This is a genomic window from Saccharopolyspora sp. NPDC002578, from assembly GCF_053592695.1.
This window is the reverse complement of sequence record NZ_JBSFWJ010000020.1, coordinates 1-56,479: the sequence shown is the minus strand read 5'-3', so window position 1 is coordinate 56,479 and position 56,479 is coordinate 1. Positions and strand designations below refer to the sequence as shown.

The window sequence follows — 56,479 nt, the reverse complement described above, 5'->3', positions numbered from 1 at the left end:
CATCGACGTGGCCCCGCTCGTCGAAGCGATCAAGCGCGTGTCGCTGGTCGCCGAGCGCGGCACCCAGGTGCGGCTGGAGTTCTCCGACTCCGGCCTGCGCCTGACCGCCGGTGGCGACGACGAGGGCAGCGCCGAAGAGGAGCTCCCGGTGGAGCTCGCCGGTGAGCCGCTGACCATCGCGTTCAACCCGACGTACCTGCTCGACGGCCTGGGCGCGCTCAAGACCGACCGCGCCCAGATGCTGTTCACCACATCCAACCGCCCCGCGTTGCTCAAACCGGTCGGGGAGGATGGTGAGGTGGTCGAGGGCTACCTCTACCTGCTGATGCCGGTGCGCCTGCCGGGCTGAGGTGGTCCCGGCGCTCGCCGCGATCCGCGCGGGCGCCGATCACGTGCGACACCGGGTCGCGCCGGAACGGCAGGCTCGGGCAACAACCAGTCTCGAAGGGGAAGATCCGGTGCAACTGGGACTTGTGGGTCTCGGCCGAATGGGCTTCAACATGCGCGAGCGGCTGCGGGCCGCCGGGCACGAGGTCGTCGGCTACGACCGGAACCAAGAGGTCAGCGACGTGGCCTCGATCGCCGACCTGGCGAACGGGCTGACCGGCCCGCGCATCGTGTGGATCATGGTTCCGCACGGTGAACCCACCAAGCAGACCATCACCGCCCTCGCCGAGGTCCTCTCCGAAGGAGACCTGGTGATCGAGGGCGGCAACTCCAGGTTCACCGAGGACCAGGCGAACGCGGCCCTGCTCGCCGAGCACGGCGTGAAGTACGTCGACGTCGGCGTGTCCGGCGGGGTGTGGGGCGCGACGAACGGCTACGGGCTGATGGCCGGCGGCGACGCCGCGGACATCGAACGCGCGCTGCCGATCTTCGACGCGCTGCGCCCGGAGGGTCCGCGCGAGGAGGGCTTCGCGCACGCGGGCCCCGTCGGCGCCGGGCACTACGCGAAGATGGTGCACAACGGCATCGAGTACGGCCTGATGCAGGCCTACGCCGAGGGCTTCGAGCTGCTGGCCGCCTCCGAGGTGGTCACCGACGTGCCGGCGACGATCAAGGCGTGGAGCCGCGGCACCGTCGTCCGCTCCTGGCTGCTGGACCTGCTGGTGCGCGCGGTGGACGAGGACCCGGAGCTGCAGAAGCTGCGCGGGTACGTCTCGGACTCCGGCGAGGGCCGCTGGACGGTGGAGGAGTCGGTGCGCAACGCCGTGCCGACCCCGGTGATGACCGCCGCGCTCTACGCGCGGTTCGCCTCCCGGCAGGACGACTCGCCCGCGATGAAGGCCGTCGCCGCGCTGCGCAACCAGTTCGGCGGGCACGCGGTGGAGACCAACGAGGGCTGAGTCGCCGAGTCGCCATGTCGACACGGTGACATGTCGGTGAGGTGATCCCGCGCGGGTCACCTCACCACGTGCCCGGCCGGGGGCGCCCCCGGCTGCGGCCGGTTCCGCGCGCGTCCCGCTCGCGCGACCCGATCCGGTGGGAGCGCTTTGTACGTCCGACATCTGCAAGTGACCGACTTCCGCTCGTGGCCGCAGGCCGACCTGACCTTCGAACCCGGCGCGACCGTGCTGGTCGGCTCCAACGGCCAGGGCAAGACGAACCTGGTCGAGGCCTTGGGCTACGTCGCCACCCTCGGGTCGCACCGGGTGTCGAGCGATTCGCCACTGGTGCGCTACGGGGCGCAGCGGGCGTTCGTGCGGGCCTCGGTGATCAACGGCGGCCGGGAGCTGCTGGTCGACCTGGAGATCACGCCGGGCAAGGCGAACCGCGCGCGGATCAACCGCGGTGCGCCCGGCAAGCCCCGCGACGTGCTGGGCATCCTGCGGACGGTGCTGTTCGCGCCGGAGGACCTCGCGGTGGTGCGCGGTGATCCGGGGGAGCGGCGCCGGTTCCTGGACGAGCTGCTGGTGTCGAGGTCGCCGCGGTACGCGGGGGTGCGCTCCGACTACGAGCGGGTGCTGCGGCAGCGCAGCGCGCTGTTGAAGTCGGCGGGCGGCGCGCGGCGCGGTGGTCAGGCGCCGGACCTGCGGACCTTGGAGGTCTGGGACGGCCACCTCGCCAAGCACGGCGCGGACCTGCTGGCGGCGCGGCTCGACCTCGTCGCCGACATCGCACCGCACGTGACCAGCGCTTATGCCAGCGTCGCCGAGACGGGCACGGACAGCGCACCCGCCGGGCGGGTCGCGGACCTGCGGTACCGCAGCAGCCTCGGCGACTCGCTCCCGGAGGGCTACGGCGTGCCGATGGGGCCGCGGGCCGACCGGGCCGCGCTGGAGTCCGCGCTGCTCGTGGAGCTGGAGCGGGTGCGCGGTCAGGAGCTGGAGCGGGGCGTGTCCCTGGTCGGACCGCACCGCGACGACCTGGACCTGGTGCTCGGGGAGCTGCCGGCGAAGGGCTACGCGAGCCACGGCGAATCGTGGTCGTTCGTGCTGGCGTTGCGGCTGGCTTCGTACCACCTGCTCGCCGAGGATGGCGCGGAGCCGGTCTTGATCCTCGACGACGTGTTCGCCGAGCTGGACCGGCGGCGGCGTTCGCGGCTGGCCGAGCTGGTCGCGGACGCCGAGCAGGTGCTGGTGACCGCCGCGGTGGGGGAGGACGTGCCCGCCGAGCTCGCCGGTACCCGCTTCGACGTTCGGGACGGGGAGGTCAGCCGTGTCGAGTGACGGGTCGGCAGGCCCTCGGCCAGGTGAAACACGCAGGGTGAGTGGGCCCTCCCCGAAGTTACCCACAACTGGGGATAAGGCTGTGGATGGTGTGGATAACTCGATGACATCGGGCGAGCACGCAGGGCGATCCACCGCTTCCGAGGACTCGGCGGCGGGCGCGACGCCCCTCGGATCCGACGGCGCTGAGCTGCACGGATCGGACCTGGCGCGGGCCGCGCTGCAGGCCGCCAAGGAGAAGTCGAAGGCCAAGCGCCGGACCAAGCGCAGCGTCATCGGGGCCGGTGGTTCCCGGCGGCGCCGCCGCTGGTCGGGGCCGGGAGCGGACGACCGCGACCCGCAGCCGCTGGGCAGGCTGGCCTCGCGGATCGCCGCGGACCACGGGTGGAACGACCGGCTCTCCGGCGGTCACGTCTTCGCCCGCTGGACGAGCCTGGTCGGTGGCGACATCGCCGAGCACACCAAACCGGTCGCGCTGTCCGACGGAGAACTGACCGTGCAGGCCGAGTCGACGGCCTGGGCGACCCAGCTGCGCCTGCTGCAGCGGCAGATCCTGCAGCGCATCGCCGACGGCGTCGGCAAAGGCGTGGTCCGCAAGATCAAGGTGCAGGGGCCGGCGGCACCCAGTTGGCGGCACGGGCCGCGGCACGTGCCGGGGCGCGGCCCGCGGGACACCTACGGCTGAGCCCGCGGGCTCGCGCGAGCCCGCGCAGGAGCCGCGCGGACGTGCTCACGGGTCTCGGATGGTATCCCGATCCGAGTTATCGGCTCTGTGAGGAATTCAGGGGTGTCCTTGCCGCACTCCTGTCAGGGAGACCCAGTAGAATCAATTGGGTGGGTGCGGCAGCTCGCGTCGCCGAACGCCCGGTCCCTACGTCCGCACCGTCGTTCGACCGCCGGTCGCGCGCGTGCGCCGGGCCGGACGACGAGCCGCGCCCGCTGTGGCCGGGCTCCCGTGCGCGGGTGCCGCAGGCGGCCGTAGGACGGCCGGGCCACCCGACACACTGCCGGTTCGAGGAGACACCGAGGCCCGTGGCATCAAAGAAGAACGAATACAGCGCGTCGTCGATCACCGTGCTGGAGGGCTTGGAAGCCGTCCGCAAGCGCCCCGGCATGTACATCGGTTCGACCGGTGAGCGCGGCTTGCACCACCTCGTGTGGGAGGTCGTGGACAACTCCGTCGATGAGGCGATGGCCGGGTACGCGACCACCGTCGAGGTGACGTTGCTGGCCGACGGCGGTGTGCGGGTCACCGATGACGGCCGCGGCATCCCGGTGGACATGCACCCCGTGGAGAAGAAGCCGACCTTGGAGGTCGTGCTGACCGTGCTGCACGCGGGCGGCAAGTTCGGCGGGGACTCCTACGCGGTCTCCGGTGGTCTGCACGGTGTCGGTGTGTCGGTCGTCAACGCGCTCTCCAGCGCGCTCGAAGCGGAGATCTACCGCGACGGCAGCGTGTGGCGGCAGCGCTACGAGGACTCCAAGCCCGTCACCGACGTGAAGAAGGGCGAGGGGACCAAGAAGAACGGCACCTCGATCACCTTCTGGGCGGACCCGAACATCTTCGAGACCACCCGCTACAACGCGGAGACGGTGTCGCGGCGCCTGCAGGAGATGGCCTTCCTGAACAAGGGGCTGACCATCGTGCTGCGCGACGAGCGCCTCGCCGAGGAGGACGAGTCTGGCGAGGACGCGGGCGGTCAGGCGGCCCGCGCCAAGGAGCGCACCTTCCACTACCCGGGCGGGCTGGAGGACTTCGTCAAGCACATCAACGCGACGAAGGAACCGATCCACCGCAAGGCCGTCGCCTTCAACGCCTCCGGCACCGGGGTGGAGCTGGAGGTCGCGATGCAGTGGAACTCCGGCTACAACCAGTCGGTCTACACCTTCGCGAACACGATCAACACGCACGAGGGCGGTACTCACGAGGAGGGCTTCCGCTCGGCGCTGACCCGCGTGGTCAACGCCTACGCGAAGGAGAAGAAGCTCCTCAAGGAGAAGGACGGCAGCCTCACCGGCGACGACGTCCGCGAAGGCCTCGCGGCGATCGTGTCGGTGAAGGTCCGCGAGCCGCAGTTCGAGGGCCAGACGAAGACGAAGCTGGGCAACACCGAGGTCAAGTCCTTCGTGCAGACCGCGGCCTTCGAGTGGCTCAACGACTGGTTCGAGCGCAACCCCGCCGACGCCAAGACGATCATCAACAAGGCGGTCGGTTCGGCGCAGGCGCGGATGGCGGCGCGGCGGGCGAAGGAGCTGGTGCGGCGCAAGAGCGCGATGGACATCGGCGGCCTGCCCGGCAAGCTCAAGGACTGCCAGTCCAGCAACCCGGAGGAGTGCGAGCTCTACATCGTCGAGGGCGACTCGGCGGGCGGTTCGGCCAAGGACGGCCGGGAGTCGCGCTTCCAGGCGATCCTGCCGCTCCGCGGAAAGATCATCAACGTGGAGAAGTCGCGGATCGACAAGGTCCTCAAGAACAACGAGGTCCAGGCGATCATCACCGCGCTGGGCACCGGCATCCACGACGAGTTCGACCTGGCGAAGCTGCGCTACCACAAGATCGTGCTGATGGCCGACGCCGACGTCGACGGCCAGCACATCCGGACGCTGCTGCTCACGCTGCTGTTCCGGTTCATGCGCCCGCTGATCGAGAACGGGCACGTGTTCCTGGCCCGCCCGCCGCTGTACAAGATCAAGTGGCCGCGCGCGGAGCCCGAGTTCGCCTACTCCGATCGGGAGCGCGACGGACTGCTGGAGGCGGGCGCCGCCGCCGGGCGCAAGCTGCCGAAGGACGACGGCATCCAGCGCTACAAGGGTCTGGGCGAGATGAACCCGCAGGAGCTGTGGGAGACCACGATGGACCCGGAGACCCGGCTGCTGATGCAGGTGTCGCTGGACGACGCGGCCACCGCGGACGAGTTGTTCAGCGTGCTCATGGGCGAGGACGTCGAGGCGCGCCGCTCGTTCATCGTCCGCAACGCCAAGGACGTCGGCTTCCTCGACGTCTGACCCTGGGACCGCTCGGAATGGTCTGCGTAGGTGGTTACTCAGCGGAACCTCAGTGGTTTCCTCGCTGCGGGATCTTTTTCCCGAGTGGCTCCGCCACGAGGGAAAAAGCCGTCCTCGCGAGGAAACCACTGAGAACCCGCCGCGGTGCCGGTTGCTCTGGTGGTCGCCGCTCAGCGGCTTCGCCGCTGACAAGACACCGAACAAAGATCCTTCCGCACGGCTCGCCTCGTCCGAACGCGCTCGAACGGGATCGAGCGCCGTGACCAGGCCGCAGCGCCTGGCATGCCGCGACCCCGGGAGTTCGCGCTCCCGCGTCGCGCCGGCGCAGGAACCCGCCCAACTCGCCTGAAAGGAACCTCCACTCGTGACGGACATCCTGCCGCCGGAGAGCGGCCGCGTAGAACCGGTCGACATCCAGCAGGAGATGCAGAACTCCTACATCAACTACGCGATGAGCGTGATCGTCGCGCGGGCGCTGCCCGACGTGCGCGACGGGCTCAAGCCGGTGCACCGCCGGGTGCTCTACGCGATGTACGACTCCGGCTTCCGGCCGGACCGCGGTTACGTGAAGTGCTCCCGCGTCGTCGGTGAGGTGATGGGGAACTACCACCCCCACGGCGACTCGGCGATCTACGACACCCTGGTCCGCCTGGCGCAGCCGTGGGCGATGCGCCACCCCCTCATCGACGGTCAGGGCAACTTCGGTTCGCCGGGCAACGACCCGGCCGCGGCCATGCGGTACACCGAGTCGCGGCTGAAGCCGTTGGCGATGCACATGCTCGCCGACATCGAAGAGGACACCGTCGAGTTCTCCGACAACTACGACGGCCGCACGCAGGAACCGGACGTGCTGCCCGCGCGCATCCCGAACCTGCTGGTCAACGGTGGTAGCGGGATCGCGGTCGGGATGGCGACGAACATCCCGCCGCACAACCTGCGCGAGGTCGCCGACGGCGTCGTCTACCTGCTGGAGAACCCCGACGTCGACGACGAGACGCTGCTCGAGGAGCTGATCCGCCGGGTCAAGGGACCGGACTTCCCGACCCGCGGCCTCATCCTCGGCACCAACGCGATCGCCGACGCGTACCGCACCGGTCGCGGCTCCATCAAGATGCGCTCGGTCGTCTCCGTCGAGGAGGACGCCAAGGGCCGCACCTCGCTGGTCGTCACCGAGCTGCCGTACCAGGTCAACCCGGACAACCTGATCGAGAACATCGCGGCGATGCACCGCGACGGCAAGATCAGCGGGATCTCCGACATCGCCGACGAGTCCAACAGCCGTCGCGGCATGCGGATCGTGTTCACCTTGAAGCGCGACGCGATCCCGAAGGTCGTGCTCAACAACCTCTACAAGCACACCCAGCTGCAGACCACGTTCGGCGTGAACATGCTGGCGCTGGTCGAGGGCGTGCCGCGCACGCTGCGCATCGACCAGGTGATCCGGTACTACGTCAACCACCAGATCGAGGTCATCGTCCGGCGCACCCGGTTCCGGCTGCGCAAGGCCGAGGAACGCGCCCACGTGCTGCGCGGCCTGGTCAAGGCGCTGGACGCGCTGGACGCGGTGATCGCGCTGATCCGCCGGTCGCCCACCGTCGACGAGGCCCGCACCGGCCTGATCGCGCTGCTCGACGTGGACGAGGTCCAGGCCGACGCGATCCTGGAGATGCAGCTGCGGCGGCTGTCCGCGCTGGAGCGGCAGAAGATCGTCGACCGGCTCGCCGAGCTGGAGCTGGAGATCGAGGACTACAAGGACATCCTCGCCAAGCCCGAGCGGCAGCGGCAGATCATCCGCGAAGAGCTCATGGAGATCGTCGACAAGTACGGCGAGGACCGCCGCACCAAGATCGTGCCCTACGAGGGCGAAGTCTCCATGGAAGACCTCATCGCCGACGAGGACGTCGTCGTCACGATCACCCGCACCGGCTACGCGAAGCGGACCCGCACCGACCTGTACCGGGCGCAGAAGCGCGGCGGCAAGGGAGTGCAGGGCGCGCAGCTCAAGCAGGACGACATCGTGTCGCACTTCTTCGTGTGCTCCACCCACGACTGGATGCTGTTCTTCACGAACAAGGGCCGGGTGTACCGGGCGAAGGCCTACGACCTGCCGGAGGCCAACCGCACGGCCCGCGGCCAGCACGTGGCGAACCTGCTCGCGTTCCAGCCCGACGAGCACATCGCCCAGGTCATGCAGATCAAGGACTACACCGCCGCGCCCTACCTGGTGCTCGCCACCAAGAACGGCCTGGTCAAGAAGTCCCGCCTCACCGACTTCGACTCGAACCGTTCGGGTGGACTCATCGGGGTGAACCTGAAGGACGAGGACGAGCTGGTCGGCGCGGTGCTGTGCTCCGAGGAGGACGACCTGTTGCTGGTCTCCGCCGAGGGCCAGTCGATCAGGTTCCACGCCACCGACGAGGCGCTGCGCCCCATGGGACGCGCCACGTCAGGCGTGCTCGGCATGCGGTTCAACACCGGTGACGAGCTGCTCGCGATGGGCGTCGTGCGGGCCGGTCGCTTCGTCCTCGTCGCCACCGACGGGGGCTACGCCAAACGGACCGAGATCGACGACTACCCGGTCCAGGGCCGTGGCGGCAAGGGTGTGCTCACCGTTCAGTACGACCGCAAACGTGGGAGGCTTGTCGGGGCGCTCATCGTCGACCTGGACGATGAGCTCTATGCGATCACTTCCACCGGCGGCGTCATCCGGACCACCGCCAAGGAGGTTCGCAAGGCAGGCAGGCAGACGAAGGGGGTGCGTCTGATGAACCTGGGCGACGGAACTTCGGTGGTGGCCATCGCGCGCAGCGCCGACGAGGCCGCCGATCCGGACGCCGCCGGGCCTGAGCCGACGAAGTAGCGACCGCCGATGACGATCATGAAGGATCTCTCGTGACATCTTCCGAGAAGCCGGAGCGTCCGGAGGGGCACCCGGGTGACCAGGACGCCGACCAGACGACCGGCCAGAACTCCCAGCACACCTCGGTGATGACCGGGCAGACCGACGCCGCCGCGCAGAGCGACGGCGAGGTGTCGGCCGCGGCCGACGGGGCCAACGGCGACACGGCCTCGAAGCCGAACGGGTCCGAGACCTTCGAGGGCACCGAGACGCCGCCGCCGTGGCAGCGCACCGGCGCCGGAACCGGTGCGGCCGACGGCCACGCCGAAGCTCCGGCGACACCGGGCTTCGACACCGCGCAGACCCAGGGCATCCCGACGAGCGGGTACGACCAGGAGACCGTCCGCACCGAGATCCCCTCGCAGGGCTCCTCGGACGGGCGCGGCGCGGTGAACTTCGGTGCGGCGGCTCGTCCGGGCGCGCAGACGCCCAGCGCTCGCCGGCCCAGCCGGGGACCGCGGCGGGCGAGCCTGCAGGTCAAGCGGCTCGACCCGTGGTCGGTGCTGAAGCTGGCGCTGGTGCTCAGCGTGGCGATGTTCTTCGTGTGGATGATCGCGGTCGCCGTGCTCTACGGCGTGCTCGACGGCATGGGCGTGTGGGACTCGCTGAACGGCACGTTCACCGAGCTCACCTCGCCGGAGGACGCGGCCAGCGAGGAATTGATCAGCGCGGGCCGCGTGTTCGGCGTCGCCTCCATCATCGGTGCGATCAACATCGTGCTGTTCACGGCGCTGGCGACGGTGAGCGCGTTCATCTATAACGTGGCCGCCGACTTCGCCGGTGGCGTCGAGGTCACGCTGTCCGAGCGGGAGTGATCCGTTCCGGGGCGGCGATCCGCGCGATCGCCGCCCCGGAGCCCGGACCCCCCTTCGTGGCGGACGCCGGGCGTCGTGTAATCTTCGAGTCACACCAAGGGCCTATAGCTCAGGCGGTTAGAGCGCTTCGCTGATAACGAAGAGGTCGAAGGTTCAAGTCCTTCTAGGCCCACCCTTCCTGTCAAGGATGTTTCCCCGATGCCCGCGGTCCGCGGGTGCCCCGTTCTAGGAGGCGACCGGAAATGAAGAAGCTTCTCGCACTCGCCGTCGTTGCCGGTGCCGTTCTGTTCGTCGTCCGCCGCAACCGCGCTGCCAAGGCCGAGGCCGACCTCTGGCGCGAGGCCACCGCCGGCGAGGTGTGAGCCGACCTTCGGCTCACCGGTCGGCCCTGCCGACCAGCCACTGCGGCCGCGGATCTCTGCCCCGACCCTGATGTGGTCGCCTGAGTACGCTCGTACGACAGCGGTGGAGTTCCGGCGGCCGGGTGCTCCGGCACCCACGGGGACGTAGCTCAATTGGCAGAGCACCGCCTTTGCAAGGCGGGGGTTAGGGGTTCGATTCCCCTCGTCTCCACTTGAGGAGTCTGGTCGACGCTTTGCGTCTTCCCGGCTCCTTTTTGTTCGTACGGGGGCCGAGCCCCCGTAGGCCCCCACGGTGCGGTGGCTGGGGTTTGTGGGGCTTCTCTTGTTGGGAGGGGTCCCGGCCTGCTCTTTGACCAGCGGTTCGAGGGCGAGTGCGCTTTCTTGGTCGCCGCTGTGGGTATAGCCGGTCAGAGCATCTTGTCTTTTCTTCGTCGTCGGGCTTGGCGTTTCCTGATGGGCTGACCTCGCCGATGCGTAGGCGCGGCCATGATCGTCCCTGGTGGGCGTTGTGGCGGTTGGTTCTGATCGCCGGAGTCCGAGGCCATGGCTCTGGTGTGCCTCATGTCACCGGTGTTGATCCTTGAGTGTGACGTGAGGTCACGGTGTGCCCTGGAGCTCAAGGAGGCGATCCATGAGCGCATCGTTCGAACACAAGGTGTTGAAGTGCAAGCAGACCTGGAAGGGCTTCGACTACGAGGGGCTTGAGCAGGAGCTCGACGAACTCGGGCGCCACGGCTGGCAGGCGGTGGGCACGATCGCCCCGGCCCTCGGCAGCGGGCACACCCACGAGATCGTCATCGTTCTCACGCGGTCGCGCGACTGAAGATCGTCGCGCAGGGGCACTCCGGAAGCGCGGCTCCGGAGCGACGACGCGGTGCCGTGCGCCGGCGACGTCACCGGGGCGCAGGAGCCACCGCGCGCCCTCGCCGGGCGGGAGATCGAAGTGGTCTCCCGCCCGATCGCGGCCCGGCTCAGAGTCGCGCCGGTGCCGCGTAGTCCTTGAGCTCGACGGTGTCGGCGACGCGTTCCATGCCTCGGGCGACGAGCCGTTTCGGCAGGTAGGGCAGCAGCCGGACGGAGCGGTTGCGCCTCCGCAGCTGCCGGGACGAGTCCGGCATCAGCCCGCCGTCGCCCGCTCCGCGGGCGAACTCCTGGGCGCGGTCGACGAACCGGCGCATCGCCTGCTCGTAGGCGGGGAAGGCGACGCGGTGATCACCGCCGGCCGCGGCGAGCTCCCCGGCCAGCACGTACGCGCCGACCAGCGCGAGGCTGGTGCCGATGCCCGACATGGGGGAGGCGCAGCAGGCGGCGTCGCCGAGGAGCGCGACGCGGTGCCGTGACCAGGTGTTCACCCGCACCTGGCTGACCCGGTCGAAGTAGAAGTCCGGCGCGTCCGGCAGCGCGGACAACATCCCCGGCACTTCCCAGCCGTCCTGCTCGAAGTGGCGGGTGAGGATGCGCTGCTGCGCCTGGACGTCGTGCCGGTCGTGGGTTTCGGGGGCGCCGCGCCAGAAGAAACCGGCGAGCGACCTGCCCGGTTCGGGCAGCGGCACGAGGCCCGCCGTCCTGCCGGGCCGGCCGTTCCGGGCGGCGACGGTGTGCATCAGCTGCCAGCCCTCGAGGTCCAGCTCGGTCGGCGTCGTGAACAGCGAGAGGGAGCAGCCGAGGTCGTGCAGGTAGCGCTCGTGCGGCCCGAAGACGAGGCGGCGGACCTCCGAGCGCACCCCGTCGGCGCCGATCAGGAGGTCGAAGTCCCGCGCACCGCCCGATTCGAAGGTGGCCCGGACACCGCCGTAGGTCTGCTCGACCGCGGTGATCGAGTCGCCGAAGACGTACTCGACCTCGGCGCGGGTGGTCTCGTGCAGGATCCGCGCGAGATCGGTCCGGCGCAGGGCCAGCTCGGCGACCGGGCCGCCGGAGTGGCCGAACACGTCGGTTCCCAGCGTCGCGACCCGGTTGCCCGCGCTGTCGACGAACGCCATGCCCCGCGCGCCGGTGTGCGCTTGGCGGACCCGGGCGACGATGCCGGTCCGCTCGGCCACCTCCCGCGCGGTGCCGCGGATGTCGACGACGTGTCCTCCCGTGCGCGGGGCGGGTGCGCGTTCCACGACGGTCGGTTCGAACCCGTAGCGGCGCAGCCAGTGCGCCAGCGTCGGTCCGGCGATCCCGGCTCCGGAGATGAGGACGCTGCGGGTGGTCATGGTTCCCCCTGGTTCTGCCGTCGTCGGCACTTCGCCCGGTCGGCTCGGGCTAGCAGTGCGTACGGCGTATCGATTCGACGGCCAAGGTAGCGGTGATCATCGCCGTTTTGTGCAGTGAGAAGGGAGAAAGCGCACTAGCTCGCCGCGAAAAGTGAACTAGTACGGTGTCCGTGATCGGAGTCGTCGCGAAGGGGGAGCCATGGCACCGGGGACGAGCCCGCCGTACCGCGCGATCGCGGCCGAGATCCGGAAGCGCATCGAATCCGGCGAGCTGGGGCCCGGCGATCGAGTGCCGTCGATCCGGCACCTCGCCCGGCGCTGGGGAGTGGCGGTCGCGACCGCGACCAAGGCCGCCGCGGTGCTCCGGGAAGAAGGCCTCGTCGAACCGAGGAGCGGCTCGGGCACCGTGGTCAGCGCGCGCCCGCGCAGGCAGCCGAGCTCGCCCGCACCCGGACCCGGCGCCGACGAGCCCCCCGAGAAACGGGAGCGGCTGCTCGACGCGGCCATCGCCATCGCCGACGCGGAAGGGCTCGACGCGGTGTCCATGCGGCGGCTCGCCGCCCACCTCGGCGTCGGGCCGATGTCGCTCTACCGCAGCGTCGCGGGCAAGGACGAACTGCTGTTCCGGATGGCGGACCGCGCGTTCGGCGAGATCGTGCTGCCCGCGCACGGGCCACCGGGGTGGCGGGCGAAGCTGGAGCACATCGCCCGGGAGGGGCGGCGGCTCTTCCGGCGGCACCCCTGGTTGCCGCGGGTCGTGTCCTTCACCCGGCCGACTTTCGCGCCGCACATGATGGCGCACACCGAGTGGACGTTGCGCGCGCTCGACGGGCTCGGGCTCCCGATGGAGACGCGGGTGCGCGAAGCGCTGACGCTGCACGCCTTCGTCCTCTCCGCCGCGGCATCGGCGGCGGACGAGACCGACGCCGAGCAGAGCACCGGCGTGCCCCTGGAGAACTGGCGAGCGGCACACCGGCCGCGCGCGCGGCGGATGGTCGGCGGCGACCGGTTCCCGCTGCTGGCGGCGATGCCCGAAGCGGTGGTCGACGACGTCGACGCCCTCTTCGAGTACGGACTGGCCCGGCACCTCGACGGCTTCGCCCAACTGATCGAACGTCACCAGCGCTGACCGACTGCCCTCGTCCCCGGCCTGCTGTAGGGGTCGGGTGGCGGAACCGCTGCGGTGCCGGTTGCTCAAGCTGGTCGCTGCTCAGCGGCTTCGCCGCTGACAAGACAACGACCAACTACGCCGCTCACCTGGAAAGACAAGATCGAATACAGGTGGTGAGCGGCGCTCTCCTCCGGCGGTCGGCGTCCCGGCGGTGCGGGTGGCGGCCGGGGGAATCCGGTGCGCGGTTCGCGCGGGGCTTTCGTTGAGCGGAAGGGGAGTGGGGGGTGGGGTGCGGCCGGAGCGGCAGCATCCGGCGGCAACGAGTGCGAACGATCACCGACTCGACGGAGGACGGGCGTGGCTATCGGAATCGACGTTGGACGAGCCGCGCACGCCGGGTGGGTCGTGCCGCTGTGCTGGAGCGCGGTGCTGCTCGACGGGTTCGACCTGGTGGTGCTCGGCAGCGTGCTGCCGACGCTGCTGGACCTCGGCCAATGGGGCCTGACCCCCGCGACCGCCTCGCTCGCCTCCACGGCGGGACTGCTGGGCATGGTCCTGGGCGCGCTCGCCATCGGCACCATCACCGACGTCATCGGCCGGCGCAAAGCGCTGATCCTCTCGGTGATCAGCTTCTCGCTGCTCACCGCGCTGTGCGCCGCCGCGCCGTCGCTACTGATCTTCGGCGGGCTGCGCTTCCTCGCCGGGGTGGGCCTCGGCGGCTGCGTGCCCACCGCGATCGCGCTCGTCACCGAGCATTCGCGGCCCGGCCGCAACGGCGGTGCCAGCACCACGATCATGACCGGCTACCACGTCGGCGCCGTGCTCACAGCCGTGCTCGGCATCCTGGTGCTGCCCTCGCTGGGCTGGCGGTGGATGTTCCTGCTCGGCGCGGCCCCGGCGCTGCTGCTGGTGCCCCTGATGGTGCGCTACCTGCCGGAATCGGAGTCGTTCGAGCGTTCCGCGACCGCCGGAGCCGGACTCCGCGGCGGCCTGGACACCGTCGCCTCGCTGTTCCGCGGCGGCTTCGCGCGCAGCACCCTCGCGTTCTGGATGGCCGCGTTCATGGGCCTGCTGCTGGTGTACGGCCTCAACACCTGGCTCCCGGAGATCATGCGGGCGGCCGGTTATCCGCTCGGCGCGGCCCTCGGACTGCTGCTCACGCTGAACCTGGGCGCCGTGGTCGGGCTCGTCGTCGCCGGGTACGTGGCCGACCGCGCCTCGATCCGGCCGGTGACGGTCGTCTGGTTCGCGGCGGCCGCCGTGTTCCTCGCCGCGCTGAGCATCCGGCTGCCCGGGGCGGGCGTGTACGTGGTGGTGTTCCTCGCCGGGGCGTTCGTGTTCAGCGCCCAGGTGCTCGTCTACGCCTACATCGGCCGCGCGTACCCGGCGGAAGCGCGGGCCACCGGGCTCGGCTGGGCGTCGGGGGTCGGGCGGATCGGGGCGATCTGCGGGCCGCTGCTCGGCGGCGCGCTGCTCACCGCGGGGATCGCGTACCCGTGGGGCTTCTACGCGTACGCGGCGGTCGGCGTGCTCGGAGCGGTCGGGATCGCGCTGGTCCGCACACCGCAACGCGCGGAGGCGGACCTCTGATCTCGGCCTGCGCAGGCGAGCGAACGGTGGCGCCGCTCCGAGCGGCGCCACCGGCTGCCGCTCAGTTCTGCTCGGCGCTCTTCTTGACGCCTTCGACGGTCTGGCGCAGCGCGTCGCGGAGCACCTCGGTGCGGGTGGCGATGAACTGCGCGCCACCGTCCTCCTGCTGGGCGAGGAACTCCTTGATCGGGCCGGTCAGCTCGCGCAGCACGTAGCGCTGGGTGAGCCGGGAGCCCGACCCCTCCGGCTCGACCTCGAAGGACCACACGGAGTTGTCGGTGCGCTCCGAACCGGTCAGCACGCCGAAGGCGAAGCGCTTGCCGGGCTCGGCGGCGACGACCTCGCACTCGCTCGACCAGGTGCGGTCGCCGTTGCTGTTGTCCCCGCGGAACCGGGAGCCCACCTCGCCGGGGGCGCCGGTCAGCCACTCGCCGCCGGTGCTCTCCGGGCTCCACTCGCCGAACCGGGTGATGTCGCTGATCAAGGGGTAGATCTGCTCCGGGGCGGCCTCGACGAAGGTCGAGTGGTCCAGAGTCAGCTGGGGTGCGTTCGCATCAGTCACTAGATCGACATTACGCGCGCCGGGCACCCGGCGGAGACGACGACGCGGCGGCACCCAGGAGGGCGCCGCCGCGTCGGTTCGTGCTCAGCGATCCGCGTCGGGACGCGCACCGGGGTTGCGGGACAGCCCGTCCTCGTGCGTCGGGAAGTCCTCCGCCTCGGCGATCGGCAGCTCCTCCGGGCGGCGCGACAGCGCGACCACTGCCACCCCGGCGAGCGCGGCCAGCACCAGCAGCACCCACGGCCACTTGCGCCGCGGCTTCGGAGTCGGGTCGATCCGGGCCGCGAGCTCCTTGCGGGCCTGCTCCGCGTTCTTCGCCAGCCGCTTGCGCGACTTCGCGGTCTTCTTGTCCCAGTCCTTGCGGGTCTTCTCCCACTGCTTGCGCGCCTTGCGGCTGCGCGCGGCGAGGTCCTCGCGGGAGAGCCCGGTGGCCTTCTGGGCGAGCAGCTCCGGCAGGTGCTCCGGCGCGAGCCCGCGCTCGGTGAGCTCCTGCTCCGCGCGGGCGATGTACTGCTTGGTCGCGCTGCGACCCGCCTTGCCCGCTCGGACGGCACCTTCGCGCGCGGTGCGCACCCCCGTGCCGACCGCCCTGCCCACGTTCTCACCAGTTCGGGCCATCGCCTCCACCTCGTCCATCGTGTGCCTCCTTGGCCGGCGTTCACCGGTCGTCCTGCCGTGCCGACGGTAACCGGCATTCGACGATCACCACCAATACTGCACCCAGGCACGTGGTTCCCGCTTTCCGATGGCAGGATGGGTTGCGTGGCTGAAGACAACGGATCGCTCGTCGGGAAGACCGTGACCGCGACCCTGCACACCTCGCAGGGCGACATCCGGGTCGAACTCTTCCCGAACCAGGCGCCGAAAACCGTCGGCAACTTCGTGGGCCTCGCCGAGGGGACCAAGGAGTACACGAACCCGAACGCGCGCGGGGAGCGCTCCGGCCCGTTCTTCGACGGCGTGATCTTCCACCGGGTCATCGACGGCTTCATGATCCAGACCGGCGACCCGACCGGCACCGGCCGCGGCGGCCCCGGCTACGAGTTCGTCGACGAGTTCCACCCGGAGCTGCAGTTCGACAAGCCCTACGTGCTGGGCATGGCCAACCCCGGCCGGCCGAACATGAACGGTTCGCAGTTCTTCATCACCGTGGCGCGCACGCCGCACCTGAACTACAAGCACACGATCTTCGGCGAGGTCGCCGACCAGGAGTCCCGCGAGGTCGTGGACGCCATCGCGCACACCGCGACCGGCGCGCAGGACCGTCCGCTGACCGACGTCGTGATCGAGAAGGTCTCCGTGGAGCTCGGCGAGTGACATGAGCGTTCCCCCCGGTCAACCCGCCGGTCCGGAGGAAGCCGCGCAGCAGCGGGTCTGCGCCAGGCACCCCGACCGCCCGACCGGGCTGCGCTGCACCCGGTGCGAACGCCCCGCCTGCCCGGAGTGCTTGCGCGAAGCCTCCGTCGGTTACCACTGCGTGGACTGCCTGGCGCAGAGCAGCCGCGGTGGCCGCGAGGCCGTGACCGTCGCGGGCGCCCGGATCGGCGGCAAGCCGATCGTGGTGCCGGTGCTGATCGCGCTCAACGTGCTGGCCTACGCCGTGACGGCGATCCAGTCCGGCCACTTCCAGAACTACCTGAGCTCGGACCTGTTCAACCAGTTCTCGCTGTGGCCGGTCGGCGTGGCGGGCGGGCAGTGGATCCGCCTGTTCACCTCGGGATTCCTGCACTTCGGCCCGATCCACCTGCTGCTGAACATGGTGGCCCTGTGGGTCATCGGGCGGGACCTGGAGACGGTGCTGGGGCGGCTGCGCTTCACGGCCGTCTACCTGCTCGCCCTGCTGGGCGGAAGCACCGCGGTGTTCCTGTTCGACGGGCTCGACAGCTCCGTCGCGGGCGCCTCCGGTGCGGTGTACGGGCTGATGGGCGGCATCGCCGTGGCCGCGCTGCGGCTGAAGGTGAGCCTGCGCCCGGTCCTCATCGTGATCGCGCTGAACATCGTGCTGAGCGTGTCGCTGCCCGGCATCTCGCTGCTCGGCCACCTCGGCGGGCTCGTGCTGGGCGGCGCGGCGACGGCGGCCATGGTGTACGCGCCGCGGGAGCGGCGGACGGTCGTGCAGGCCGGTGCGCTCGGCGGGCTGCTGGTGCTGTTGCTGGTGCTGCTGGTCGTCCGCGACGTGCAGCTGGGGGAGTGGATCTGCACTCCCATGCGGTGCATCCCGCAGTGACGTCCGAGCGCCCACGGCGCTTCAGCCCCGCAGTTCCTCCAGAGCCTCGGCGACGTCCTGCGGATCCTCGCCCAGGTCCAGCTTGCCCAGAACGACGAGCTCACCCGACTCGGTGTCCAGCTCCAGCGTCGACGACGTGAGGCCGAGGCGCTGGCGGGAGCGCACCTCGAACCGGACCTGCGACCACGGGTGGTGGCGGGTGCCGGTGAACCCGCGCAGCGCGATGCCCGACGGGTCGGCGCGCAGCCGCGGCCGCAGCACGCTGCCGCAGCCGGAGGCGACGGCCAGCACGACGGTGAGCACGCCGACGAACAGCCGGTCGGCGGGCGCCTCGGCGAGCCACCACCAGACGGCGCTGCACGCGGCGAGCGCCCACCCGCAGCTGATCAGACCGAGCGGAGTCGACCACTCGCGGAAGGTGTTCACGGCCACCTCGGTGGTGTCTCGAACCTGCACCGAACGGAGTTGTCCACAGGAGTTGTCCACACTGGGGATGACTTACACGCGTGTTGTTCGGTGACCCGGGTCCAACGTGCGCGTGAACATCACGAACACTGAAGTGGGACGACGCGCGCGCGGGTTCCGGAATTCGGAACGGCTCAGCGCCAGCGCATCGTCATCAGCAGGCCGACGATGATGAACGAGAAACCGACCGCGAAGTTCCACGCGCCCAGCTCCGCCATGAACGGGATCTGCTCGCCCGCCAGGTAGTTCACGACCAGCCACAGCAAGCCGATCAGCATCACGCCGAGCATCACGACCACGTAGATCGGGTGCGACGGGCCGACCGACTTCGCCTTCACCGGCGTGCGGCGATCCGCGACCGGAGTGGAAGAGGAGTCCTTCTTGCGGACCTTTGACTTCGGCATGATGTCCTCGCCAGGTGGTGCGGGCCGGCAGCGTCCGAGCCTGCTCGGCGGCGGTGAACGCGCCGGGGGTTCCGGAACCGACCGGCGGCGACCCCCGGTCCGCCGCTCCGGGACGGCCCGGCCGACGTATCGGAGCGGGCCTGGCCACGCCAGCGGAACCGATCACGACGCGTCTCGTTCTCCACTCACACGTTAACGTAATCGCGCGCCTGACCGAACACCCCTTCGCCGGTGCGGCACAGGTCGTGATGAGAGGGATACCGTTGGAAACGTCCGAGGTAGTGGCGGCCCCACCGCCGGATCGTCGAGGTGATCGGCTGCGCGGCGGCATTCGGATCGGCGGCGAGGTGTTGATCACCCTCGGGCTGGTGCTGCTGCTGTTCGTCTTCTACGCCGTGTACGTCACCGACTGGTTCAGCGCCCACCGGCAGGCCGAGGCGAGTGATCGACTGCACGCGCGGTGGGACCAGCGCGCACCCGAAGCGCCGCCGGCACCGGCGACGGAGGGGGAGGGGTTCGCCGAGCTTTACATCCCGGCGTTCGGCCCGGACTTCCGCTACACCGTGCTGGAGGGCACCGACGCGAAGACCCTCGCCGCGGGCCCCGGCCACTACGCGGGCACCGCGTTGCCCGGGGAGCAGGGCAACCTCGCGATCGCGGGGCACCGCATCGGCAAGGGCGCCCCGTTCGGCGACCTCGACCGGCTCGCCGCGTGCGATGCGCTGGTCGTGGAGACCGGCACCGACTGGTACGTCTACCGCGTGCTGCCGATGCGCGAGCAGGTCGCGGACTGGGACCCGGCCGCCGATCCGCGGTGCGCGGGAGTCGCCCCGATCGGCGGACCGTACCGGGGCGTGTCCGGGCAGCAGATCGTGCGCCCCGAGCAGGGCGAGGTGATCTACCCGGTGCCGGGCCGACCGCGCGACGCGCTCCCGTCCGACCAGCAGACCCGGCTGATCACGCTCACCACCTGCCACCCGCGGTTCTCCGCGGCTCAGCGGCTGATCGTGCACGGCGTGCTGGTCAAGCAGTACCCGAAGGACCCGGTGCACCGGGAGCTGCGGCCACCCGAGCTGGAGGAGTCCTGATGTACGGCTGGATCTGGCGGCACCTCCCGGGACCCGCACCGGTGAAGATCGTCGAAGCGGTGGTGCTGGTGCTGATGGTGGTGGCGTTGCTGCTGTTCGTGGTGTTCCCGTGGCTGGAACCTCTGTTGCCGTTCAACGACGTCACCACGGTGTGATGCCGCGCCGGTAGGCTGGCGGCGTGCGCGTACTCGTCGTCGACAACTACGACAGCTTCGTCTACAACCTCGTGCAGTACCTCGCCCAGCTGGGCGCGGACTGCGTGGTGCGGCGCAACGACGCCGTCACCGACGAGGACGTGGCCGCCGCCGATGGCATCCTGCTCAGCCCGGGGCCCGGCACGCCGGATCGGGCGGGGCGGTCGATGGAGCTCGTGGAGACCTGCGCCCGGGACCGGCGCCCGCTGTTCGGCGTGTGCCTGGGGCACCAGGCGATCGGCGCGGCCTGGGGCGGTGTCGTCGAGCGCGCCCCGGAACTGCTGCACGGCAAGACCTCGCTGATCGAGCACTCCGGGGCGGGTGTGTTCGCCGGGTTGCCGCAGCCGTTCGTGGCCACCCGCTACCACTCGCTGATCGTGCGCGCGGTGAGCGTGCCCGCGGACTTCGAGGTCACCGCGCACACCGGTAGCGGCATCGTGATGGGCATGCGCCACCGGGAGCTGCCCATCGAGGGCGTGCAGTTCCACCCGGAGTCGGTGCTCACCGACGGCGGGCACCGGATGCTGGCGAACTGGATGGCCGCCGCCGGGCACCCGGTCCGCGCGGAGCTGGTGGACGAGCTGGAGCGCGGCATGCGCTCGCTGGCCGCCGCCGCGCAGCGTTCTTGATCGTCAACGCTGCGCCGAGCAGGGAGAACGCCGGTTCCACGTGAAACCGCGAGGCAGAGTGCGCGCGGTGCGCAACCCCCGCACGTGAGAATGCCCGGAGGGCTCGCGGCGGCGGGTTCGGGCCCCTCGGGTCGAGGGCGAACCGCGCCGGAACCGCGAAGCGCCTCCGGGCACTCCGACGATGCGGCCGTCAGCCGAACGGCGGGAACAGCCCGTCCGAGGTGGGCGGGTTGCTCGTGCTCGGGTTCGAGTCGTACTTGCCGATCTGCAAGGTCACCGTCTGGTTCTTGCCGATCTTCTGGCCTTCCGCGGGCGAGCTGCCGATGACCTTGTCGTCCTTGCTGAGGTCGTCGGTCTCGGTCTCCTGCTCCTGGATGGAGCCGTTCCAACCCATCTGCTTGAGCGCCTTCTCGGCCTCGTCCTTCGACTTGCCGGTCAGCGACGGCATGGTGAGCTGCGCGCCGTTCGAGACGACCAGGGTGATCTCGGAGCCCTTCCGGACGCTCTCGCCCGCCGCCGGGGACTGCTCCAGGACGGTGTTCGCCTCCTGGTCCGAGTCGCGCTCCTCGCGCTTCACCTTGAACCCGGCCGCTTCGAGATTGCTCTTGGCCTGGTCGTAGGACAGGCTGCGCACGTCCGGGACCTGGGACTTCGCGATCTCCTTGCCGACGGTCACGTTGATCGTGGTGCCGCGGGCGGCGCTGTCGCCCTTGCTGTCCCAGTCGACGATCTTGCCGACCAGGTTGCTGTCCTCGACCTCGGTCTCCTGGTCGTCCAGGCCGAGCACGAGCCCGAGGTCGCGCAGCATCGTGGAGGCTTCGCTCTTGTCCTTGCCGTACAGGTCCGGGACGGGGACGAACGCGGGACCGCCGCCTTCGCAGACGGTGAGCCGCTGGTTCTTCTTCACCACCTGGGTGCCGGGAGGCGGCGTCACCTTGACGACCGTGCCGACCTTCTCCGCGGTCGATTCGCACTGGGTGACGTCGAAGAGCCATTGCGACTCGGTCAGCTGGGACCTGGCCGCGCTCGTCGTCATGCCCTCCAGCTGAGGAACGGGCGTCTTCTGCGGCTGCTCCGGACCGGCGAACATGGCGGTCGCCAGCCACGCCACCAGGATGAACACGCCGACGCAGGCCAGGGTGACCAGCGCGATCAGCCAGCTCCGGCGGCGCCTGCCGTCGTCGTCGTCGATCGCCACGGCGGAGGTGGTGCCGGTGTGGCGGTCCGGCGAGCGGTGCCTGCCCGGGCTGAACACCTCGGTCGCCGCGGGCGGCGCCATCATCGCGGTGCGGTCCTCCTCCGACATGATCATCGGAGCCTTCGGCCGCTGCCCGGACAGCACGCGCACCAGGTCGGCGCGCATCTCCGCGGCCGACTGGTAGCGGTTCGCCGGGTTCTTGCTCAGCGCCTTGAGCACCACCGCGTCCAGCGAAGCCGGCACGGTCGAGTTCACGTCGGACGGCTTGCGCGGGTCCTCCCGCACGTGCTGGTAGGCGACCGCGACCGGCGAGTCACCGGTGAACGGCGGCTCCGAGGTCAGCAGCTCGAACAGCACGCAGCCCGCCGCGTACACGTCGGAGCGGGCGTCCACGGACTCACCGCGGGCCTGCTCCGGCGACAGGTACTGGGCGGTGCCGATCACCGCGGCGGTCTGGGTGACCGCGGCCTGGCCGTCGGCGAGCGCCCGCGCGATGCCGAAGTCCATCACCTTCACCGCGCCGGAGCGGGTGATCATGATGTTGGCGGGCTTCACGTCGCGGTGCACGATGCCGTGCCGGTGGCTGAAGTCCAGCGCCGCCGACGCGTCCGCCATGACCTCCATCGCGCGGCGCGGCGGCAGCGGACCCTCGGACTTGACGATGTCGCGCAGCGTCCGGCCGTCCACGTACTCCATGACGATGTACGGGAGCTGGTCGTCTTCGGTGTCCGTCTCGCCGGTGTCGTAGACGGCGACGATCGCCGGGTGGTTCAGCGCGGCGGCGTTCTGCGCCTCGCGGCGGAACCGCAGCTGGAACGTCGGATCACGGGCGAGGTCGGCACGCAGTACCTTGACCGCCACGTCGCGCCCCAGCCGGATGTCCCGGCCGCCGTGCACCTCCGACATACCGCCATAACCGAGCGTGTCCCCGATTTCGTAGCGGTTGTTGAGAAGTCGCGGTGAGCTCATCGATGCGTCGTCCCGATCCTCGTCAATGATCGTCCCATCATGCCGACCCGCAGTGTGCTGCCGATCGCCGCCGTGCGGTGGCGACGACCTGCGTGGTGTGTTCCCGGTTCCGGTGCACCGGAACCGCCGGTCCCGGTTCCCGCCGCCACGGCACGCGTCTCGGCACCGATCCGCGCGCTACCGGGACCAGCGCCCCGGCAGTGCGTGGGCCGGTGCTGTTGCGACCGTCGGGACGCGGCGCCGTCGTGGCGCGCGCAATCCTGTTCGAATCGCCGTAGCGCAGTCTGTCGGATCTGTTCCGAAGAATCCAGAAGCGTCAGCTTCCCGGCGCACCGCCACAGGTCCACGCGAGTGACTCCCATAGTCGCAGAACCGGTTGCGGCGTCTGCCGGTACTCCCGTCGGCGCATCGCCCGGACGCCGTCCGCCGAGCAGCGGGCGCCGCCGCCACCCCGCGAAGCCGATGCCGAGCAGCACCGACCCCGTGGCACCCGGCCCCGGCGTGGGCGACAAGGCCCACACGACGACCCCGAGCACCACGAGCACCACCAGGCCCACCAGCGCGAGCACGACCCACAGCCAGACCCGGGGCCTGCCCGCGGGGGCGGCCGGGTACGGCGCGGGAACCGGGATGCCCGAGGTGGGCGGTCCTGACTGGTGCGGGTGCTGCTGCGGCATCCTGCCCTGCGGCGGGATCACTCCCGGCGGGTAGGTGTTGCCCATCGGCCCCGCCTGCGGGGGCTGCGGCGGCGGGGACGGCGGCCCGACATGCAGCGGGGGCACGCCGCCCGCGGGTGCCCCCACATTCCTCGGTGCCGGTTGCTGGTGGACCACCATCGTCGCCGGCGTCGGGAGCGGTAATCCCGCGCGGACCGCGGCGACCGCCTTCGCGAACTCGCCGCCGGTCCCGTAGCGCCTGCGCGGATCCTTCACGAGCGTCGCCTCGACCAGTGCGCGAGCGCCCGGCGGCACGTCCGGCGGAAGGGGCGGCGCCACTTCGCGGATGTGCATCATCGCGACGGTAACCGCGTTGTCGGACAGGAACGGACGATGCCCCTTGAGACATTCGTAACCCACCACTGCCAGCGAGTACACGTCGCTGGACGGGCTCGCTTCGCTGCCCAGCGCCTGTTCCGGCGCGATGTAGTGCGCGGTGCCCATCACCATGCCGGAGCGGGTCACGGGTGCCGCGTCCGCCGCCTTGGCGATGCCGAAGTCGGTGAGCTTCACCGTCCCGGTCGGGGTGATCAGGATGTTGCCGGGTTTGACGTCGCGGTGCACCAGGCCGCGTTCGTGCGCGGCCTGCAGCGCGTTGCCCGCCTGCTCCAGCATGTCCAGGGTGTGCTCGACGGCGATCCGGCCCTCGCGGGCCAGCACGGCCGCCAGCGGCTCGCCTTCGACCAGTTCCATGACCAGGTAGGCCGTGTCCTCGGGGCCGTCCGGGATGGCGGCGGTCTCGCCGTAGTCGTGCACGGCGGCGATGCCGGGATGGTTCAACGAGGCGGTGGTGCGGGCCTCGGTGCGGAAGCGGTGCAGGAACTCCGCGTCACCGCACAGTTCCGGCTTGAGCACCTTCACCGCGACCGTCCGGTCCAGCCGGACGTCGACGGCCTCCCACACCTCGCCCATTCCGCCCACGGCGATGCGCCGACCCAGCCGGTACCGGTCGGCGAGCAACTGGCCGGAGGTCAGCACGGATCAGCCACCTCCCTGGAGACCCGCCCGGATGACCTCGCGGCCGATGGGGGCCGAGATGGAGCCGCCGGTGGCCTCCGCGCCCTCGTCGCCGCCGTTCTCGACGATGACGGCGACCGCGATCTTCGGGTCCTCGGCGGGCGCGAACGCGACGTACCAGCCGTGCGGCTTGTCGGCCGCGTCGCCGTGCTGGGCGGTGCCGGTCTTGGAGGCGATGTCGATTCCGGAGATCTTGCCGGAGCCCTTGGTGTTCTGCTCCGACTTCAACATCATCTCGCTGATCTGGTTGGCCGCGTTCGCGGAGACGGCCTGGCTCATCTCCTCCGGCTTGAGCTCGTCGATGACCTCCATGTCGGGGGCCCGCGTGCTCTTGACCAGCTGCGGCTTCATCAGCTTGCCGTCGTTGGCGATCGCGGCGGCCATCATCGCGTTCTGCATCGGGGTGACGCGGACGTCGCGCTGGCCGATGCCGCTCTGGTACAGCGAGGCCTGGTCGGACATCGGGCCGAGGTCGGACTTCGCGACCGTCATCGGGATCTGCAGGTCGGTGCTGAAGCCGAACTTCGCGGCCGTCTCGCGCATCTTGTCCGCGCCGACCTTGCCCGCGATCTCGGCGAAGGCGGTGTTGCAGGAGTGCGCGAGCGCCTCGGTGAGGGTGCTGCCCTTGCAGGTCTTGCCGCCGTAGTTCGGCAGCGGCGTGCTCGTGTTCGGCAGCGTGATCGAGGCCGCGTCGGTGACCTGGCTGTTCGGCTGGTAGCCGCTGTCGAGCGCGGCAGCCGTGGTGATCAGCTTGAAGGTCGAGCCGGGCGGGTAGATCTCGGAGACCGAGCGGTTGCTCATCGGCGACCCCTCGGCGTTCTCCATCTGCTGCCAGCTCTCGGCGGCGGCGTTGTTGTCGTGCGAGGCCAGCGGGTTCGGGTCGTACGACGGCGAGTTGACCATGCTCAGGATCTCGCCGGTCTTCGGATTCAGGGCGACCACGGACCCCTGGAAGCCCTTCGCGGTCAGCTCGTCGTAGGCGACCTTCTGCATGGCCGGGTTGATCGTCAGCTCCACGTCGCCGCCCGCCGGTGCCCGGCCGGTGATCATGTCCGAGAGCCGGTTGAAGGCGAGGCTGTCGTCGGAGCCGTTGAGGATGGTGTCCATCGCCCGCTCGATGCCGTTGGCGCCGTAGGTCGGCGAGTCGAACCCGGTGACGGGGGCGTACAGCGGCCCGTTCGGATAGGTCCGCTGGAACTTCAGCTCGTCGCCGGTCTCCACCGAGTTCGCCAGCGACTGCCCGCCCGCGATGATCTGACCGCGCTGCTTGGCGTACTCGGCGCGCTGCGTGCGGCCGTTGCCGGGACCGTTGCGCAGGTCATCCGCCTGGATGACCTGCACGTAGGTCACGTTGGCCATCAGCAACAGCACCATGGCCATCATGGCCAGGGCGACTCGTCGTAGCGGCTTGTTCATCGGGGACGTTCCACCAATTCGGTGTGTGCTTCGGCGATCGGGGCCTGCTGCGGTTTCGGCTTCGCCGGCGTCTGCGGCCTGCGGGCCGCGTCGGAGATGCGCAGCAGCATCGCGATCAGGATGTAGTTGGCCAGCAGCGACGAACCGCCGTAGGCGAGGAACGGCGCGGTCAGACCCGTCAGCGGGATCAGGCCGGTGACACCGCCCGCGACCACGAACAGCTGCAGCGCGATGGTGAACGAGAGCCCGCCGCCGAACAGCTTGCCGAAGGAGTCCCGCACCGCGAGCGCGCTGCGCAGGCCGCGCATCATCAGCAGCAGGTACATCATGAAGATCGCGATCAGGCCGATCAGCCCGAGCTCTTCACCCATCGAAGTGATGATGAAGTCGCTGTTGGAGAACGGCACCGTCTCGGGACTGCCGTTGCCCAGGCCGGATCCGCCGATCCCGCCGCTGCCCAGCCCGTACAGCGCCTGCTTGAGCTGGTAGCCGTCCTCGTGGTGCAGCGGGTCCAGCCACACGTTCACCCGCGACTGCACGCGGGTCACGGTCTGGAACGCCAGGAAGGCGCCCAGCGCGAACAGGGACAGCCCGAGCACCACCCAGATCGCGCGCTCGGTGGCGATGTAGAGCATCACCAGCACGATGCCGAAGAACAGCAGCGACGTGCCCAGGTCCTTCTCCAGCACGCCGATGCCGATCGCGGCGACCCAGGCCACCAGCATCGGCATCAGGTCCCGCGGTCGCGGCAGCTCCACGTTGAGGAACTTGCGGCCCGCGGTGGTGAACAGCTCGCGCTTGGACACCAGGAACGACGCGAAGAAGATCATCAGCAGGATCTTGGCGAACTCGCTGGGCTGGACCTGCCCCAGCGGCCCGAACTTGATCCACAGCTTCGCGCCGTTGACCTCGGAGATCGCACTCGGCAGCAGGCCCGGCAGCGCCAGCAGCACCAGCCCGACGAACCCGCAGGTGAAGCTGTACTTCGCCAGCGTGCGGTGGTCCTTGATGAACGCCAGGACCAGCGCGAACAGCACCAGGCTCAGCGCCAGCCAGGCGATCTGCCGCACCGCGTACTCGGTGTCCTTGGCGATGTCGATCCGGTGGATCATCACCAGTCCGAGCCCGTTGAGCAGCGCCACCAGGGGCAAGATCAACGGGTCGGCGTACGGAGCCCACTTGCGCACCGCGAAGTGCGCCGCGCCGAACAGCGCCAGGTAGGCGGCGCCGTAGTAGAACAGCTGGCGCGTGATCGTGTTCTCCTGGCTGATCTCCACCAGCATGATCGCGAAGGTCACGATCACGGCGGAGATCACCAGCAGCACCAGTTCGGTTCCGCGGCGCGTGTTCACCTGCGAAACGGCGCTCGAACCGGTGCCTTCGGAGGTACCCGGCAGCGACATCAGCTCACCGTCCGGCAAGTGACACCGGGTGTCTGCTCCGCCGACGCGAGCGGAGTGTCGGTCGGCGACGGGGGAGCGCCCGGTGCGGGCGGTTCACCCGGAACCGAGGTCTGCCCCGGCGGCGGCGTGTTCGCCGGCGGGTTCTGGTCGTGCGGGGGAGTGTTCGCCGGCGGGGTCGGCTCCGGCTCTTCGCACTGCGGCAGCAGCGCGGTCATCCGCAGCCGCCGCATCGCGTCGCGCGCGGAGTCCAGCCCGTTGACGTCGGTGATCCCGCTGCGCACGTCGGTCCGCCGGGCCTCCTGCAGATCGTTGATGCCGATCGGCTGGCAGTCCGGTGCGGATCCCTGCGGGCAGGAGTCCTCGACCTGCCAGCGCAGCGACACACCGACGACGCTGCCCTGGAGGCCTTGGAAGATCACGACGTCATCGGCGTCGTTGACCCCGATGTAGTACTGCTGGAGCAGCCACCAGCGGCCCACCAAGCCCGCTCCCACGAGCACGATGAGCACACCGGCTAGGACGAAGAGTGCACGCAGCCAGCCTCGCCGGTGCGTGCCCCGGTCAGGAGGGGGGGCTGTGTCGTACCGCTGCTGTTGAGGCTTCGGCATGGTGGCCGCGCTCGCGCGGGCCGCCGAAGAGTCGGGCTGCGGGTCCTCCTCTCCGTTTCCCGCGGCGCCCCCGACGATCGGAGCGTCCTCGCCGAATTCGACGTCCACGACGTCCGCGATGATCACGGTGACGTTGTCCGGCCCACCGCCGCGCAACGCCATCTCGATCATGCGGTCGGCGCAGGCCTGCGGATCGGGGATCCGCAGCGCGTCGGCCATCGTCTCCTCGCTGACCGGGCCCGTCAGGCCGTCGGAGCAGAGCAGGTAGCGGTCGCCCGCCCGCGCCTCGCGCACCGCGAGGCTGGGCTCGACCTCATGGCCGGTCAACGCCTTCAGCAGCAGTGAGCGCTGCGGATGGTTGGCGGCCTCCTCCTCGGTGATCCGACCTTCGTCGATCAGCGATTGGACGAAGGTGTCGTCGTGGGTTATCTGGGAAAGCTCGCCGTCGCGGACCATGTAGGCGCGCGAGTCACCGATGTGCACCAGCCCCAGCTTGCTGCCCGCGAACAAGACCGCGGTCAGCGTCGTCCCCATACCGTCGAGGTCGGGGTCCTGGGATACGAGCTCGGAGATCGCACCGTTTCCGGACAGCACTGCTTGACGCAGGTGCCCGAGCAGGTCGTCACCGGGTTCGTCGTCGTCGAGCGGCGCCAGCGCCGCGATGACGACCTTGCTGGCGACCTCACCGGCGGCATGGCCTCCCATGCCGTCCGCGAGGGCGAGAAGTCGTGGGCCGGCGTAGACCGAGTCCTGGTTGTTCGAGCGCACCAGGCCGCGGTCGCTGCGGGCAGCGTAGTGAAGGACGAGGGTCATGAGCGCAGCTCGATCACCGTCTTGCCGATTTTGATCGGAACGCCGAGCGGGACCTTGGTGGCTCCCGTGACCTTCGCCCGATCGAGGTATGTGCCGTTAGTGGAGCCTAGATCCTCCACGTACCAGTCGGTGCCGCGGAGCGACAACCGTGCGTGCCGGGTCGACGCGAAGTCGTCGTCCAGCACCAACGTGGAGTCGTCGGCTCGGCCGATCATGATCGGCCGACCTTCGAGCGAAATGCGGGTGCCCGCGAGGGGACCGTGCGTCACGACCATCTGGCGTGGCGCCTTGCTCTTGCCGCGGGCCTGCTTGCTCGACGTCTTACCCGCCCCCGGCATCGACACCCGCATGCCGGAGGCGGAATACAGATCGGAACGAACCACGCGAAGCGCGGCCAGCACGAACAACCAGAGCAGGGCGAGGAACCCTGCTCTGGTCAGCTGAATCACCAGCTCTGGCACTTGTTGTGAACGCTCCTACTCCGTCTTGTGAGCCGGGGCTCAGCCCTGGCTGCGGAACACCAACGACGAATGGCCGACACGGATCACGTCGCCATCCGCCAGCTGCCAAGTCTGCACCGGAGTGCCGTTGACCGTGGTGCCGTTCGTCGAACCGAGATCCGCCAGCATCGCCGACATGCCGTCCCAGGTGATCTCGATGTGCTTGCGGGACACACCGGTGTCGGGAAGCCGGAACTGGCCTTCCTGACCGCGACCGATCACGTTCGAACCGTGCTGCAGCGTGTACGACCGGTTGGACCCGTCGTCGAGCTGGAGCATCGCCGTCTGCTGGCGTGCGTCCGGATATCCGCCCGGAGCGCTCGGCGGGTAGGCCCCGCCGGGCTGACCGAAGCCCTGATCGAATCCCGGCTGCGGCGGCTGAGCATAGCCCTGGTCGAAACCGGGCTGCTGCTGGCCATAGCCCTGGCCCTGGTCGTAACCGGGCTGCTGGCCGTAACCGGGGTCGTAACCCTGCGGCTGGCCGTAGCCCTGGTCGTAGCCGGGCTGCTGCGGGAAGCCGCCGGGCGTGCTCGGCGGGTAGCCCCCACCGGGCTGCTGCGGCTGGCCGTAACCCGGCTGCGGCGGCTGGCCGTAGCCCTGGTCGTAACCGGGCTGCGGCGGCTGGCCGTAACCCTGGTCGTAACCGGGCTGCTGGCCGTAACCCGGCTGCTGGCCGTAGCCCTGGTCGTAGCCCGGCTGCGGCGGCTGCTGGCCGTAGCCCGGCTGCTGCTGGCCGTAACCCTGGTCGTAACCGGGCTGCTGGCCGTAGCCGTAGTTGGGGTCCTGCCCGTACTGGCCTTGGCCGTAGCCCTGGTCGTAGCCGTACTGCCCTTGCTGCTGGCCGTACGGATCTCCCTGGGGATAGTGGCCCGGTGGCTGGCTCATGGGTCGGTCTCCTGCGGTACGAGGTGTTGCCGTCCGTCGGTTGATGTCGGGGTCGACGGACGACTTGATACGAAACTGTCCCGTGTGCAGCGTCTCAGAGCGCTCCAGGGAGACTACGACGTCACCATATGTGTCCCACCCCTGCTCGGTGAGGTGCTCCTGAACGCAGTCGGTGAGGAGGTCGGTCACCCGGGCCTCATCACCTGTGAGCCGCTCGTGATCGGACGGGCTCAGGAGCACAACGTAGTGGTTGCACGCCAGTAGCCGGCCCCCCGCGAGCTCGCGCAGCTGGACTTCAGCCTCACGCTGCAAGTCCTGCGCGACCTCTTGCGGAACCACCTTCCCGCCGAACACACGCGCGAAGCCATTGCCGACCATGCCTTCGAGCTTGCGCTCGAAGCGCTGCACGAGGCCCACGACGATCCCCTCCACGCGTACGACTCCGACGCCCATCGTATCTGGGCCGACGGGGCGGGACACCGACCAGTTCCCAACTCGTGCCACCCCCGCCGCGGGAGGCCTGTCGGCGGGTGCTAATCTTTCCCAGCCAGCACGACGGGGCGCGGAACACCAGCCAGGTGGAACGGACCCCCGGTGCAGACGGTCGGAGCAGGGCAAGATACGCTTTGATCAGCCACGGGCGAGTGGCGGAATGGCAGACGCGCACGGTTCAGGTCCGTGTGTCCGTAAGGACGTGAGGGTTCAACTCCCTCCTCGCCCACTCCCGAAGGGCCCCACCGGAATCCGGTGGGGCCCTTCGTCATGTCCGGGGCATCGCCGCTCGCTCGGGCGGTGGAACGCCGGTTCGCGGCGAATGTCCGATCTTCGCGGTGGGGCTCGTCATGGTTCGCGGAGAGCGAAGTTCGCGCGGCCGGGCGTGGCGCGCCGCGGCCCGGGAGACGGCCGATCGTCGAGCTGGGCCGATCGGCGGCGTCGACTGGGACGAAAGCCCGCACCGGGGCCTCCTGCACCGCAGGTCGGTGACCGAGCCGGAGTGGTGTGGCGTTGCTGACAGGTCGCCGTCCGCGTCACGCGTTCCAGGTGACTTCGCAGGGCTGGTGGGGGCGGACCGAGTCGGTGCAGTCGTGGCAGCGGTCGGTGATCGCGTCGATGGCCGCGCCGCGGCCGGCGAACGGCACCTTGATCCAGCGGTGGCAGACGGTCGGCAGCAGCTGCCCGCCGGGGAAGGTGCCGGGGGCGAACTCCACCGCGTGCCGGACCTTCGCACCTGGTCCTACCAGCCAATACACCGTTTCCCGCATCGTGCCTCCCCTGCCGCTCGCGGTGCGGGCCACGCTAATCGGGACGTTGAAGGATCAATAGGTATCGGTGGAGTGAACCGGCCCGTCTCGGATAGTGATCGGCGGCGTGGATCCGCCCGGAGCGGGGAACCCCGAGCCCCGCGGCGGCGGAAGGAGGGGCCTCGTGACCACCTGGGAGGAACTGGGCCTGAACCGGCTGGTGGACGGTGACCGGGACGCGCCGGTGCTCGTGCTGTCGAACGCGCTCGGCGGCACGGCCGAGATGTGGCGGCCGCAGCTGGCGGCGCTCACCGAGCACTACCTGGTCGTGCGCTACGACCAGCGCGGCCACGGCGGGTCGCCGGTGCTGCCGGGGCCGTACTCGGTGCAGGACCTGGCGGGCGACGTGCTGGCGCTGCTGGACCACCTGGAGGTGTCGTCGGTCTCGTTCGCGGGAGCCTCGCTGGGCGGCGTGATCGGGTTGTGGCTCGGCGCGCACGCCCCGGAGCGGATCGACGCGCTGACCGTGTGCGGCACCTCGGCCTGGCTGGACCGGCGGGACGCGGAGCTCGACCGGGCGCGGGCGGCCCGGGAGAACGGCACGAACGAACTGGTGGCGCCGACCGTCGAGCGCTGGTTCACCCCGTACTTCCGGGAGCGCCACGCGGAGGAGGTCGCGAGCTACGCGGCGATGATCGCGGGCACCGACGACGAGGCCTACGCCTGGTGCTGCGAGGTCCTCGCGCACGCGGACCTGCGCGGGGCGCTGTCGTCGATCAGCGCGCCGACGCTGGTGATCTCCGGGGCGGAGGACCCGGCCACCCCGCCGGAGCACGGCGCCGCCATCGCTGACGGCATCGGCGGCAACGCCCGGCTGGAGGTCGTCGACCACGCAGCGCACCTCGCCAACGTGGAACGCGCGGCGGAGGTGAACGCCCTGCTGCTCGCCGACCGTTCGACGTGGTCCCGGTAGCGGCCGGGGAACGGCGGGCGCCGCCCGACGCGGATCGGAGACCGGTGCCCGCGGGGCCGCTCCGGCGCTCGGCCCTTGGCGGGGGAGCGGGACTGTGCTGGGCTGGGCCCGGACGGTGCGGTCCCGGGTAGGCCGCAGGGGCAGCCGGCCGGGAGGTCGTGATGGCGGGCAACAGCCGGGATTCCGGGCGATCGGTGACGGGGCGGGCGTTGAGCGTGCTCACCGCGTTCGACGTCGACCACACGAGGCTCACGCTGACCGCGATCGCGCGCCGCGCCGCGATTCCGCTGGCGACCGCGCACCGCCTCGTGGGCGAGCTGGAGGCGTGGGGAGCGCTGCACCGCGACGACGACGGGCGCTACGCGATCGGCCTGCGGTTGTGGGAGATCGGGCTGCTCGCCCCGGTGCACACGGCGCTGCGGGAGGCGGCGCTGCCGTTCATGCAGGAGCTGTGCGAGAACACGCGGGAGAACGTGCATCTTGCGGTGCGGGATCACTGGGATGCCGTGTACGTGGAGAAGCTGACCGTCCCTCGTTCGGTACCGATCGTTTCCCGAACGGGTGGCCGGTTGCCGCTGCATCCGACCGGAGTGGGCCGGGTGCTGCTCGCGCACGCCCCGGCGCAGGTCGTGCAGGAGTACTGCGAGCGCGGGCTGTCCCGGCACACGCCCTACACGATCACCGAACCCGGCAGGCTGGCCCGCGAATTGCAGGCGGTGCGCAGCCGGGGGTTCGCGCGAACGTCCGAAGAGATGACGCTCGGTAATTGTTCCGTGGCGGTTCCGGTGCGGGACGGCACCGGAACGGTCGTCGCGGCGCTCGGCCTGGTCGCCCGCAGCGTCCGGGCGGAGCATTCCAAGCTGGTCAAGCCGTTGCTGCCGGCGGCGGAGGCGATCCGCAGGCGGTTGGCCGAGCACGATCTCGCGCGATCCGACGCGGGATGAGCCGCGCTCGCGAACCCCGGAACCATCCCCTTCTGAGCGTCACCTGATTGGCCGCACCGCCGGGCTGAAGTCGTCCAACCGCTCACCGACCGGTCACCGACCGCTCGCCGCCGCCGGTCGCAGGACCACCGCGTCAGCGCAGAGGAATCGCTCCCGACCTGTTTTAGTCGGACTGCCTGGGAAGAACGAATGCCGGGCGTTGAGCGCTTTTTGTTGCAGCCAGTGCATCGAGGGAGGCGGGGAGCCGTGACCGGAATGCCGGGACGTGCCACGGTCGACAACGAGGTCCGGATCAGCTCTACCCACGCACGATCTCCGCTCGATTTACCGGCCTCCATCGGCAGGCTCACCGCGCTGTCGGCGGACGCCCTCGGCTGGTCGGGAACCGTGCTGCCGCCGGTCAAGATGCTCGGCAGGCACGTGGTGCCGGTGGCGGAGCTCGTCCCGGACGCGCACGCCGAGCGGCTGTGCTTCGGCAGCGAGCCGGTGCTGGACCGCGCTGAGATCTCCACGTGGGTGTGGCCCGAGATGGACGGGCGGGTGCCGCCGCCGAGCGCGCACCTCGTCGGCATACTCGCTCCCGCCCGGCACTGGCGGACCGCGCTGACCGCGGCGGTGCCGTTCGCCCGGTTCACCAGCACCGCGATCATCGTGCCGAAGAGCGTCACGCTCGCGAAGGACTTCATGTCCACCTGCCTGATCCGGGCGCGGCAGTTCGGCGTCGCGGTGCTCAGCGCGGAGGCGGACGACGTGCAGGTGGAGCTCGAAGGCCGTTCCTTCGCGGACGCGCCGCCGATCGAGCACACCGCGGTGTCCCGCTGGGTGAACGAGGTCGTCTACCAGCAGTTGCTCGCGGCGGAAGCGCCCGCCCCGTCGCGGAGCTGACCCGGCTAGCCCGTCGCGCAACCGACCCCGGCGAGCCCGCCGCGAAGCCGATCCCGGCAGCGCGGTCGCGGCGCCGACGCGGTCGGCCGCGGCGGGAGCCGGCTCGGTGGCCGCCTGGTGGGAGCGTTCAGGCGGCCACCGGGCCTAGGGTGGGTTCATGCGAGTCGTGGTAGCCGGAGGACATGGGAAGATCGCGCGCCATCTCGGGCGGTTGCTCGCCGAGCGCGGGGACACCGCGGTCGGGTTGATCCGCGATCCGGAGCACGCCGACGACCTGCGCGCGGACGGCGCGGAACCGGTGGTGCTGGACCTGGAATCCGCCGACCCCGCCGGGGTGGCCGAGCACTTGTCCGGTGCCGACGCCGTGGTGTTCGCCGCGGGCGCGGGTCCCGGCAGCGGCGTGGCGCGCAAGGACACCGTGGACCGCGCGGGTTCGGTGCTGCTCGCCGACGCCGCGCAGCGGGCAGGGGTGCGGCGCTTCCTGCAGGTGAGCGCGATCGGCCTGGACGCGCCGAACCCGCCGGACGTGGGCGAGGTGTTCGGCGCGTACCTCGACGCCAAGCGGGCCGCCGAAGTGGACCTGCGCGGCCGGGACCTGGAGTGGACGATCCTGCGCCCCGGCGTCCTCACCGATGACCGGCCGACGGGCCGGGTCGAACTGGCCGAGCAGACCCGCCGGGACGAGATCACCCGCGCCGACGTCGCCGCGGTGCTGGTGGCGCTGCTCGACGAGCCGAAGTCCGCGGGCCGCACCCTCACCTTGATCAACGGGCCGACGCCGGTCGTCGAGGCGGTCGGCGCGGCGGTCGCCTGACGCTCACACGGGCCCGAGGACCCGGTCCAGGTACGGGTTGGCGAACAGGCCGCCGGGGTCGAGTTCCGCCCGCATGGCGCGGAAGTCGTCGAATCGCGGGTAGCGCTCGCGCAGTTCGTCGGCGGTGAGCCGGTGCATCTTGCCCCAGTGCGGCCTGCCGCCGACGGAGTCCACTATGGACGAGAAGGCGTCGAACCAGGCGCGGTGCGGCATCCCGGTGAACTGGTGCACCGCGATGTACGCGGACGCGCGCCGGTGCGCCGTGGACAGCCAGATGTCGTCGGCGGCGGCGACCCGGACCTCCACCGGGAACATCACCGGGTCGGCCAGCCGCTCGGCCGCCGCCCGCAGTTCCGCGAGCACGGCGGGCAGCTCGGCGCGCGGCACCGCGTACTCGGACTCCGCGAACCGCACCCGTCGCCGGGTGACGAACACCCGGTGGCCCAGGTCGCTGTAGTGCCGGGCGGACCAGGTCGCCGCACAGAACCGGTTGAGCGGGCGGACCAGTTCGGGCCGGGCGCGGCCGAGGCGGCACAGCGCGCCGAACGCCCGGTTCTCCATCAGCTCGTACTCGAAGAACTCCCGCAGCGGGCTCAGCGGGCTCGGTTCCTGCCCGGCGGGCAGCCGGTTGTTGCGCTTGACCAGGGTCCGGGTGCTGTGCGGGAACCAGTAGAACTCGAAGTGGTCGTTGCCGTCGGCGAGCTCGTCGAACCGCGCCAGCACGTCGTCGAGCGGTTCCGGCCGTTCGTCGGCGACGAGGTGGAACGCGGGCACGCAGCGCAGGGTCACGCGGGTCAGCACGCCGAGCGCGCCGAGGCTCACGCGGGCCGCGTCGAACAGCTGCTTGTCGTGGGTTTCCGAGCAGCGCCGCGTGGTGCCGTCCGCGAGCAGCAGCTCCAGCTCGGTGACCTGGGTGGCGAGCCCGCCGAGCTCGGCGCCGGTGCCGTGGGTGCCGGTGGAGATCGCGCCTGCCACGGTCTGCCGGTCGATGTCGCCGAGGTTGGGCAGCGCGAGCCCGAGTTCGCCGAGCTCCCGGTTGAGCCGGTGCAGCGGGGTGCCCGCGCGGACCGTGACGCAGGGCGGGTCGACGCGTTCGATGCCGGACCAGTGCGCCAGGTCCAGGGCCAGCGCGCCGTCGGCGGGGGCGCCGACGCCGGTGAACGAGTGCCCGCTGCCGAGCGGTCGCACGGTGCGGCCACCGCGGGCGGCGGCGCGCAGCTGGATGGCGGCCTCGGCCGGGTCGCGAGGGCGCGCGGTGCCCGCGGGGGTGCGGGCGACGGTTCCCGCCCAGTTCGTCCAGCCTGGTCGCGGCATGATCACAGACCTCCTGAGGCGCGTGGCCGGGCCGGGTGCGTCGTCCGGCGGTGGCCGGGCGGTCCGGTTCGGGGCGGTGCCGCAAGAAAGTATGTGAATGAGATTCACATAACAACCCCGCTCCGCCTACCGTGGGTGAGTGCCCCCCACACCCGCGCCCTCCGCAGGAGACCCGTTGCCCGAGCCCGCGGCGTCCGACAGCGCCGAACGCGACCGCCTGGACCGGGCGACCCGCGATCTCGACCCGCCGTTCGCCGTGGTCGACCTCGAAGCGTTCCGCCACAACGCCGCCGACCTGAGCCGCCGCGCCGCGGGCACCCCGATCCGGGTGGCCTCCAAGTCCGTGCGCTGCCGGGAACTGCTCCGCCGCACTTTGGACACGCCGGGCTTCGCCGGGCTGATGGCCTACAGCCTGCCGGAGGCGCTCTGGCTGCACCGCGAAGGCGCGTCCGACGACATCCTCGTCGCCTACCCGACGATCGACCGGCGCGGCCTGCGCGAACTCGCCGCCGACCCGGCCGCTGCCGCCGCCATCACGATCCTGGTCGACTCCGCGGCGCACCTGGACCACATCGACGCCGTCGTCGGCCCGGACCGCGAACCGCTGCGGGTCTGCCTGGAGCTGGACGCGGCCTGGCATCCGGTGCCGGGCGGGCTCGCGCACGTCGGCCCGCGCCGCTCACCCGTGCACACCCCGGCCCAGGCCCGCCGGTTCGCCGAGCGGATCGTGGGCCGCGACGGGTTCCGGCTGGTCGGGATCATGGCCTACGAAGGGCAGATCGCGGGCCTCGGCGACGCCCCGCCCGGCAAGCCGCTGCTGGCCGCGGTGCTGCGCTGGATGCAGCGCCGGTCGGCGGCCGAGCTGGCCGAGCGCCGCGCGGAGGCGGTGGCCGCGGTGCGCGCGGTGGCGCCGCTGGAGTTCGTCAACGGCGGCGGCACCGGCAGCATCGAGAGCACCGGCGCCGACGGCAGCGTCACCGAGATCGCCGCGGGCTCCGGACTCATCGGCCCCACCTTGTTCGACGCGTACCGGGCGTTCCGGCCGCGGCCCGCCGTGCTCTACGCGCTGCCGGTGGTGCGCCGTCCCGGCGGTTCGTTCGCGACGCTGTTCAGCGGCGGCTACATCGCCTCCGGTCCCACCGGGCCCAGCCGAGCGCCGGGCGTGCACCTGCCGCGCGGGCTGCGGTTGACCGCGGCCGAAGGCGCCGGCGAGGTGCAGACCCCGGTGTCCGGCGCTGCCGCGCGCGACCTGCGGCTCGGCGACCGGGTGTGGCTGCGCCACGCCAAGGCGGGCGAGCTCGCCGAGCGGTTCGACCACTACCACCTGGTCGAGGGCGATCAGGTGGTCGCCACGGTGCCGACCTACCGGGGCGAAGCCAAGTCGTTCGGTTGATCCGGCATCCGGTTCGCCAGGTAGCCGCGCACGAGCTCCTTGGTCTCGGCGACGAGTTCGGAGTCGCCCGAGGGATCGCGCCGGAACGCCAGGTTCAGCACCGCGTCGGCGGCTTCCACGGCCACCGACAGCGGCAGCAGCAGGTGCTGCTCGTCCAGCGTGAACCGCTCGCTGAGCAGCGCGATGAGCTTCTCGGCGATCACGGCGTTGTTGTCCTTGCTCTCGTCGAGCAGCCGCAGGTCCACCACGTCGCCGAAGTGCAGCCTGCTGAACGCGGGCACGTCGCGGTGCATGGTGATGTAGACGTCGATCACCGTGTCCACGGCGTCCCACCAGTTCGCGAGGTCGCTGGTGGCGAAGCGTTCGCCGATGACGTCGACGAAGCGGTTCAGGTTGCGCCGGGTGAGTTCCTGCACGACGGCTCGCTTGTCGGGGAAGAACTGGTACAGCGATCCGACGGCGACACCGGCGCGTTCGGCGATCAGGGTGGTGGTGACCCCTTCGTAGCCGAGTTCGTCGATGAGCTGGGCGCAGGATTCCAGCATCTTCTCCACGCGCTGGGTGCTGCGCTGCTGGACCGGCTTGCGGCGGAGGGGGGCGACTTCGGCGGGCAAGGCGACTCCTTGATCACTCGTGCGGGCCGTGCCGGCGGAGCGTCCGGGGCGGTGCTCCGCCGCGGACGGTCCCGAGCTTCCGAGACGGCCTCGCCGCGAGATCATCCCAGGCGGTTGCGTCCGAGATCATCTCAATCATCGAGATCATGTTCGTCGTTCACCGGTTCGCGGACGGCGGAGGAGCCGAGCGGGAACCGGGCTTCCGGCCCGAGTGCCGGGCGTCGTGGGGGATCGGGGTGGTGCCCGACGACGGTACGGCGCACTCGGTCGATCCGCTCCAGTGTGCCGCTCGCGGCGTCGGTGCAGGCAGTGGACTCGCCGGGCCCGGTGTCCACCGAAGGGGTGCCGCTGCGCGGGGCGGTCCCACTCGGTGGAAGGGGTGGCTTGCGCACCCCGATCACCCTCATAGTGTTCCAAGTCACTGCGATCGGGGCGGAGTTACTGCATGTCGTATGCATTCGGTCACGTTGCCGACGCACATAGTCACTATCTAGCGTGAGGCGAATCGATTCGAGCTGTGACGGAAAGGTGATCGTGAGCTACTGCGGCGTCGCGCCTCGTTCTCCCCGCATCCGAACTCCCCGCGACTTCGCGCCGGGACGGGCCGCCGGACGGATTCGGCTCGTGCCGAGCCCCGCCGCCGCCCGTCCCGCCACCGCCAGACCGGCCGCGCACGTCCACCCCGCTCCGCCCGGCAGCCGCGCGGGCCAGGTTCCGGCACCTCGCCCGACCGCCCGGTGACCGCGCGCACGCCGGTCACCCGACCGGCCTCGACCACCTTCGACCAGGTACCACCCGATCCGATGTGGACGGACCGGCCCGCGCAGGACCTGTGGGCCCCGCTGTCGGTTCCGGAGGCGGACCGCTTGCTGCGCGACGGCGGCTACGACCTGCGGGTGCGGTGGCGCTCGGGCGCGTTCCGGCTGGTCGGCGAAGGCGCGGGCAGCGGAGTGCCGCTCGGCGCCGAACCGACCTGGGCCGAGCTCTACCGCCTGCTGGTCCGGCTGCGGCGCAGGCGACGACGCTACGACCCCGGCTGGCTGGCGCGGCTCACCGGCACCCTCGGCGCCGCCGACCCGGCCGGGTCCGGCGCCGCGGCGGGCGAGGACCCGCTGACGCGGACGGTGCTCGACGATCCGCTGCTGCGGATGCACTGCGCCACGCTGGTGCCCGAGTCCGCGCGGCGAGCTCCGGGCGGAGCGGTCGCGCGCGGTACCGGCGCGCTGCCGGCCCCGCCGCACCCGGAACATCCCGGTGGCACCGTCGCGGTGCGCCCGGACGCCCTGCTGGCTCCGGGACCGGACGGCGCGCCCGGTCTGCTGCGGCTGGTCATCGACAACCGCTTCGCGCACCGGGAGCACGAACTCCGGTTCTTCGTGGAGCACTTCGTGCGACCACCGCTGCGGGCGTTCCGGCACGCGTTGGAAGTGCGGCGCACCGCGCTGTTCGCGGCACCGGACGCGCTCGCCTTCGAGCTGTCCACCGAGCTGGAGGCGACCGGCCGCGTCATCACCGCCACCGCCGCACCCGCCCCCGACGAGCACACCGCCCGCGAGGCCGCCCGCACCCTGCTCGCGGTGTTCGCGGACCTCGCCGACGGTTTCCGCCGGATCGGATACTCGCCGCCCCGCGGCGACTCGGTGCGCGCCGCGATCGACCGGGTGCTCGCCGAGGAGCTGCGCCACCTCGACCGGCCCACCGCCCGGCTGCTCGCCCGCACCGAGCTGCGGCCCCACGTCCACCACGTCGACGCCGACCAGCACACGATCCTGCGCCACGTGCTCGACACCGTGCAGGACCGGACCCGGCGCCGCCGTTGGAACCGCGAGCTGCCGCAACCGGCCGTGGTCATCGACCTCGACCTGTGCGGGATCATCCCGCTGCGCCGCACCGTCGAAGCGACCCGCGCGGTATCCGGGCCCCGGGCCGGGGCGCCGAACGGCATTCCGGAGCTCGCCGACCCGGATTCGCTGCCGGTGCTGCCGACCTACGCCGACTCGACCTGGCACACGTTCCTCGAACTCACCGGCCTGCACGAGAAGTACCCGGAGGTGGACTGGCGGGCGGTGCACGCCGAGTTCTTCCGGGCCTTCGCCCGGCCCTGGAACCGGTTGCGCACCGACGAGGTCAACGCCGGGCTCGCCCGGTTCGTGTGGGACGTGCGGGACGCGGGCGGGCAGGTCGTGTTCTGCACCGGCAGGAGGGAACGGGTCCGCGACCACACCGCGGCCGTGCTCGAAGCGGCCGGAGTCCCCGACGCGCCGCTGCTGTGCATGCCCGACGACCGGACCCGGCCCATCCCGGAGCTGAAGGTGGCGCGGCTGCGGGAATTCGGCGAGCTCGACGTGATCGCCGTGTTCGACGACATGCACGCCAACCGGATCGCGCTCACCAAGGAGTACCCGGCCGCGCTGGCGATCGCGGTCGAGGTGCCGGGCCTCGTCGTCGAACGACGCCCGGGGCAGCCGGTGCCGGACCGCGCTCCGGCGATCGCCACCTTCGAGACCGAGCCGCGGCCGCGCAGCGGCGGGTCGGGCCCGGGGCTGCTCTCGCACGCGCATTCGTTGGAGGAACTGCAGATCGGCGCGTTGCGCGCGAACCGATCGGCGCGGCGCTGGGCGGTGCGGCTGAACCGCGACGAGGCGCTGGAGCTCGCGCACACCGTGCTCGCCGACGCGGACCGGGCCGCGGACCGGTTGGCCCGCGCCGCCCGCGACCGGTTCGGGCTCACCGGGCCGGTGCCCGAGTCCGAGCGGCTCGACCGCGTCGTGCACGCCCTGCACCACGTGCTCAGCCGCAAGCAGTTCCTCAAGGGGGCCCGGTCGAACTACCAGGTCGAGCACCTGCGCCGCGACGTCGAGCCGTTCCTGCGCGAGGACCGGCCGATCGACGTGGTGCTGCTCGGCTTCCCCATCAAGCAGTGCTTGAACGGGTTGAAGGCGTCCGGACCGCTGCCGGACCTCGCCGAGTTCGGCGGTGTGGTGCGACTGCGCGAGATGCAGCGCGCTGCGACCGCCGTGCACCCACCGGGCCTGCGGTTCCGCATCCTCACCGATGGCAGGCACTTCCGGCCCCGGCCGCTGTCGATCACCGGGACCTACAGCTCGATCCTGCGCGAGTACGCCGATCTGGCCGGGCTCGGCGAGACCGCGGTCATCGAAGAGGTGGACGCGGTCGCGGCCCGGCGGCTGGACGTGGACCTGCCCGCCGAGCGGGCGGAGCGCGCGGCGCGGCACCGGCGGCTGCTCACCGACGCGTTGCGCGGGCTGGACATCGCCGAGCGACCGCTGCGCACCCTAGCCCGAGTGGATCAGCGGGCGGCGGGGGCCGATCCGGCGGTGGCGCCGTCGGTCGAGATGTTCCGCGAAATGCTGATGTCGGTGGTGTATTCGGTTCCGCTGTCGGTGCCCGCCGGGATCGAGCGGGTCGCGTGGGCGCGGGCGGTGTACGCCGACGTCTACGACCTCGACGGCACGGCGGTGCCGCCGATGCTGCGGCGGTCGAGGGTGGAGGTGCTGCGCCGCGCCTGGCACACCGTGGTGCGCTACCTGGCGACGATGCGGGTGGACGAAGAGCTCGGCTACGAGGAGCTGCTGTTCCCGAACCGGGTGCGGCTCACGGTGAGCGCGGCCCGGCCGGGGCGCTGCGGGTTCACCTACCTCGGCGGGTCCGGGCTGCTGCCGTGGCAGGGCACCGGCGCGCTGGACCGCCGCGGGCAGCTCGGCGCCGACTTCGCGGTCTCGTTGCAGGACAGGGGATTCGTGCCGGTGTACTCGCCGCTGATCGGACCGCGGCAACCGTGGTTCGTGGTGCCCGCCGAGCACACCCGGCTCGGTGCGGGCGGCGGCATGCGGCTGGACCCGGAGTTCGCCGCCACCGCGCGGCTGCGGCGGAAGTGATCGGCCGCCGGGCCTGGTGACAAGAAAGGTCCCGGTGCTCATCCGGGGAAACGAGCACCGGGACCCCTCGTCCACCCCGGCCCCCCTTCGGGGAGAAGGGGACCGAGGTCGTTGGAATCCGCGGACCGATACCGGTCGGGGGAGGGGAGTTCTACAGCACCGGCCCGCGGAAGACTGCGCGCGGCGGCGGTCTCCGGAGCTCGCCGGGACCCGCCGCACGTCCACTGTGGAATTGGAAGTTCGTGGTGGCCGGCGACCACTGCCGTGGTCGGGGGTGCACGGCGACGGTTCGCCGGCCACCGGGGCGGTTCTCGACCCGTCCGGTTCGGGGAGGGAGTGATGCTGACCCGGACGAGAACGAGACCGCCGGTCTACGGCACCGGCGCGGCCGGGCGCAGCTCGTGCGCCGGGCGCTGGTGCCGTGCGGGACGGGGGGCGAGGGCGCCCGCGACCAGGTGCTCGTAAGCCGAGCGCCACACGGAGCACGGTGCGCTCCGCGGTCGCCAACGGGACGAGCACTCGATGCAGTTGCCCTTGTCGTCGGTGTCGTGCGCGGCCAGCAGCGTTCGCCATCCCTCGGTGAGCCGGGGGAGTTCGGAACGCGCCACGGACAGCAGGGACGGGGCGTCCGCGCGGTTCGCCAGCTCGCTCAGCACGTCGAGCCGCTCCCACACCGCGTTGCGCAGCACCTGACCCAATATCTCGTCCACCGCAACCTCACCGTCACTCTCTCGCCTGATCAGCGGCCCGCCGTAATGCGTTGCTCAACTCGCCGACTCCATCGGTCGACAGCACCACGGTGCGGCCGGGCGGTCCGACGAGAACCACCCTGTCCCGGTTGACCAGCACGGTGAGGTAGCGGCGGACGTGCACGACGTCGCGACACAGCACCCGCCACCACCGGCGTCGGTCGGCGGATTCCGGCTTCGGCCCGGCCTGGCCGGGCACCGCCGCTTGCGCGGTGACCTCCACGCCGGTCCGGGATCCGGACTCCTCGATGCCGCCCATGCCGATCGGGTTCCTCTCCGTACTCGGTTGCTACCGATGACTAGATTGGAACGCGTCGATCGCGGGCGGTAGCCGGTAGGCGATGACCGGCTCAACGGCGACGACGAACGGTCGGCGGACTTCACCCCTGCCGATCACCTCTGCCGATACGCACTTCACCGGCTTGTCGAAGTGCCCTTACTCTGCGACCGACGCCCGTGCAGAGTGTGAGGGGGTCTAAATGAACACCATCGGTTCGAACGGCTCGCCCGTTACACGAGACGTCTGGGACGGCCGTGAGATGCGGGACGCGTTGGCGGCGCGGAACGTCAGCGAGATCTACCGGCAACTGCGCCGGATCGGGGTTTCGCAGCGCCAGATCGCGGCATCGACGGGCCAGTCGCAGTCCGAGGTCTCGGAGATCCTGAAGGGCCGCCAGGTCATGGCTTATGACGTGCTGGCCCGAATCGCCGACGGCCTCGGGATACCGAGGGGGTACATGGGCCTCGCCTACGACGGGGCGACGGCAATGAGGGTCGCGAAGACGAACAGCGGCCCCCAGGCTGAGGAGGACGAGTCGGTGAAGCGTCGGAAGTTCCTGTCCCACGCGGCGGCGGTGACCATGGGTGCCGCGGTCTTCGGGGCGGAGGAGAGCACTTGGGTGCCGAGCAACGTGCAGACGCCTGCTCCGATGCGCATCGGCATGACCGACGTGCAGCAGATCCAGGCGGCCACCAAGGCGCTGCGTGACCTGGACTATCGCTACGGCGGCGGCACCTGCCGCGACGCCGTGGTCGCCCAGCTTTCCTGGGCGCAGCAACTGCTCGACGCGAACGCGTCCGATCAGGTCAAGCGAAAGCTCTACGTGTCGTTGGCGGACATGCACAGCCTGGCCGGCTGGACCTCCTTCGACACCGGTCTGCTCGACCCTGCGCGCGGCCACTTCGGCAAGGCGCTGGAGTTCGCCAAGCAGGCCGACGACGACAGCCTCGTGGCCAGCGTGCTGTACCGGATGGGCCGCGTCTACCTGCACTACCAGGAGCCGAACGAGGCGCTGAAGCTGTTCCAGCTGGGGCAGATCGCCGCGCAGGAGTCCGGTTCCTCGTTAACGGTGGCCGTGCTGTGCGCGAACGAGGCCTGGGCCTACGGGATGCTCAACAAGCCCGAACAGGTGCAGAAGATGGTCGGGCGCACCAAGGACGAGTTCGCCAGGGCGAACGTGGCCGAGGCGCCGGACTGGGTGCGGTTCTTCAACGAGAACGACCTGCACGGGATGATCGGCTCGGCGCACGACGCGCTGGCCGTGTTCGACCCGGATCGCTACGCGCCGCTCGCGGTCGCCGAGACGATCAAGTGCAACGAGGCGTACGGCGCGGACATGCAGCGCACCCACGTCTTCGGGCTCAGCTTGCAGGCCACCAACCACATCCGGGCCGGTGACCTGCAGGAGGGCATCAAGGTCGGGCGGTCGGCGCTGCAGATCGGCGAGAAGGTCAAGTCGGCGCGCGTCTCCGACCGCCTCAAGCCGCTGGAGCTGGAGGCCGGGCGGCACCGGATGAACTCCGATGCCCGCGACCTGTCCGAAGAGATCCGCCGCTTCCGCGAGGCGTGAGTCGAGTGCGAGGCGGACAGCGCGGATCGCGGTCCCGGCGGCCGGGTTTCCCCGGTGCGCTGCACCGGCACGACCGGGCAGGACCTCGATGACTTCGCGGACGCGCTCCGCGGAGGGCCGCTACACGCGGCCGAAACTGGCTTTGGCACTGGCCGAGATCTGTGCGGCCGCGGGCTTGGACTCCCGCGGCGCTCGGCTGGTGCGGTTCGTCAACAACGGCGTGTTCCTGCTGCGGGAGCACCCGGTGATCGTCCGGATCGTGCTCGCGCCCTCGTTCTCGTACCGCGCGGTGAACGTGGTGGAGGCCGGGCGGCTGCTGGCGGAGCACGAGGTCCCCGCGGTGCGGCTGCTGCCGGGGGTGCCGCAGCCGGTGCGCACCGGCGGGCACCTGGCGACGTTGTGGCAGGCGGTCCCGGAGGCGGGCCCCGCTCCGGACGGGGCCGATCTGGGCCGGTTGCTGCGGCAGGTGCACGACCTGCCGCTGCCCTCGACGCTGCCCGAGTGGCGGCCGATGCCCGACGTGCGCAGGCGGCTGGCCGACGCGGAGGACCTGGACGCGGCGGACCGGGCGTTCCTGGAGCAGCGCTGCGACGACGTCGAGGGCCGGCTGGAAGCGCTGGACTTCCCGTTGCCGCCGTCGGTGGTGCACGGGGACGCGCACCTGGGGAACCTGATCTCGGGTCCGGACGGTCCGCTGCTGTGCGATCTGGACTCGCTGTGCGTGGGGCAACCGGAGTGGGACCTGACGCCGATGGCGGTGGGGATGCTCCGGCTGGGTGCCCCCGCCGAGCGGTACCACCGGCTCTCGGAGGTCTACGGCTTCGACGTGACGGCGTGGTCCGGCTTCCAGGTGCTGCGCGACCTGCGCGAACTGAAGATCACGGTCAGCGTGCTGCCGATCCTGCGCAGCAATCCCGGAGTGCGCGATCAGCTGCGGAGCCGGTTGCGCTCGATGCGCGAGGGCGACACGGCGGCACGATGGGAGCCGTACAAGTGAGTGGGTTTATGCGTACGATCGGGCGAAGTTCATCGACGTGTAGGGGCCACATCGGTGATTCTTGGTGACGAGCTAGGTCACCAGTAATGCGTAAGTGTGAGTGTCTGCGGCACGGGGGGCCCGGATGGACGTGATTACCAGGAACGCCGCGCGAATGCGGCGCAAGCTCACGTGGCGCGGGCGGAAGGCCGTGCACTCGGCTCGGGTGCTCGACGAGGTGGTGAACACCGAAGTCCGCCTCGTCCCCCAGTTGACGGGGGAGGCCCAGCGGCGCGCGGTCGACCACCTCGCCGAACTGGTGCTGCTGAGCCAGGCCTACCGGCACTACTCCTACGGCTGGATCGGCCGGCGCGAGTTGGAGCGGCGCGGCAAGGGCGCGCTGGGTCGGTTGGAGGCGCTGTCGGCGCCCACCGTCCAGCAGCTCACCGAGCGCGAATGACCGTTCGGCGACAGGCCCCCGTTTTCGCACTGCGGAAAAACGACCGCTGAGTTCGTTCCGGCTGAAGACCGGTCGGGCGCCGTTCGGCGACACCGATCGACTCTAGTTCGCGCCGGTTCCCGGTGTACCGCCGAACGTGCCACGCCGCGCTCGTGCCGACGACGGGGCGGGCCGCCGCGGCAGCGACCCGCCTCCGCCGAGCGGTCAGCTCTTCGGCCTGCCCAACCGCAGGGCCAGCACGAGCCCCAGCCCGACCAGCACGACCGCGCCCGCGATCCACGGCCAGATCGGCATGCCGCCCGCGGAGTCGGACTCGGCCTGGTCCGCGGCAGGCGGCGGCGCCGGAGTGCCGCCGCCCGGTTCGGTCAGCGTGAAGGTGACCTTGCCGGGCACGGGGTGGCCGTCGTTGGACAGCACCCGGTAGCCGACGGTGTAGGTCCCGGCGGGCCCGAGCGGCAGCACCGGCGCGACCACCGAGGTGCCCTCGACCCGCACCTCGCCTTCGGTCCAGTAGGTGCCGTCCGGGCCGACGACGTTGAGCGTGTTGTAGCCCTCGCCCGCGCGCACCGGCTGGTCGAAGGTGAGCCGGACCTCGTTCGGCCCGGTCGCCAGCCGGGCGCCCTCCGCCGGGTCGCTGCCGACCAGGGTGTTGTGCGCCAGCGCCGGTCCGGCCGCGCCGAACAGCGCCGTGAGCGTCAACGCGGTGATCGTGAGCAGTCGCCTCATGCGTTCCCCCTGGTGCCGCGGCGGGCGAGCACCAGCGCGCCCGCTCCGAGTCCGAGTCCGAGCGCCCCGACGGCCAGTCCGGCGCCGCCGAGCACGCGAGCCGTGTCGTCTCCGCCGCCGGCGGCGGGTTCGCCGTGCTCCGCGCCGCCGTGCTCGCCGTCCCCGCCGGCGGAGGTGCCGTGGCCGTGGCCGCCGCCTTCGCTCGCGACCAGGGCCAGCGCCGGGGCCGGGTGCTCCGGTTCGGAGCCGTCGGGCGCCGGTGGCTGGTCCCAGCGCACGACCTCACCGCTGTCGTAGGTCTGCTCGGTGGGTAGCAGCAGTTCGTCGGTGCCGGTCGGGAAGGTGCCGAGGGTCGCCTCGAACTCCTCGAACTGGTCCGGGGCGATGCGGGTGCCGGGGCGCGCGGTCCAGGTGATGCCGGCGACGGCTTCGGTGACCTGGGCGCCCGCGACCTCCACCGGGCGCTCCAGCCGCACCTTCTCCACCTGCGCGGTCCAGCCGGGCAGCGGTTTGGTGCGCACCGAGCTCAGCGGGTGCTCCAGCGGGAGCGAGACGTGCACGCGGACGGTTCCCGCGTCGGGGCGCTCGTTGGGCACCCGGAACGCGATCTTGGCGTGGCCGCCCTGCTCGGCCTGCTCCGGTTCGGCGCTGACGTGCGCGGCGGCGCTGCCCGCGCCGGCGAGGGCGGTGAATCCGAGCACCGCGGTGACCGCGGTGGATCGGAGGGCGGATCGAGATGTCGACATGGAGATCTGTGACTCCTGAAAGGCGTGATCGGTGCGATTCGACACGCGGACAACGAAAAGCGCGAATCGGGCACCGCGGATACGGGGGAGCAACGATCCGGCCGCCAATTCGGTGTCACCCGAGCGGCCGGGGCGACTGCGCCGGAGGGCCCCGCAGTCCGTGGATCCGCCGCTGGATCAGCTGTTCGATCAGGAGCACCGACTCGGCCGGGATGCAGACCGCCGGGCGTGTCGTCACAGGCGGTAGCGGTTCGGGCGTCCTACTAGTAAGAGTCAGTCGTACGGTTGAAACGATTACAAAGAGTGCATCCTCGGCGCGGTGCAGCAGGACCGCTACCAGGAGCCCGGTCAGCACATGACCCAGGGTCATCGCCGTGGGATCCAAGGGCAGCCCCGGTTGCCCGATGGAGCCGTGGTGTGAGCCTGCTAGCTGCAGAAATAAATGAAGGGCCACCTGTCCGGCGCCGACTGCCCCTACAATGCTGCTCAACCCGCGCTTGCGATCGGCGAGCGCGACACCCGCGGCGGACAACAAGGTGGTGATCACGATGGTGGTTCCGAGGTCAGGTGTGGAACCACCGGCTGCCGCATGCGCGGCTACCGATAGTGACGATGAGGTGGCGGTCAAGCCGAGGCCGCGCAGGGCGCGACCAGCGCCTTGCGCAGGAGCGGAACGGATCGCCACGGAAGTCCAGTCTAGGTGTCGGTTCGGCCACGCTGTGCGCAGGTGAGCTTGCCTTGATCCGCCGAATGGGTCACGGTTTATGGGTTGCAGACGGCCGGGAATCACCCCTGCACGAGCAGATAGTGACAGGTGAACAGGTGTTCCGGGCCGTCGTGACGTGAGGTACGGAGAGGAGGGGGCGTCGCGAGTCGGGCGCCGGAACCTGTGTCGACTGAAGCAGATCAACGAGAAGGTGGCTCATCGGGCCACCCAACGGAACTACCGGGTCAACCGGAGTTCATCGGTAAACCGAGGACCGACTGGGTCGTCTTCGGTGTCACCGCCGCCATCATGTTCGTCCTGGTGGCCTGGGGAACGCTGAGCCAGGAGTCATTGCTCAACACCTCCAAGGCCGCGCTGGACTGGCTGGTCACCAACATCGGCTGGGGCTTCGTGCTCGCGGCCACCGGGTTCGTCATCTTCGCGCTGTTCCTGGCGTTCAGCCGCTACGGACGCATCCCGCTGGGCGAGGACGGCGAGAAGCCGGAGTTCAGGACGGTGTCCTGGATCGCGATGATGTTCAGCGCGGGCATGGGCATCGGGCTCATGTTCTACGGCATCAGCGAGCCGCTGTCGCACTTCACTTCGCCGCCGCCGGGAACCGTCGAGGCCGGTACGGACGAGGCAGTGGGCACGGCGATGGCGACTTCGCTGTTCCACTGGACCCTGCACCCGTGGGCGATCTACGCGGTGGTCGGTCTCGCGATCGCCTACAGCAGCTTCCGGCGCGGCCGCAAGCAGCTGATCAGCGCCGTGTTCCTGCCGCTGATCGGCAAGCGCAACGCCGAGGGGCCGATCGGCAAGCTGATCGACATCCTGGCGCTGTTCGCCACGCTGTTCGGCTCCGCCGCCTCGCTCGGTCTGGGCACGCTGCAGATCCAGGCGGGCATGGAGGCCGCGGGCTGGATCGGCAGCACCAGCACCACGCTGCTCGTGGTGATCATCGTCATCCTGACCATCTGCTTCATCGCTTCGGCGGTGTCCGGTGTGTCCAAGGGCATCCAGTGGCTGTCGAACATCAACATGGTGCTCGCCGCGCTGCTGGCGTTCTTCGTGTTCGTGGCCGGCCCGACGGTGCTGATCCTGAACCTGCTGCCGACCTCGCTCGGTTCGTACATGAGCGACTTCGGTGAGATGGCCTCGCGCGCCGGTGCCACCGGCGGTGCGGACATGCACGAGTGGCTGGGTACCTGGACGGTCTTCTACTGGGCGTGGTGGATCTCCTGGACGCCCTTCGTCGGCATGTTCATCGCCCGGATCAGCCGTGGCCGCACGATCCGCCAGTTCATCGGCGGCGTGCTGCTGGTGCCCAGCGTGGTCAGCCTCGTCTGGTTCGCGATCTTCGGCGGTGCCGCGATCAGCACCGCGAAGGTCGACCCCGCCATCGCCGACGGCGGTGCGGAGGCGCAGACCTTCACCGTCCTCGAGCACCTGCCGCTGGCCGTCATCACCTCGGTGCTGGTGATGATCCTGGTCGCGATCTTCTTCGTGTCCGGTGCGGACGCAGCCTCGGTGGTCATGGGCACGCTCTCGCAGCGCGGTTCGATCGAGCCGAGCCGCTGGGTGGTCATCTTCTGGGGTGCCGCCACCGGTGCGGTCGCCGCGATCATGTTGGTGATCGGCGGCGGCGAGGAGGATGCCTTGACGGGCATCCAGAACTTGACGTTCATCGGCGCGCTGCCGTTCGCGATCGTCATGGTGCTGCTGTGCGTGGCCCTCACCAAGGACCTGCGCAGCGACCAGATGACGTTGCGCGACGAAAAGGGTGCCGAGGTCCTCGAGCAGGCCGTCATCGCCGGTACCGAGGAGCACGACGGCGAATTCCAGCTCGTCACGACTCCCGCTGAGGAAACCGACGACGACGCTGAGGGCAAGGACAAGGCGACGCCGGGAGCGACCACTTCGTGAGTTTCCTGGATTACGTCGCTTCCAGGTGGCAGCAGTTGCTGGTGGACTCCTACCAGCACGCCAGCATGGTGCTGCAGTGCATCGTGCTGGCGACCATCGTCGGCGTCCTGGTCGGGGTTGCGGTCTACCGCAGCCCCGCCGGGGCGGCGGTGGCCACCGCTTTGTCCAGCGCAGTGCTGACGGTTCCTTCGTTCGCGCTGTTCGGCCTGCTCATCCCCCTGCTGGGGCTGGGCGTGGCGCCGTCGGTGGTGACGCTGGTGCTGTACGCGCTGCTGCCGATCATCCGCAACACCATCGTTGGGTTGTCTACAGTCGACCAGCCGATCTTGGATGCCGCCCGCGGCATCGGCATGAACCGGTTCCGGGTGCTGACCAAGATCGAACTGGCGCTGGCGTGGCCCGGCATCCTCGCAGGCATGCGGGTGAGCACCCAGATGCTGATGGGCATCGCGGCCATCGCGGCCTACGCCAAGGGACCCGGCCTCGGGAACCTGATCTTCAGCGGCCTGTCCGGGCTGGGCAGCGCGAACGCGCTGAACATGGCGCTGGCGGGCACGCTCGGCGTGATCGTGCTGGCGCTGCTGCTGGACGCGGTGTTCGTGCTGGTCGGGCGCCTGACGACTTCGAGAGGTATTCGTGGCTGAGAACAACAAGCCCGACACCGCCGACCGCGCGGGCGGACACGGTGTCGAAATTCGCCTGGAGGAGGTCTCCAAGCGGTACCCGGGCCAGAAGCTGGCCGCGGTCGAATCGGTCACGATGACCATTCCCGCCGGTGAGACGGTCGTGCTCGTCGGGCCTTCGGGCAGCGGCAAGACCACCACCATGCGCATGATCAACCGGTTGATCGAGCCCACCTCGGGCCGGATCACCATCGGTGGCCAGGACGTCCTTGGCCTCGACCCGGACAAGTTGCGCCGCGAGATCGGCTACTCGATCCAGCAGGCCGGGCTGTTCCCCCACATGACGGTGGGCGAGAACGTGGGCATGGTGCCCGGCCTGGTCGGCTGGACCAAGCAGCGGACCGTGGAACGCGTCGAGGAGATGCTCGACCTCGTCGGCCTGGACCCCGCCGAGTACCGGGGCCGCTACCCGCGGCAGCTCTCCGGTGGTCAGCAGCAGCGCGTCGGCGTCGCCCGCGCGCTGGCCGCGGACCCGCCGGTGCTGCTGATGGACGAGCCGTTCGGCGCGGTGGACCCGATCACCCGCGGCGTGCTGCAGGACGAGCTGATGCGCCTGCAGGCCGACCTGGGCAAGACGATCGTGTTCGTCACGCACGACTTCGACGAGGCCGTCAAGCTCGGCGACCGCATCGCGGTGCTCGGGCAGCGCTCCGAGATCCTGCAGTACGACACGCCCGAGGCGATCCTCGCCAACCCGGCCGACGACACCGTGGCCGGATTCGTCGGCGCCGGTGCCGCGCTCAAGCAGCTCACGCTGCGCCGGGTGCGGGAGATCGAACTCGGCCAGGTGCCGACCGCCGGTGTGGACGAGCAGCCGAGCGCGCTGCAGGAACGGCTCGGGACCCGGCGCGGTGCGATCGGCCTGGTGCTGGACGGCCGCAAGCGGCCGTTGCGCTGGACGACCGCTCGCGAGGCCGGCGCGGTCTCCTCGCTGGCCCGCGCGGGTCGTGCGGTGGAGGACAGCGTCTCGCCCGCCTCGACGCTGCAGGACGCGCTGGAAGCGATCCTCACCGACGACGACGGCGTCGCCGTGGTCACCGGGTCCCGCGGCGAGTACATCGGCGTCGTCGACATCGACACCGTGATGACGACGATCAAGGACCTGCGCGAGGAGCACGCCGACGACCACGCGGACGAGCCCTCGGCCGCGGGGGACCCGTCATGAGCGGTTCCTACTCCGCGGATTCGGGGTCCCGCACGGCGGAACGGCTGCGGCTGTTCGCGCAGCCCCTGGTCGCGCTGGTGCTGGTCGTGGTGGTGCTCGCGGTCGCGTTCAGCCGCGGCGACGACGTCGTCGTCAGCCGCAACGTCAACGCCTCGACCCTGCTCACGCTCACCTGGCAGCACCTGCTGATGAGCGTGGCGGTGGCGGTGATCGTGGTGCTGGTCGCGGTGCCGCTGGGCATGCTGCTGAGCCGGTCCTGGGCGCGGCGGGTCAGCCCGCTGATCATCGGTCTGGCCAACATGGGCCAGGCGGCGCCGTCGGTGGGTCTGCTGGTGCTGTTCTTCCTGCTCACCAACGGCACCACCGGCTTCTGGATCGCGACGCTGCCGATCGCGGTGTACGCGCTGCTGCCGGTGCTGCGCAACACGCTGGTGGGTCTGCAGCAGGTGGACCGGTCGCTGATCGACGCGGGACGCGGCATCGGCATGTCCGGGTTCTCCGTGCTCACGCGCATCGAACTGCCGTTGGCGGTGCCGTTCATCCTGGCCGGGCTGCGGACCGCGCTGGTGCTGGCGGTCGGGACCGCCACGCTGGCCTGGTTCGTCGGCGCCGGCGGGCTCGGCGAGCTCATCGACACCGGCTACAAGCTGAGCAACTGGACCGTGCTGTCCGTCGGCGCGGTGCTGGCCATGGCCCTGGCGCTGCTCGTCGACTGGTGCGGCGGGCTGGCGGAGCGCTACCTGTCACCGAAGGGGCTGCGATGAAGCGAGGAACACAGCTGTCCCGCCGGGGCGCGTTGAAGCTCTTCTCGGCCGCCGCGGCCGGTGCCGCGCTCACCGGCTGCGGGCTCAGTTCGGGCTCCTCGGTGCCGCTGCGGGTCGGGCCCGGTTCGATCAAGCCGGTGCCGGAGCTGGAGGGCGTGCCGTTCACGGTCGGCTCCAAGGACTTCACCGAGCAGATCGTGCTGGCCTACATCGCGGAGTTCGCGATGTCCGCCGCCGGTGCCGACGTGCGGGACCTCAGCAACATCACGGGTTCCGCCAGCGCCCGCAACGCGCTGGTCAGCAAGCAGATCGACCTGTTGTGGGAGTACACCGGCTCGTCCTGGATCAGCTACAACGGCAAGACCGATCCGATCCCGGACGCGCGGGCCCAGTACGACGCCGTGCGCAAGCTCGACATCGAGGCCAACGGCGTCACCTGGTTCGCGTTGTCGCTCAAGGCGGACAACACCTACGCGTTCGCGCTGAACCAGGAGAACGCGGCCCGGCTGGGAGTGGAGAAGCTCTCGGACCTCAAGCGGGTGGCCCAGCAGAACCCGCAGGAGCTGAGCTTCTGCGTGGAGAGCGAGTTCGCCAGCCGCAACGACGGGCTGCCGGGCGTGGCGGAGGCCTACGGGTTCCAGGTGGACCAGAGCAAGGTGGAGACGCTGAGCACCGGTCCCATCTACTCGGCCACGGCCACCGGCAAGGCGTGCAACCTCGGCGAGGTGTTCACCACCGACGGCCGGATCCAGTCGCTGGACCTGAAGGTGCTGGAGGACGACAAGCAGTTCTTCCCGCGCTACAACCTGGCGATGACGACGCGGGTGGAGATGCTGGAGCGGTACCCGCAGCTGGAGTCCGTGTTCGCGCCGATCTCGGCGAAGCTGGACAACCAGCAGCTGCTGGACCTCAACGCCGGTGTCGACGTGGACGGGCGCGACCCGGCCGACGTCGCCCGGGCCTGGATGGTCGAGCACGGTTTCGTGACGGCGCCCGACGCCGCTTGATCCGACGTGAACGGGCCGGTCACCTGCGTGGTGACCGGCCCGTTCTCGTGCGTCGGTGCTACTGCTGCTCGGTGCTCGGGATGCCGAGGCGGTGCAGCAGGTCGTCCTCGATGCGGTCGAGTTCGCCGACGACGGCGCGGTGCGCGGCGCGGCGGCGCGGCGTCGGCATGCGTTCGGCCGCTCGCACCGCGCTGCCCAGCTGGCCGAGCCTGCCCTCGGCCTCGTCGGCGAACTTCTCGACGAGCGAGGTCTCGGCGGCGGTGCGGCCCGCGGTGCGGGTCCGCAGTTCGCGCAGCGCCTCGGCGTCCCCGGCGATGCGGGCGTGCAGCGCGGCACCGCGCCCGGTGAACCGCCCCAGGTCGTCCATGGCCACTCCGAGCCGCCGCGCGCGGGCCCGGTCGTAACCGTCCCGCGCGGCGGTGAACGCCTGCCACGCGTAGGGCGCCAGCGCCGGGCCGAGGATCTTGGCCACGCCGACGGCCTTGCGGGCGTCGCCGGGCGTGAACCTGCCGTGCTCACCCTTCTTGCGGGCCTTCTCGTCGCGCTTGGCGGCCTTCTCGGCGGACTTCGCCTCCTGCTTGGCGGTCTTGGTGGTCGCCTTGGCCTCCTGCTTGACCGCCTTGGTCCCCTCCTTGGCGGTCTTGGTCTGCTCGTGGGCGGCCTTGGCCTCCAGCTTCGCCACCTTCTTGACCTGCTTCGCGGCCGAACGCACGTCGTCGCCGGAGTCGTCGGTCCGGGCGTTGAGCGGTTCGGTGCTCAGGATCTCCGTGGTCAGTGCTGCGGTGGCCGGTTCGCCGGTGCCTCGCGTCATCGCCGCCTCCTGCTGTCGCGGCACGGTTCGCGCCGTGCCTGCGGCCGTCGCCGATCCGGTCCCGGATGCCGCGGCCAGGGCGTTCACCTCGCTCGGGGATCACTGTAAGGAGTTCGCGCGGCCGGTGCCGGTTGACCGAGCGAGGGAGTGATCGACCGGTCGTGCACGGTGCGTAGCCGTCGGTTGTCCTCCGTCACCGGGGTGATGGGCGCGATCGTCAGGGGTACGGCCTACGCTGCGGGACGTGGAGAACGAGGTGCTGCTGGACGCGGGCGTAGTGACGCGCTGTCGCAGGAGGGTGCATCTCGAGAACGATCCGCAATCCCGTGACCTGCCGAAAGCCCCGATGGATCCGGGCATCGAGCAGCGCGTCGCCGACGCCGCCGACCACCGCCGCGCGATCGCCGACCGGCTCGGCGAGCTGCTGGGCGAATCGTGGGCGCGCATCCCGCGCGAGGCGAGCCTGCGCCGGCGCGAGCGGGAGACGCTGGAGGCGATGCGGGACGGCGTGCGGTTCATCTCCGGCGCGCAGCTGCCCGCGAACCCCGAGGCGGGCCGGTTCGGCGGCATCGACCTGCTGGTGCGCAACGGCTCCGGTTACACGCCGGTGCTGGTGGTGCGGCACAAGACGACCGACCCCGGCAGCGGGGCGCGCACTTCGCCGCTGGAGAGCCCGCTGCCGGAGTCGGCGAAGCGCAACGGGCGGCGCAAGGTCCGGGCCCAGCCGCGGGACCAGCTGCGGCTGGCGCACCTGGTGCGGCTGCTCGAAGCGTGCGGGATGGCGGCGCCGGGCACGCCCGTCGGCGGGGTCATCGGCGTCGAGGGCGACCTGGTCGTCTGGCACGACCTGCTGGCGCCGAACTGGCCGGGCGGGCGCACCGCGCTCGCCGAGTACGACGCGCGGTTCGCCGACCGGGTGGCCGTGGCGACCGCCGCCGCCACCGGCGCCGAACCGCTCGCGCAGCCGTCCCGGGTCACCGAGTGCAAGGGCTGCCCGTGGTGGCCGACGTGCTCGGCGGAGCTGCGGGACGCGCGCGACGTGAGCCTGGTGGTGCGCGGTGAGGACGCGGCGGTGCTGCGGGCCGCGCAGGTGCGCACCGTCGACGACCTGGCCGCGATGACACCGGAGCAGGGCCGGGCGACCTCGCTGGGCGCGGCCCGCGCCGACGAGGCGGTGCTGCTGGCGAAGGCGTGGCTGCGCGACCTCCCGCTGGTGCGCCGCGTGCGGGAGCTGCGGGTGCCGCGCGCCGACGTCGAGATCGACGTGGACATGGAGAGCTACGCCGACTCCGGCGCCTACATGTGGGGCTGCTGGCTGTCCGGAGCGGACGTCGACGAGGAGCAGGGCTACCGCGCCTTCGTCACCTGGGATCCGCTGCCCTCCGACGACGAGGCGCGGTCGTTCGCCGAGTTCTGGTGCTGGTTCGTCGCGGTCCGGGAGCGCGCGCACGCGCGCGGGCTCACGTTCCGCGCCTACTGCTACAACGAGCTCGCGGAGAACCGCTGGATGCTCTCGTCGGCGGAGCGCTTCGCCGGCAAGCCCGGCATCCCCGAGGTGTCCGAGGTGCGCCGGTTCATCGGCTCCGACGAGTGGGTCGACCTGTTCGCGGCGGTCCGCGACCAGTTCCTGTGCCCGCACGGCAAGGGGCTGAAGGTGATCGCCCCCAGCGCCGGGTTCGCCTGGCGGGACCCGGAGGCCAGCGGCGAGAACTCGATGCGCTGGTACCGCGACGCGGTAGGCCTGGACGGCCAGGAGCAGGAACCGTCCCAGCGCAGCCGGCTCCTCCAGTACAACGAGGACGACGTCCGAGCCACCTGGACCATCCGCCGCTGGATGACCTCCCCCGAAGCCCAATCCATCCCGTTCACCGAAGACCTCTGACACACCCCACCAGCGGGCCAAAGGCCCCGCAGCGGGCGGCGTAGCCGTGCCTTGCGGCCGAAGGCCGTGCCTGTATGTGCGAAGCACATAGCCCACGTCGAGAAGTCTTCACCGGCGGGTTCTCAGTCGGTCTCTCGCGAGGACGGCTTTTTCCCTCGTGGCGGAGCCACTTGGGAAAAAGATCCCGCAGCGAGAGACCGACTG

At 70.8% G+C, this 56,479-nt stretch carries 51 protein-coding genes, 3 tRNA genes and 1 pseudogene (1 of these 55 cut by a window edge); 34 read left to right on the top strand and 21 right to left on the bottom strand.

The annotated features are described in order from the left end of the window. From dnaN to ACWD38_RS12680, 11 genes and pseudogenes are all read left to right on the top strand, one after another. Positions 1 to 349, top strand: partial view of a DNA polymerase III subunit beta gene (gene dnaN, locus ACWD38_RS12730; RefSeq protein ID WP_184483997.1) — the 3' end only. It extends 776 nt beyond the left edge of the window; the window shows 349 of its 1,125 coding nt (coding positions 777–1,125); the start codon falls outside the window, past its left edge; the stop codon is at positions 347 to 349. Between the two features lies 1 nt (position 350). Further along, the gene (gnd, locus tag ACWD38_RS12725; protein WP_343071640.1) at positions 351 to 1,346 is read left to right on the top strand and encodes a phosphogluconate dehydrogenase (NAD(+)-dependent, decarboxylating); all 996 of its coding nucleotides are present in this window, start codon (positions 351 to 353) and stop codon (positions 1,344 to 1,346) included. A gap of 147 nt (positions 1,347 to 1,493) precedes the next feature. Further along, on the top strand, positions 1,494 to 2,669 hold the full coding sequence (gene recF, locus ACWD38_RS12720) for a DNA replication/repair protein RecF (protein WP_184483995.1): 1,176 nt from the start codon (positions 1,494 to 1,496) through the stop codon (positions 2,667 to 2,669). 103 nt (positions 2,670 to 2,772) lie between these two features. Next, a complete protein-coding gene (locus ACWD38_RS12715) occupies positions 2,773 to 3,354 on the top strand; it encodes a DUF721 domain-containing protein (protein WP_246457117.1) in 582 nt (193 codons plus the stop codon). A gap of 347 nt (positions 3,355 to 3,701) precedes the next feature. Then, positions 3,702 to 5,675 (top strand): DNA topoisomerase (ATP-hydrolyzing) subunit B, encoded by a 1,974-nt coding sequence (gene gyrB / locus ACWD38_RS12710; protein ID WP_184483992.1) that lies wholly within the window; start codon positions 3,702 to 3,704, stop codon positions 5,673 to 5,675. Between the two features lie 364 nt (positions 5,676 to 6,039). Next, positions 6,040 to 8,535, top strand: coding sequence for a DNA gyrase subunit A (gene gyrA / locus ACWD38_RS12705; protein ID WP_184483990.1), 2,496 nt, complete (start codon positions 6,040 to 6,042; stop codon positions 8,533 to 8,535). 32 nt (positions 8,536 to 8,567) lie between these two features. Continuing rightward, positions 8,568 to 9,389, top strand: a complete 822-nt coding sequence (locus ACWD38_RS12700) for a DUF3566 domain-containing protein (protein ID WP_343071639.1) — start codon at positions 8,568 to 8,570, stop codon at positions 9,387 to 9,389. Between the two features lie 98 nt (positions 9,390 to 9,487). Next, positions 9,488 to 9,561 (top strand) — tRNA-Ile (locus ACWD38_RS12695). Positions 9,562 to 9,631: 70 nt separating this feature from the next. Continuing rightward, positions 9,632 to 9,739: pseudogene (locus ACWD38_RS12690) on the top strand (DLW-39 family protein); the annotation flags it as partial. A 150-nt stretch (positions 9,740 to 9,889) separates the two neighbouring features. Next, positions 9,890 to 9,962, top strand: a tRNA-Ala gene (locus ACWD38_RS12685). A gap of 420 nt (positions 9,963 to 10,382) precedes the next feature. After that, on the top strand, positions 10,383 to 10,574 hold the full coding sequence (locus ACWD38_RS12680; protein ID WP_450124097.1) for a DUF4177 domain-containing protein: 192 nt from the start codon (positions 10,383 to 10,385) through the stop codon (positions 10,572 to 10,574). A 148-nt stretch (positions 10,575 to 10,722) separates the two neighbouring features. Here the strand turns inward: ACWD38_RS12680 and ACWD38_RS12675 are convergent, their stop codons facing one another. Next, the gene (locus tag ACWD38_RS12675) at positions 10,723 to 11,952 is read right to left on the bottom strand and encodes an FAD-dependent monooxygenase (RefSeq protein ID WP_450124096.1); all 1,230 of its coding nucleotides are present in this window, start codon (positions 11,950 to 11,952) and stop codon (positions 10,723 to 10,725) included. 199 nt (positions 11,953 to 12,151) lie between these two features. Between ACWD38_RS12675 and ACWD38_RS12670 the strand changes: the two genes are divergently transcribed. Continuing rightward, positions 12,152 to 13,081: a TetR/AcrR family transcriptional regulator C-terminal domain-containing protein gene (locus ACWD38_RS12670; protein ID WP_450124095.1), complete on the top strand. Its 930-nt coding sequence runs from the start codon at positions 12,152 to 12,154 to the stop codon at positions 13,079 to 13,081. Positions 13,082 to 13,420: 339 nt separating this feature from the next. Continuing rightward, positions 13,421 to 14,653, top strand: coding sequence for an MFS transporter (locus tag ACWD38_RS12665; protein ID WP_343071638.1), 1,233 nt, complete (start codon positions 13,421 to 13,423; stop codon positions 14,651 to 14,653). Between the two features lie 61 nt (positions 14,654 to 14,714). On the opposite strand, the gene ACWD38_RS12660 is transcribed toward ACWD38_RS12665, so the two are convergent. Further along, positions 14,715 to 15,215 carry an SRPBCC family protein gene (locus ACWD38_RS12660; protein WP_184483981.1) on the bottom strand — a complete coding sequence of 167 codons (501 nt, stop codon included), beginning with the start codon at positions 15,213 to 15,215 and terminating at the stop codon, positions 14,715 to 14,717. An 84-nt stretch (positions 15,216 to 15,299) separates the two neighbouring features. Further along, positions 15,300 to 15,851: a hypothetical protein gene (locus tag ACWD38_RS12655; RefSeq protein ID WP_184483978.1), complete on the bottom strand. Its 552-nt coding sequence runs from the start codon at positions 15,849 to 15,851 to the stop codon at positions 15,300 to 15,302. A gap of 117 nt (positions 15,852 to 15,968) precedes the next feature. On the opposite strand from ACWD38_RS12655, the gene ACWD38_RS12650 reads away from it, so the two are divergent. Both ACWD38_RS12650 and ACWD38_RS12645 read left to right on the top strand, forming a co-directional pair. Next, a complete protein-coding gene (locus ACWD38_RS12650; protein WP_184483975.1) occupies positions 15,969 to 16,532 on the top strand; it encodes a peptidylprolyl isomerase in 564 nt (187 codons plus the stop codon). A 1-nt stretch (position 16,533) separates the two neighbouring features. Beyond that, complete coding sequence (locus tag ACWD38_RS12645) at positions 16,534 to 17,442, top strand: rhomboid family intramembrane serine protease (protein ID WP_184483973.1); 909 nt, start codon at positions 16,534 to 16,536, stop codon at positions 17,440 to 17,442. A gap of 21 nt (positions 17,443 to 17,463) precedes the next feature. On the opposite strand, the gene ACWD38_RS12640 is transcribed toward ACWD38_RS12645, so the two are convergent. Then, positions 17,464 to 17,898, bottom strand: coding sequence for a PH domain-containing protein (locus tag ACWD38_RS12640; RefSeq protein WP_343071637.1), 435 nt, complete (start codon positions 17,896 to 17,898; stop codon positions 17,464 to 17,466). A 143-nt stretch (positions 17,899 to 18,041) separates the two neighbouring features. After that, on the bottom strand, positions 18,042 to 18,311 hold the full coding sequence (gene crgA, locus ACWD38_RS12635; protein ID WP_184483971.1) for a cell division protein CrgA: 270 nt from the start codon (positions 18,309 to 18,311) through the stop codon (positions 18,042 to 18,044). Between the two features lie 281 nt (positions 18,312 to 18,592). Here crgA and ACWD38_RS12630 point away from each other — a divergent pair, with 281 nt between their 5' ends. Genes ACWD38_RS12630 through ACWD38_RS12620 form a run of 3 tightly spaced genes read left to right on the top strand, consistent with a single transcriptional unit; the run spans position 18,593 to position 20,222 of the window. Beyond that, positions 18,593 to 19,399 carry a class E sortase gene (locus ACWD38_RS12630; protein WP_450124094.1) on the top strand — a complete coding sequence of 269 codons (807 nt, stop codon included), beginning with the start codon at positions 18,593 to 18,595 and terminating at the stop codon, positions 19,397 to 19,399. Then, a complete protein-coding gene (locus ACWD38_RS12625; protein ID WP_184483968.1) occupies positions 19,399 to 19,554 on the top strand; it encodes a hypothetical protein in 156 nt (51 codons plus the stop codon). Before ACWD38_RS12630 ends, ACWD38_RS12625 begins: the two co-directional genes overlap by 1 nt. Positions 19,555 to 19,577: 23 nt before the next feature. Then, positions 19,578 to 20,222: an aminodeoxychorismate/anthranilate synthase component II gene (locus ACWD38_RS12620; protein ID WP_184483966.1), complete on the top strand. Its 645-nt coding sequence runs from the start codon at positions 19,578 to 19,580 to the stop codon at positions 20,220 to 20,222. Positions 20,223 to 20,412: 190 nt separating this feature from the next. On the opposite strand, the gene pknB is transcribed toward ACWD38_RS12620, so the two are convergent. The 7 genes from pknB to ACWD38_RS12585 are packed head-to-tail and all read right to left on the bottom strand — an operon-like array spanning position 20,413 to position 30,164. Continuing rightward, the gene (pknB, locus tag ACWD38_RS12615; RefSeq protein ID WP_184483964.1) at positions 20,413 to 22,389 is read right to left on the bottom strand and encodes a Stk1 family PASTA domain-containing Ser/Thr kinase; all 1,977 of its coding nucleotides are present in this window, start codon (positions 22,387 to 22,389) and stop codon (positions 20,413 to 20,415) included. Then, positions 22,386 to 24,083, bottom strand: coding sequence for a serine/threonine-protein kinase (locus ACWD38_RS12610; RefSeq protein ID WP_450124093.1), 1,698 nt, complete (start codon positions 24,081 to 24,083; stop codon positions 22,386 to 22,388). Before ACWD38_RS12610 ends, pknB begins: the two co-directional genes overlap by 4 nt. A gap of 3 nt (positions 24,084 to 24,086) precedes the next feature. Continuing rightward, the gene (locus ACWD38_RS12605) at positions 24,087 to 25,538 is read right to left on the bottom strand and encodes a peptidoglycan D,D-transpeptidase FtsI family protein (protein WP_184483962.1); all 1,452 of its coding nucleotides are present in this window, start codon (positions 25,536 to 25,538) and stop codon (positions 24,087 to 24,089) included. Then, positions 25,535 to 26,941 carry an FtsW/RodA/SpoVE family cell cycle protein gene (locus ACWD38_RS12600; RefSeq protein WP_184483960.1) on the bottom strand — a complete coding sequence of 469 codons (1,407 nt, stop codon included), beginning with the start codon at positions 26,939 to 26,941 and terminating at the stop codon, positions 25,535 to 25,537. The genes ACWD38_RS12605 and ACWD38_RS12600 overlap by 4 nt, the downstream gene beginning before the upstream one ends. Next, a complete protein-coding gene (locus tag ACWD38_RS12595) occupies positions 26,941 to 28,362 on the bottom strand; it encodes a PP2C family protein-serine/threonine phosphatase (protein WP_184483958.1) in 1,422 nt (473 codons plus the stop codon). Before ACWD38_RS12595 ends, ACWD38_RS12600 begins: the two co-directional genes overlap by 1 nt. Next, on the bottom strand, positions 28,359 to 28,823 hold the full coding sequence (locus tag ACWD38_RS12590; RefSeq protein ID WP_184483956.1) for an FHA domain-containing protein FhaB/FipA: 465 nt from the start codon (positions 28,821 to 28,823) through the stop codon (positions 28,359 to 28,361). The genes ACWD38_RS12595 and ACWD38_RS12590 overlap by 4 nt, the downstream gene beginning before the upstream one ends. Before the next feature lie 39 nt (positions 28,824 to 28,862). Continuing rightward, complete coding sequence (locus ACWD38_RS12585) at positions 28,863 to 30,164, bottom strand: DUF3662 and FHA domain-containing protein (RefSeq protein WP_343071735.1); 1,302 nt, start codon at positions 30,162 to 30,164, stop codon at positions 28,863 to 28,865. A gap of 221 nt (positions 30,165 to 30,385) precedes the next feature. Between ACWD38_RS12585 and ACWD38_RS12580 the strand changes: the two genes are divergently transcribed. After that, positions 30,386 to 30,468: transfer RNA gene (locus tag ACWD38_RS12580), tRNA-Leu, on the top strand. 307 nt (positions 30,469 to 30,775) lie between these two features. Here ACWD38_RS12580 and ACWD38_RS12575 read toward each other — a convergent pair. Continuing rightward, positions 30,776 to 31,009, bottom strand: coding sequence for a hypothetical protein (locus ACWD38_RS12575; RefSeq protein WP_184483954.1), 234 nt, complete (start codon positions 31,007 to 31,009; stop codon positions 30,776 to 30,778). A 163-nt stretch (positions 31,010 to 31,172) separates the two neighbouring features. Between ACWD38_RS12575 and pcaD the strand changes: the two genes are divergently transcribed. The 4 genes from pcaD to ACWD38_RS12555 all read left to right on the top strand — a co-directional run bounded on the left by pcaD (position 31,173) and on the right by ACWD38_RS12555 (position 34,604). Continuing rightward, the gene (gene pcaD / locus ACWD38_RS12570; protein WP_450124092.1) at positions 31,173 to 31,961 is read left to right on the top strand and encodes a 3-oxoadipate enol-lactonase; all 789 of its coding nucleotides are present in this window, start codon (positions 31,173 to 31,175) and stop codon (positions 31,959 to 31,961) included. A 161-nt stretch (positions 31,962 to 32,122) separates the two neighbouring features. Continuing rightward, on the top strand, positions 32,123 to 32,905 hold the full coding sequence (locus ACWD38_RS12565; RefSeq protein WP_450124091.1) for an IclR family transcriptional regulator: 783 nt from the start codon (positions 32,123 to 32,125) through the stop codon (positions 32,903 to 32,905). A 255-nt stretch (positions 32,906 to 33,160) separates the two neighbouring features. After that, entirely contained in the window at positions 33,161 to 33,790 is a 630-nt protein-coding gene (locus ACWD38_RS12560; RefSeq protein ID WP_450124106.1) for a hypothetical protein, read from the top strand. Between the two features lie 157 nt (positions 33,791 to 33,947). Continuing rightward, a complete protein-coding gene (locus tag ACWD38_RS12555; protein WP_184483948.1) occupies positions 33,948 to 34,604 on the top strand; it encodes an SDR family oxidoreductase in 657 nt (218 codons plus the stop codon). A gap of 3 nt (positions 34,605 to 34,607) precedes the next feature. Here ACWD38_RS12555 and ACWD38_RS12550 read toward each other — a convergent pair whose 3' ends face one another. Further along, on the bottom strand, positions 34,608 to 35,918 hold the full coding sequence (locus tag ACWD38_RS12550) for a D-arabinono-1,4-lactone oxidase (protein ID WP_184483946.1): 1,311 nt from the start codon (positions 35,916 to 35,918) through the stop codon (positions 34,608 to 34,610). Between the two features lie 175 nt (positions 35,919 to 36,093). Here ACWD38_RS12550 and ACWD38_RS12545 point away from each other — a divergent pair, with 175 nt between their 5' ends. Beyond that, a complete protein-coding gene (locus ACWD38_RS12545; RefSeq protein WP_184483945.1) occupies positions 36,094 to 37,311 on the top strand; it encodes an amino acid deaminase/aldolase in 1,218 nt (405 codons plus the stop codon). Here the strand turns inward: ACWD38_RS12545 and ACWD38_RS12540 are convergent. Next, the gene (locus ACWD38_RS12540; RefSeq protein WP_184485971.1) at positions 37,281 to 37,856 is read right to left on the bottom strand and encodes a TetR family transcriptional regulator; all 576 of its coding nucleotides are present in this window, start codon (positions 37,854 to 37,856) and stop codon (positions 37,281 to 37,283) included. The genes ACWD38_RS12545 and ACWD38_RS12540 overlap by 31 nt on opposite strands. Positions 37,857 to 38,662: 806 nt before the next feature. On the opposite strand from ACWD38_RS12540, the gene ACWD38_RS12535 reads away from it, so the two are divergent. Beyond that, complete coding sequence (locus ACWD38_RS12535; protein ID WP_343071635.1) at positions 38,663 to 41,824, top strand: L-tyrosine/L-tryptophan isonitrile synthase family protein; 3,162 nt, start codon at positions 38,663 to 38,665, stop codon at positions 41,822 to 41,824. Between the two features lie 371 nt (positions 41,825 to 42,195). On the opposite strand, the gene ACWD38_RS12530 is transcribed toward ACWD38_RS12535, so the two are convergent. Together ACWD38_RS12530 and ACWD38_RS12525 are read right to left on the bottom strand one after the other, a co-directional pair. After that, positions 42,196 to 42,534 (bottom strand): hypothetical protein, encoded by a 339-nt coding sequence (locus tag ACWD38_RS12530; protein WP_184483943.1) that lies wholly within the window; start codon positions 42,532 to 42,534, stop codon positions 42,196 to 42,198. Between the two features lie 13 nt (positions 42,535 to 42,547). Beyond that, a complete protein-coding gene (locus ACWD38_RS12525; protein WP_221317022.1) occupies positions 42,548 to 42,832 on the bottom strand; it encodes a hypothetical protein in 285 nt (94 codons plus the stop codon). 220 nt (positions 42,833 to 43,052) lie between these two features. Between ACWD38_RS12525 and ACWD38_RS12520 the strand changes: the two genes are divergently transcribed. The 3 genes from ACWD38_RS12520 (at position 43,053) to ACWD38_RS12510 (ending at position 45,859) form a co-directional block, all read left to right on the top strand. Further along, a complete protein-coding gene (locus tag ACWD38_RS12520) occupies positions 43,053 to 44,423 on the top strand; it encodes a helix-turn-helix domain-containing protein (RefSeq protein ID WP_184483941.1) in 1,371 nt (456 codons plus the stop codon). 88 nt (positions 44,424 to 44,511) lie between these two features. Next, entirely contained in the window at positions 44,512 to 45,420 is a 909-nt protein-coding gene (locus tag ACWD38_RS12515) for a phosphotransferase family protein (RefSeq protein ID WP_184483939.1), read from the top strand. A 154-nt stretch (positions 45,421 to 45,574) separates the two neighbouring features. Next, positions 45,575 to 45,859, top strand: a complete 285-nt coding sequence (locus ACWD38_RS12510) for a hypothetical protein (protein WP_184483937.1) — start codon at positions 45,575 to 45,577, stop codon at positions 45,857 to 45,859. Between the two features lie 204 nt (positions 45,860 to 46,063). Here the strand turns inward: ACWD38_RS12510 and ACWD38_RS12505 are convergent, their stop codons facing one another. From ACWD38_RS12505 to ACWD38_RS12495, 3 genes are all read right to left on the bottom strand, one after another. After that, complete coding sequence (locus ACWD38_RS12505; RefSeq protein ID WP_450124090.1) at positions 46,064 to 46,585, bottom strand: copper resistance CopC family protein; 522 nt, start codon at positions 46,583 to 46,585, stop codon at positions 46,064 to 46,066. Next, the gene (locus tag ACWD38_RS12500) at positions 46,582 to 47,331 is read right to left on the bottom strand and encodes a YcnI family copper-binding membrane protein (protein ID WP_184483933.1); all 750 of its coding nucleotides are present in this window, start codon (positions 47,329 to 47,331) and stop codon (positions 46,582 to 46,584) included. Before ACWD38_RS12500 ends, ACWD38_RS12505 begins: the two co-directional genes overlap by 4 nt. Before the next feature lie 115 nt (positions 47,332 to 47,446). Continuing rightward, complete coding sequence (locus ACWD38_RS12495) at positions 47,447 to 48,016, bottom strand: hypothetical protein (RefSeq protein ID WP_184483931.1); 570 nt, start codon at positions 48,014 to 48,016, stop codon at positions 47,447 to 47,449. A 279-nt stretch (positions 48,017 to 48,295) separates the two neighbouring features. On the opposite strand from ACWD38_RS12495, the gene ACWD38_RS12490 reads away from it, so the two are divergent. Genes ACWD38_RS12490 through ACWD38_RS12470 form a run of 5 tightly spaced genes read left to right on the top strand, consistent with a single transcriptional unit; the run spans position 48,296 to position 53,582 of the window. Continuing rightward, positions 48,296 to 49,963 carry a BCCT family transporter gene (locus ACWD38_RS12490; protein WP_425503620.1) on the top strand — a complete coding sequence of 556 codons (1,668 nt, stop codon included), beginning with the start codon at positions 48,296 to 48,298 and terminating at the stop codon, positions 49,961 to 49,963. Then, entirely contained in the window at positions 49,960 to 50,607 is a 648-nt protein-coding gene (locus tag ACWD38_RS12485) for an ABC transporter permease subunit (protein WP_184483927.1), read from the top strand. The genes ACWD38_RS12490 and ACWD38_RS12485 overlap by 4 nt, the downstream gene beginning before the upstream one ends. Beyond that, entirely contained in the window at positions 50,600 to 51,811 is a 1,212-nt protein-coding gene (locus ACWD38_RS12480; RefSeq protein ID WP_184483925.1) for an ATP-binding cassette domain-containing protein, read from the top strand. The genes ACWD38_RS12485 and ACWD38_RS12480 overlap by 8 nt, the downstream gene beginning before the upstream one ends. Continuing rightward, positions 51,808 to 52,575, top strand: coding sequence for an ABC transporter permease (locus ACWD38_RS12475; RefSeq protein WP_184483923.1), 768 nt, complete (start codon positions 51,808 to 51,810; stop codon positions 52,573 to 52,575). The genes ACWD38_RS12480 and ACWD38_RS12475 overlap by 4 nt, the downstream gene beginning before the upstream one ends. After that, the gene (locus tag ACWD38_RS12470; RefSeq protein ID WP_450124089.1) at positions 52,572 to 53,582 is read left to right on the top strand and encodes a glycine betaine ABC transporter substrate-binding protein; all 1,011 of its coding nucleotides are present in this window, start codon (positions 52,572 to 52,574) and stop codon (positions 53,580 to 53,582) included. The genes ACWD38_RS12475 and ACWD38_RS12470 overlap by 4 nt, the downstream gene beginning before the upstream one ends. Positions 53,583 to 53,640: 58 nt before the next feature. Here ACWD38_RS12470 and ACWD38_RS12465 read toward each other — a convergent pair whose 3' ends face one another. After that, the gene (locus tag ACWD38_RS12465) at positions 53,641 to 54,393 is read right to left on the bottom strand and encodes a DUF6474 family protein (RefSeq protein ID WP_221315960.1); all 753 of its coding nucleotides are present in this window, start codon (positions 54,391 to 54,393) and stop codon (positions 53,641 to 53,643) included. A 244-nt stretch (positions 54,394 to 54,637) separates the two neighbouring features. Between ACWD38_RS12465 and ACWD38_RS12460 the strand changes: the two genes are divergently transcribed. After that, positions 54,638 to 56,275 carry a TM0106 family RecB-like putative nuclease gene (locus tag ACWD38_RS12460; protein ID WP_450124088.1) on the top strand — a complete coding sequence of 546 codons (1,638 nt, stop codon included), beginning with the start codon at positions 54,638 to 54,640 and terminating at the stop codon, positions 56,273 to 56,275. Positions 56,276 to 56,479: the final 204 nt, after the last annotated feature.

What these genes read in the sequence shown, in the direction of transcription:
- ACWD38_RS12475 (WP_184483923.1), top strand. Translation starts at nt 51,808, where the DNA reads ATGAGCGGTTCCTACTCCGCGGATTCGGGGTCCCGCACGGCGGAACGG.
- ACWD38_RS12520 (WP_184483941.1), top strand. Translation starts at nt 43,053, where the DNA reads ATGAACACCATCGGTTCGAACGGCTCGCCCGTTACACGAGACGTCTGG.
- ACWD38_RS12655 (WP_184483978.1), bottom strand. Translation starts at nt 15,851, where the DNA reads ATGGACGAGGTGGAGGCGATGGCCCGAACTGGTGAGAACGTGGGCAGG.
- ACWD38_RS12500 (WP_184483933.1), bottom strand. Translation starts at nt 47,331, where the DNA reads ATGTCGACATCTCGATCCGCCCTCCGATCCACCGCGGTCACCGCGGTG.
- ACWD38_RS12575 (WP_184483954.1), bottom strand. Translation starts at nt 31,009, where the DNA reads ATGCGGGAAACGGTGTATTGGCTGGTAGGACCAGGTGCGAAGGTCCGG.
- pknB (WP_184483964.1), bottom strand. Translation starts at nt 22,389, where the DNA reads ATGAGCTCACCGCGACTTCTCAACAACCGCTACGAAATCGGGGACACG.
- ACWD38_RS12540 (WP_184485971.1), bottom strand. Translation starts at nt 37,856, where the DNA reads ATGCTGGAATCCTGCGCCCAGCTCATCGACGAACTCGGCTACGAAGGG.
- ACWD38_RS12645 (WP_184483973.1), top strand. Translation starts at nt 16,534, where the DNA reads ATGAGCGTTCCCCCCGGTCAACCCGCCGGTCCGGAGGAAGCCGCGCAG.
- ACWD38_RS12550 (WP_184483946.1), bottom strand. Translation starts at nt 35,918, where the DNA reads ATGCCGCGACCAGGCTGGACGAACTGGGCGGGAACCGTCGCCCGCACC.
- ACWD38_RS12525 (WP_221317022.1), bottom strand. Translation starts at nt 42,832, where the DNA reads ATGGGCGGCATCGAGGAGTCCGGATCCCGGACCGGCGTGGAGGTCACC.
- ACWD38_RS12505 (WP_450124090.1), bottom strand. Translation starts at nt 46,585, where the DNA reads ATGAGGCGACTGCTCACGATCACCGCGTTGACGCTCACGGCGCTGTTC.
- ACWD38_RS12560 (WP_450124106.1), top strand. Translation starts at nt 33,161, where the DNA reads ATGCCGGGACGTGCCACGGTCGACAACGAGGTCCGGATCAGCTCTACC.
- ACWD38_RS12625 (WP_184483968.1), top strand. Translation starts at nt 19,399, where the DNA reads ATGTACGGCTGGATCTGGCGGCACCTCCCGGGACCCGCACCGGTGAAG.
- ACWD38_RS12670 (WP_450124095.1), top strand. Translation starts at nt 12,152, where the DNA reads ATGGCACCGGGGACGAGCCCGCCGTACCGCGCGATCGCGGCCGAGATC.
- ACWD38_RS12680 (WP_450124097.1), top strand. Translation starts at nt 10,383, where the DNA reads ATGAGCGCATCGTTCGAACACAAGGTGTTGAAGTGCAAGCAGACCTGG.
- crgA (WP_184483971.1), bottom strand. Translation starts at nt 18,311, where the DNA reads ATGCCGAAGTCAAAGGTCCGCAAGAAGGACTCCTCTTCCACTCCGGTC.
- ACWD38_RS12565 (WP_450124091.1), top strand. Translation starts at nt 32,123, where the DNA reads ATGGCGGGCAACAGCCGGGATTCCGGGCGATCGGTGACGGGGCGGGCG.
- ACWD38_RS12555 (WP_184483948.1), top strand. Translation starts at nt 33,948, where the DNA reads ATGCGAGTCGTGGTAGCCGGAGGACATGGGAAGATCGCGCGCCATCTC.
- ACWD38_RS12650 (WP_184483975.1), top strand. Translation starts at nt 15,969, where the DNA reads ATGGGTTGCGTGGCTGAAGACAACGGATCGCTCGTCGGGAAGACCGTG.
- ACWD38_RS12600 (WP_184483960.1), bottom strand. Translation starts at nt 26,941, where the DNA reads ATGTCGCTGCCGGGTACCTCCGAAGGCACCGGTTCGAGCGCCGTTTCG.
- ACWD38_RS12515 (WP_184483939.1), top strand. Translation starts at nt 44,512, where the DNA reads ATGACTTCGCGGACGCGCTCCGCGGAGGGCCGCTACACGCGGCCGAAA.
- ACWD38_RS12715 (WP_246457117.1), top strand. Translation starts at nt 2,773, where the DNA reads ATGACATCGGGCGAGCACGCAGGGCGATCCACCGCTTCCGAGGACTCG.
- ACWD38_RS12605 (WP_184483962.1), bottom strand. Translation starts at nt 25,538, where the DNA reads ATGAACAAGCCGCTACGACGAGTCGCCCTGGCCATGATGGCCATGGTG.
- ACWD38_RS12465 (WP_221315960.1), bottom strand. Translation starts at nt 54,393, where the DNA reads ATGACGCGAGGCACCGGCGAACCGGCCACCGCAGCACTGACCACGGAG.
- ACWD38_RS12595 (WP_184483958.1), bottom strand. Translation starts at nt 28,362, where the DNA reads ATGACCCTCGTCCTTCACTACGCTGCCCGCAGCGACCGCGGCCTGGTG.
- ACWD38_RS12675 (WP_450124096.1), bottom strand. Translation starts at nt 11,952, where the DNA reads ATGACCACCCGCAGCGTCCTCATCTCCGGAGCCGGGATCGCCGGACCG.
- ACWD38_RS12470 (WP_450124089.1), top strand. Translation starts at nt 52,572, where the DNA reads ATGAAGCGAGGAACACAGCTGTCCCGCCGGGGCGCGTTGAAGCTCTTC.
- ACWD38_RS12510 (WP_184483937.1), top strand. Translation starts at nt 45,575, where the DNA reads ATGCGGCGCAAGCTCACGTGGCGCGGGCGGAAGGCCGTGCACTCGGCT.